Origin of the sequence: Pseudomonas sp. N40(2020) (assembly GCF_014472415.1) — a bacterium.
Taxonomy (GTDB): Bacteria; Pseudomonadota; Gammaproteobacteria; order Pseudomonadales; family Pseudomonadaceae; genus Aquipseudomonas.
The window spans coordinates 1-57,671 of sequence record NZ_JACSZV010000004.1; the positions used below are offsets into that span (position 1 = coordinate 1).

50 protein-coding genes and 1 pseudogene (1 of these 51 running past the window's edge) are annotated in these 57,671 nt (G+C 59.8%); 25 read left to right on the plus strand and 26 right to left on the minus strand.

The features are described 5' to 3' along the window. Positions 1–168: 168 nt before the first annotated feature. From IAI51_RS04015 to IAI51_RS04025, 3 genes are all read right to left on the minus strand, one after another. Positions 169–1,530, minus strand: coding sequence for an HlyD family type I secretion periplasmic adaptor subunit (locus IAI51_RS04015; RefSeq protein ID WP_187677310.1), 1,362 nt, complete (start codon positions 1,528–1,530; stop codon positions 169–171). Between the two features lie 9 nt (positions 1,531–1,539). Further along, positions 1,540–3,699: a type I secretion system permease/ATPase gene (locus IAI51_RS04020; protein ID WP_187677311.1), complete on the minus strand. Its 2,160-nt coding sequence runs from the start codon at positions 3,697–3,699 to the stop codon at positions 1,540–1,542. A gap of 170 nt (positions 3,700–3,869) precedes the next feature. Further along, on the minus strand, positions 3,870–5,228 hold the full coding sequence (locus IAI51_RS04025; protein ID WP_187677312.1) for a TolC family outer membrane protein: 1,359 nt from the start codon (positions 5,226–5,228) through the stop codon (positions 3,870–3,872). A 533-nt stretch (positions 5,229–5,761) separates the two neighbouring features. Between IAI51_RS04025 and IAI51_RS04030 the strand changes: the two genes are divergently transcribed. Next, complete coding sequence (locus tag IAI51_RS04030; RefSeq protein WP_187677313.1) at positions 5,762–13,624, plus strand: retention module-containing protein; 7,863 nt, start codon at positions 5,762–5,764, stop codon at positions 13,622–13,624. A 201-nt stretch (positions 13,625–13,825) separates the two neighbouring features. Here IAI51_RS04030 and IAI51_RS28125 read toward each other — a convergent pair. The 3 genes and pseudogenes from IAI51_RS28125 to IAI51_RS04040 form a co-directional block, all read right to left on the minus strand. Next, positions 13,826–13,939 (minus strand): annotated as a pseudogene (locus IAI51_RS28125) (DUF6124 family protein); the annotation flags it as partial. A gap of 113 nt (positions 13,940–14,052) precedes the next feature. Then, positions 14,053–14,448 carry a YbaN family protein gene (locus IAI51_RS04035; protein ID WP_025110581.1) on the minus strand — a complete coding sequence of 132 codons (396 nt, stop codon included), beginning with the start codon at positions 14,446–14,448 and terminating at the stop codon, positions 14,053–14,055. 10 nt (positions 14,449–14,458) lie between these two features. Continuing rightward, a complete protein-coding gene (locus IAI51_RS04040; RefSeq protein WP_187677314.1) occupies positions 14,459–15,046 on the minus strand; it encodes a YecA family protein in 588 nt (195 codons plus the stop codon). Between the two features lie 277 nt (positions 15,047–15,323). Between IAI51_RS04040 and recQ the strand changes: the two genes are divergently transcribed. From recQ to IAI51_RS04055, 3 genes are all read left to right on the plus strand, one after another. Further along, positions 15,324–17,453 carry a DNA helicase RecQ gene (gene recQ / locus IAI51_RS04045; RefSeq protein WP_187677315.1) on the plus strand — a complete coding sequence of 710 codons (2,130 nt, stop codon included), beginning with the start codon at positions 15,324–15,326 and terminating at the stop codon, positions 17,451–17,453. Between the two features lie 134 nt (positions 17,454–17,587). Next, positions 17,588–18,022, plus strand: a complete 435-nt coding sequence (locus IAI51_RS04050; RefSeq protein ID WP_187677316.1) for a MarR family transcriptional regulator — start codon at positions 17,588–17,590, stop codon at positions 18,020–18,022. Positions 18,023–18,149: 127 nt separating this feature from the next. Beyond that, complete coding sequence (locus tag IAI51_RS04055) at positions 18,150–19,934, plus strand: FimV/HubP family polar landmark protein (protein WP_187677317.1); 1,785 nt, start codon at positions 18,150–18,152, stop codon at positions 19,932–19,934. A gap of 106 nt (positions 19,935–20,040) precedes the next feature. Here IAI51_RS04055 and IAI51_RS04060 read toward each other — a convergent pair whose 3' ends face one another. Beyond that, entirely contained in the window at positions 20,041–22,230 is a 2,190-nt protein-coding gene (locus IAI51_RS04060) for a patatin-like phospholipase family protein (protein ID WP_187677318.1), read from the minus strand. Between the two features lie 71 nt (positions 22,231–22,301). Here IAI51_RS04060 and IAI51_RS04065 point away from each other — a divergent pair, with 71 nt between their 5' ends. After that, a complete protein-coding gene (locus tag IAI51_RS04065) occupies positions 22,302–22,589 on the plus strand; it encodes a SelT/SelW/SelH family protein (protein WP_095187805.1) in 288 nt (95 codons plus the stop codon). On the opposite strand, the gene IAI51_RS04070 is transcribed toward IAI51_RS04065, so the two are convergent. Both IAI51_RS04070 and IAI51_RS04075 read right to left on the minus strand, forming a co-directional pair. Then, positions 22,583–23,476, minus strand: coding sequence for a DMT family transporter (locus IAI51_RS04070; RefSeq protein WP_187677319.1), 894 nt, complete (start codon positions 23,474–23,476; stop codon positions 22,583–22,585). The genes IAI51_RS04065 and IAI51_RS04070 overlap by 7 nt on opposite strands. A gap of 126 nt (positions 23,477–23,602) precedes the next feature. After that, positions 23,603–24,367: a helix-turn-helix domain-containing protein gene (locus tag IAI51_RS04075; protein ID WP_187677320.1), complete on the minus strand. Its 765-nt coding sequence runs from the start codon at positions 24,365–24,367 to the stop codon at positions 23,603–23,605. Between the two features lie 135 nt (positions 24,368–24,502). On the opposite strand from IAI51_RS04075, the gene IAI51_RS04080 reads away from it, so the two are divergent. Further along, positions 24,503–25,318, plus strand: coding sequence for a UDP-2,3-diacylglucosamine diphosphatase (locus IAI51_RS04080; protein WP_187677321.1), 816 nt, complete (start codon positions 24,503–24,505; stop codon positions 25,316–25,318). 78 nt (positions 25,319–25,396) lie between these two features. On the opposite strand, the gene IAI51_RS04085 is transcribed toward IAI51_RS04080, so the two are convergent. Continuing rightward, the gene (locus tag IAI51_RS04085) at positions 25,397–25,981 is read right to left on the minus strand and encodes an HD domain-containing protein (protein ID WP_187677322.1); all 585 of its coding nucleotides are present in this window, start codon (positions 25,979–25,981) and stop codon (positions 25,397–25,399) included. 22 nt (positions 25,982–26,003) lie between these two features. Then, positions 26,004–26,315, minus strand: coding sequence for a DUF962 domain-containing protein (locus tag IAI51_RS04090; RefSeq protein ID WP_187677323.1), 312 nt, complete (start codon positions 26,313–26,315; stop codon positions 26,004–26,006). 164 nt (positions 26,316–26,479) lie between these two features. Between IAI51_RS04090 and IAI51_RS04095 the strand changes: the two genes are divergently transcribed. Further along, positions 26,480–27,541, plus strand: a complete 1,062-nt coding sequence (locus IAI51_RS04095) for an AraC family transcriptional regulator (RefSeq protein WP_222944026.1) — start codon at positions 26,480–26,482, stop codon at positions 27,539–27,541. On the opposite strand, the gene IAI51_RS04100 is transcribed toward IAI51_RS04095, so the two are convergent. Then, a complete protein-coding gene (locus IAI51_RS04100) occupies positions 27,498–28,952 on the minus strand; it encodes a TrkH family potassium uptake protein (protein ID WP_187677324.1) in 1,455 nt (484 codons plus the stop codon). The genes IAI51_RS04095 and IAI51_RS04100 overlap by 44 nt on opposite strands. A gap of 121 nt (positions 28,953–29,073) precedes the next feature. On the opposite strand from IAI51_RS04100, the gene IAI51_RS04105 reads away from it, so the two are divergent. Next, on the plus strand, positions 29,074–29,640 hold the full coding sequence (locus tag IAI51_RS04105) for a nitroreductase family protein (RefSeq protein WP_187677325.1): 567 nt from the start codon (positions 29,074–29,076) through the stop codon (positions 29,638–29,640). A gap of 225 nt (positions 29,641–29,865) precedes the next feature. On the opposite strand, the gene IAI51_RS04110 is transcribed toward IAI51_RS04105, so the two are convergent. The 6 genes from IAI51_RS04110 to IAI51_RS04135 form a co-directional block, all read right to left on the minus strand. Further along, on the minus strand, positions 29,866–31,206 hold the full coding sequence (locus IAI51_RS04110; RefSeq protein WP_187677326.1) for a sensor histidine kinase: 1,341 nt from the start codon (positions 31,204–31,206) through the stop codon (positions 29,866–29,868). 198 nt (positions 31,207–31,404) lie between these two features. Continuing rightward, positions 31,405–31,854 (minus strand): Spy/CpxP family protein refolding chaperone, encoded by a 450-nt coding sequence (locus IAI51_RS04115; RefSeq protein ID WP_187677327.1) that lies wholly within the window; start codon positions 31,852–31,854, stop codon positions 31,405–31,407. 135 nt (positions 31,855–31,989) lie between these two features. Next, complete coding sequence (locus IAI51_RS04120) at positions 31,990–32,667, minus strand: response regulator transcription factor (RefSeq protein WP_187677328.1); 678 nt, start codon at positions 32,665–32,667, stop codon at positions 31,990–31,992. A 7-nt stretch (positions 32,668–32,674) separates the two neighbouring features. After that, complete coding sequence (locus tag IAI51_RS04125) at positions 32,675–33,085, minus strand: translation initiation factor 2 (RefSeq protein ID WP_187677329.1); 411 nt, start codon at positions 33,083–33,085, stop codon at positions 32,675–32,677. 120 nt (positions 33,086–33,205) lie between these two features. Further along, positions 33,206–33,505 carry a YciI family protein gene (locus tag IAI51_RS04130; protein ID WP_187677330.1) on the minus strand — a complete coding sequence of 100 codons (300 nt, stop codon included), beginning with the start codon at positions 33,503–33,505 and terminating at the stop codon, positions 33,206–33,208. A 1-nt stretch (position 33,506) separates the two neighbouring features. After that, positions 33,507–34,103 carry a septation protein A gene (locus IAI51_RS04135; RefSeq protein WP_187677331.1) on the minus strand — a complete coding sequence of 199 codons (597 nt, stop codon included), beginning with the start codon at positions 34,101–34,103 and terminating at the stop codon, positions 33,507–33,509. An 87-nt stretch (positions 34,104–34,190) separates the two neighbouring features. On the opposite strand from IAI51_RS04135, the gene IAI51_RS04140 reads away from it, so the two are divergent. The 7 genes from IAI51_RS04140 (at position 34,191) to IAI51_RS04170 (ending at position 41,337) form a co-directional block, all read left to right on the plus strand. After that, on the plus strand, positions 34,191–35,054 hold the full coding sequence (locus IAI51_RS04140) for a PHP domain-containing protein (protein ID WP_187677332.1): 864 nt from the start codon (positions 34,191–34,193) through the stop codon (positions 35,052–35,054). 13 nt (positions 35,055–35,067) lie between these two features. Then, positions 35,068–35,697 carry an L-threonylcarbamoyladenylate synthase gene (locus IAI51_RS04145; RefSeq protein ID WP_187677333.1) on the plus strand — a complete coding sequence of 210 codons (630 nt, stop codon included), beginning with the start codon at positions 35,068–35,070 and terminating at the stop codon, positions 35,695–35,697. Further along, positions 35,698–36,519 (plus strand): segregation and condensation protein A, encoded by an 822-nt coding sequence (locus IAI51_RS04150; protein WP_103305317.1) that lies wholly within the window; start codon positions 35,698–35,700, stop codon positions 36,517–36,519. A gap of 11 nt (positions 36,520–36,530) precedes the next feature. Further along, positions 36,531–37,502 carry an SMC-Scp complex subunit ScpB gene (scpB, locus tag IAI51_RS04155; RefSeq protein ID WP_187677334.1) on the plus strand — a complete coding sequence of 324 codons (972 nt, stop codon included), beginning with the start codon at positions 36,531–36,533 and terminating at the stop codon, positions 37,500–37,502. A 44-nt stretch (positions 37,503–37,546) separates the two neighbouring features. Further along, positions 37,547–37,738 (plus strand): DUF1289 domain-containing protein, encoded by a 192-nt coding sequence (locus IAI51_RS04160; RefSeq protein ID WP_187677335.1) that lies wholly within the window; start codon positions 37,547–37,549, stop codon positions 37,736–37,738. Positions 37,739–37,881: 143 nt separating this feature from the next. After that, positions 37,882–39,096: a 23S rRNA pseudouridine(2605) synthase RluB gene (gene rluB, locus IAI51_RS04165; protein ID WP_187677336.1), complete on the plus strand. Its 1,215-nt coding sequence runs from the start codon at positions 37,882–37,884 to the stop codon at positions 39,094–39,096. A gap of 819 nt (positions 39,097–39,915) precedes the next feature. Then, complete coding sequence (locus tag IAI51_RS04170) at positions 39,916–41,337, plus strand: amino acid permease (protein WP_187677337.1); 1,422 nt, start codon at positions 39,916–39,918, stop codon at positions 41,335–41,337. Positions 41,338–41,391: 54 nt separating this feature from the next. Here IAI51_RS04170 and glyA read toward each other — a convergent pair whose 3' ends face one another. After that, positions 41,392–42,741 (minus strand): serine hydroxymethyltransferase, encoded by a 1,350-nt coding sequence (gene glyA, locus IAI51_RS04175; RefSeq protein ID WP_187677338.1) that lies wholly within the window; start codon positions 42,739–42,741, stop codon positions 41,392–41,394. Positions 42,742–43,273: 532 nt separating this feature from the next. Here glyA and IAI51_RS04180 point away from each other — a divergent pair. Both IAI51_RS04180 and IAI51_RS04185 read left to right on the plus strand, forming a co-directional pair. Then, positions 43,274–43,879: a helix-turn-helix transcriptional regulator gene (locus IAI51_RS04180; protein ID WP_187677339.1), complete on the plus strand. Its 606-nt coding sequence runs from the start codon at positions 43,274–43,276 to the stop codon at positions 43,877–43,879. Beyond that, positions 43,863–44,741 carry a queuosine precursor transporter gene (locus IAI51_RS04185; RefSeq protein WP_187677340.1) on the plus strand — a complete coding sequence of 293 codons (879 nt, stop codon included), beginning with the start codon at positions 43,863–43,865 and terminating at the stop codon, positions 44,739–44,741. Before IAI51_RS04180 ends, IAI51_RS04185 begins: the two co-directional genes overlap by 17 nt. Positions 44,742–44,805: 64 nt before the next feature. On the opposite strand, the gene queC is transcribed toward IAI51_RS04185, so the two are convergent. After that, the gene (gene queC / locus IAI51_RS04190) at positions 44,806–45,504 is read right to left on the minus strand and encodes a 7-cyano-7-deazaguanine synthase QueC (RefSeq protein WP_187677341.1); all 699 of its coding nucleotides are present in this window, start codon (positions 45,502–45,504) and stop codon (positions 44,806–44,808) included. A 140-nt stretch (positions 45,505–45,644) separates the two neighbouring features. Between queC and arfB the strand changes: the two genes are divergently transcribed. Further along, positions 45,645–46,058 (plus strand): alternative ribosome rescue aminoacyl-tRNA hydrolase ArfB, encoded by a 414-nt coding sequence (gene arfB, locus IAI51_RS04195; RefSeq protein ID WP_095050152.1) that lies wholly within the window; start codon positions 45,645–45,647, stop codon positions 46,056–46,058. Here the strand turns inward: arfB and IAI51_RS04200 are convergent. The 6 genes from IAI51_RS04200 to phhA all read right to left on the minus strand — a co-directional run bounded on the left by IAI51_RS04200 (position 46,055) and on the right by phhA (position 50,450). After that, complete coding sequence (locus tag IAI51_RS04200) at positions 46,055–47,254, minus strand: MFS transporter (protein ID WP_187677342.1); 1,200 nt, start codon at positions 47,252–47,254, stop codon at positions 46,055–46,057. The two genes, arfB and IAI51_RS04200, sit on opposite strands and share 4 nt — an antisense overlap. A gap of 103 nt (positions 47,255–47,357) precedes the next feature. Next, a complete protein-coding gene (locus tag IAI51_RS04205) occupies positions 47,358–47,540 on the minus strand; it encodes a hypothetical protein (protein ID WP_187677343.1) in 183 nt (60 codons plus the stop codon). A 72-nt stretch (positions 47,541–47,612) separates the two neighbouring features. Next, positions 47,613–47,744 (minus strand): hypothetical protein, encoded by a 132-nt coding sequence (locus IAI51_RS27875; protein WP_262410290.1) that lies wholly within the window; start codon positions 47,742–47,744, stop codon positions 47,613–47,615. A gap of 247 nt (positions 47,745–47,991) precedes the next feature. Beyond that, positions 47,992–49,185 (minus strand): amino acid aminotransferase, encoded by a 1,194-nt coding sequence (locus IAI51_RS04210; protein WP_187677344.1) that lies wholly within the window; start codon positions 49,183–49,185, stop codon positions 47,992–47,994. After that, complete coding sequence (locus tag IAI51_RS04215; protein ID WP_003222798.1) at positions 49,185–49,541, minus strand: 4a-hydroxytetrahydrobiopterin dehydratase; 357 nt, start codon at positions 49,539–49,541, stop codon at positions 49,185–49,187. Before IAI51_RS04215 ends, IAI51_RS04210 begins: the two co-directional genes overlap by 1 nt. 117 nt (positions 49,542–49,658) lie before the next feature. Beyond that, positions 49,659–50,450, minus strand: coding sequence for a phenylalanine 4-monooxygenase (gene phhA, locus IAI51_RS04220; RefSeq protein WP_187677345.1), 792 nt, complete (start codon positions 50,448–50,450; stop codon positions 49,659–49,661). Positions 50,451–50,779: 329 nt separating this feature from the next. Here phhA and IAI51_RS04225 point away from each other — a divergent pair, with 329 nt between their 5' ends. The 7 genes from IAI51_RS04225 to flgK all read left to right on the plus strand — a co-directional run. After that, entirely contained in the window at positions 50,780–52,342 is a 1,563-nt protein-coding gene (locus IAI51_RS04225; protein WP_187677346.1) for a sigma-54-dependent transcriptional regulator, read from the plus strand. 286 nt (positions 52,343–52,628) lie between these two features. Beyond that, positions 52,629–53,369, plus strand: coding sequence for a flagellar basal body rod protein FlgF (locus tag IAI51_RS04230; RefSeq protein WP_187677347.1), 741 nt, complete (start codon positions 52,629–52,631; stop codon positions 53,367–53,369). Between the two features lie 45 nt (positions 53,370–53,414). Continuing rightward, complete coding sequence (gene flgG, locus IAI51_RS04235; protein ID WP_187677348.1) at positions 53,415–54,200, plus strand: flagellar basal-body rod protein FlgG; 786 nt, start codon at positions 53,415–53,417, stop codon at positions 54,198–54,200. A gap of 52 nt (positions 54,201–54,252) precedes the next feature. Continuing rightward, entirely contained in the window at positions 54,253–54,948 is a 696-nt protein-coding gene (flgH, locus tag IAI51_RS04240; protein WP_187677349.1) for a flagellar basal body L-ring protein FlgH, read from the plus strand. Positions 54,949–54,975: 27 nt separating this feature from the next. Next, complete coding sequence (locus IAI51_RS04245) at positions 54,976–56,064, plus strand: flagellar basal body P-ring protein FlgI (protein WP_187677500.1); 1,089 nt, start codon at positions 54,976–54,978, stop codon at positions 56,062–56,064. Between the two features lie 11 nt (positions 56,065–56,075). Continuing rightward, positions 56,076–57,371, plus strand: coding sequence for a flagellar assembly peptidoglycan hydrolase FlgJ (flgJ, locus tag IAI51_RS04250; RefSeq protein WP_187677350.1), 1,296 nt, complete (start codon positions 56,076–56,078; stop codon positions 57,369–57,371). 22 nt (positions 57,372–57,393) lie between these two features. Beyond that, positions 57,394–57,671, plus strand: the beginning of a protein-coding gene (gene flgK, locus IAI51_RS04255; protein ID WP_187677351.1) for a flagellar hook-associated protein FlgK. 1,783 nt of this gene lie beyond the right edge of the window; the window shows 278 of its 2,061 coding nt (coding positions 1–278); it begins with the start codon at positions 57,394–57,396; its stop codon lies off the right edge, out of view.

Sequence of the window (57,671 nt, forward strand, 5' to 3'; positions counted from 1 at the left end):
TGTACATGCTTTTGGCGATGTGCGAGACGCTGGAGCAATACACGCCACAGGAGCTGGCGGGTTTCGCTAAAGAAGCCATCGGCTGGGTGGCCAGCCGAAGACTTTAGAGATGTGTAGATACCAATGCAGCGATGAGGCCAGTCAATTCAACACAAAATCCGGATATCTCTACCGCTCGCGCATTGCCTCGGTACGGGCCTTGAGCACCGGTTTCAGCAGGTAATCCAGCACACTTTTCTCCCCGGTAATAATGTCCACCGTTGCTACCATCCCCGGAATGATCAGCAACGGTTTCGCATCCCCGCCCAAGTGGTTTTTATCGGTGCGCACCTGAATCAGGTAAAAGCTGTTGCCTTTGTCATCGGTGATCGTGTCGGCACCGATCAACTCAAGTTTGGCGCTCAACCCGCCGTAGATCGTGTAGTCGTAGGCACTGAACTTGACCATGGCTTTCTGGCCCGGATGCAGGAATGCCACGTCCTGCGGTCGCACCTTGGCTTCGATCAGCAGGTTGTCTTCCAGCGGCACGATTTCGACCATGTCGCTGCCCGGCTGGACCACGCCGCCGATGGTGTTGACCTTCATTTGCTTGATCACACCACGGACTGGCGAGGTCACGGTGGTGCGGCTGACGCGGTCGTCGATGGCGATGCTCGACGCGGTGATTTTCGACAGGTCGGTGCGTTTCTCGTTCAGTTCCTTGGCGGCCTCGGAGCGGAAGGTTTGCTCCGACTCGTCGATCTTGCTGCGGATCTCGGCAATCGCCGACTCGGCCCGGGGAATCGCCAGTGTCGTCGCGTTTAGCGAACCACGAATTTCCACCGCACTGCGCTTGAGCCGCAGGATTTCCACCGGCGACACCGCGCCGGTTTTCACCAGCGGCTCGGACATGTTCATCTCTTGTTGCAGCAGTGCCAGGCTTGAACTGAACTGCCCCTGTTTCGAGCGAAACTCGGCCAGTTCCTGAGTCTTCTGCCGCAGTTGTTCGCTGAGGGTGCGTTGTTCGCTGGCCAGCCGTCGCTGGCGTTGTTCGTACAGCGAGCGTTCGTCTTCGGCGACTTGCGGTGCCTTGGCGATCACTTCATCGGAGAGCTTGAACGGCCGGCCTTCAGACTCCGCCGACAAGCGTTCGACCTGCGCGGTCAGCGCATAACGGTCGGCCTCGCTCTCACCCTTGTTCGAGCGAAACCGCGTGTCATCCAGGCGCAGTAGGGTGTCGCCCTTGTTCACCATCTGCCCTTCGCGGACAAAAAGCTCGGTGACGATCCCGCCCTCAAGGTTCTGGATCACTTGAACCTTGCTCGACGGAATCGCCTTGCCTTCGCCCATGGTCACTTCTTCAAGCACCGCGAACTTGGCCCAGACCAGTGCGCTGATCAGCAGGCCCGCCGCCAGCCACACGGTAATCCGCGACCAGCGTGGCGAATCCTGCAACGAGGCGCCGGCGGTTTCCGGCATGAACTCGGCCTCGGCGCTTTTGCCGAAGCTGTCGAAGTAGCCGCGTGATTTGCCATCGGATGCAGCAGACATGGCTTACTCCTAGACTGCCGCCGAGCCGACACGGCCCTTGCGCAGTGCATCGATGACTGCTTCTTTCGGGCCGTCAGCGACGACCCGGCCGTTGTCCAGCACCAGCAAGCGATCCACCAGACTCAGCATCGAGGTGCGGTGGGTGACCAGCAGCAGGGTTTTGCCTTGTACCCAGCCATGCAGTTTCTGGCGCAGCAGGTCTTCGCTGCTGTTGTCCATGGCGCTGGTGGGTTCGTCGAGCAGCATGATCGGTGGATCGAGCAGCAACGCACGGGCCAGCAACACCGCTTGACGTTGACCGCCGGAGAGCAACTGTCCGCGCTCGCCCACCGGCCGGTCGAAACCTTGCGGATGCTGGCGGGCGAGTTCGGTGACGCCGGTCAGTTCGGCGACTTCCAGCATGCGTGAATCGCTGATGTAGCGCGCGCCGAGGGTCAGGTTGTCGCGCAGGCTGCCGGCCAGCAGCGGCAAGTCGTGGGCGACGTAACCGATCTGCTGGCGAAGGTCGGCGACATCCAGTTGCTGCAGCGCGAGGCCGTCGAGCATTAACTGGCCTTCCTCGGGCTCGTAGAAACCCATCACCAGCCGCGCCAAAGTGCTTTTTCCCGAACCGCTGCGGCCGATGATGCCGACCCGTTCACCGGGTTTCAGGCTGAAACTGACATTGCTCAGGGCCGGTGCATTCTGGCCGTTGTAGTGGAACGTCACGCCGTTGACGTCGAGGGCGCCTTGCAGTTGTGTGCGTTCCAGTGGCCGCTGTTTACCGTCACGCTCCTGGGGCAGGGCCATCAGCGCATCGGTGCTTTTCATGGTCAGTTGCGCTTGCTGGTAGCGGGTGATCAGCCCGGCGATCTGCCCCAGTGGCGCCAGCACGCGGCTGCCGAGCATGTAGGTCGCCACCAATGCGCCGACACTAAGGTTGCCGGCGATGATGCTGTAGACCCCGGCGACAATCGTCGCCATCCCCGAGAACTGCTGAATGAACAGCGTGCCGTTGGTGGCCAGCGCCGAGAGGTTGCGCGCGTGGCTGTCGAGACGGGTGAGGGCGCCGTGGGTGCTTTCCCATTTGTGCTGGCGCTCGCTTTCGGCGCTGCACGCCTTGAGGGTTTCCAGGCCACCGAGGGTTTCGATCAGCAGCGCCTGGCGTTCAGCGCCGAGGCTCAGACTCTTCTGCACCGTGTCGCGCAGGCGCACCTGAATGATCATCGCGAAGATGATGGTCAGCGGAAACGCCAGCAGCGGAATCACCACCAACCAGCCGCCGAGCAGGCCGATCACCACCAGCATCAACACCACGAAGGGCAGGTCGATCAGGCTGGTCAGGGTCACGGCCGTGAGGAATTCACGCAGGCCCTGAAAGTCATGAATGCTCTGGGCGAAACCGCCGATGGTCGCCGGCCGCGCCTTCATCGACATGCCGGTGATGCGCTCGAATAAAGTCGCTGAAAGGATCACGTCGGTTTTCTTGCCGGCGGTGTCGAGCAAGTGTGCGCGCACTACCCGCAGCACCAGTTCGAAACCGGTGCCGATCAACAGCCCGATCGACAGCACCCATAGGGTCGACGTGGCCTGATTGGGCACCACGCGGTCGTAGGTCTGCATGACGAAAAGCGGCACCATCAGGCCTAACAGGTTGATCAGAAAACTGGCGAGGATCGCGTCGCTGTACAGCCATTTCGACAGCTTCAGGGTGTCGCGAAACCACGCATGCACCCGCGGCACCAGCGGAGAACGCAGGTCTTCGAGTTCGTGGCGTGGCCGGGCGAACAAGGCCTGGCCACTGTAGTGTTCGCTGAGTTCTTCGCGGCTGACCCATTGCTCGCCGCCATCGGCTTCACAGGGGAGGATCAACGCTTTGCCGTCATCGCCAAAACGCCGCAGCACGGCGGTGCGACCGTCGTTGAGCAGCAGCAGAATCGGCAGGTTGAGCGGCGAGATGTCTTTCAACTCACGGCGCAACAAGCGCGCCTGCAACCCGGCCCGGGCGGCGGCGCGGGGCAGCAGATCGAGGCTCAGGCGTTGTTTGTTCAGGGGCAGCCCGGCACTCAGACTGGCGCGACTGACCGTCGCGCCATGCAGTTTGCAGAGGATCAACAGACCGTCGAGTAACGGGTCATCGAAGCTCAGCCGCGGATCGACCCCTGCGTTACCGGGTTCCATGCTGGTCATATTGATCGCTCCCCTGTTACCGCTTCATTGGGCTTACTGATCGTTCCCACGCTCCGCGTGGGAATGCCTCCAGGGACGCTCTGAGTCCAGTGACGCGGAGCGTCACGGCTGCATTCCCACGCGGAGCGTGGGAACGATCAGGATCAGCAGCCTTCGGCAGGAGGTTTACGTCATTTCAGCTCTGGCAGACGTGCTTCGTTCTTCACCTCGGTTGTGGCGATCGCATCGGCCGGCAGCACCACCCGTTGCTTGCTCAGCAACTGGCCCATGTTCGCCAGCACGCGGTACATCGAATATTCCTCGGTGTAGCGGATTTCGGTGTAGCGACGGTTGGCGTTGTAGAGCTCGTTTTCGCTGTCGAGCAAGTCGAGCAGGGTACGTTGGCCGAGGCCGAACTGATCCTGATACGCGGCGCGCACACGCTTGGTGGTGTCGGCGTATTCGCGGGCGGTCGGGGTTTGCTTCTTGGCGTTCTCCATGGCGTTCCAGGCCAGGCGAATGTTTTCGTTGAGCTGGCGCAGGGCGTTGTTGCGGATGTCCATCGCCTGATTGATGTCGTGGGCGTTCGCAGCCAGGCGAGCCTTGTCGCTGCCGCCGCGGAACAGGTTGTAGTTCATCACCACACCCACACGCCATTCGTTGTCGTGGCCCTCATCGCCCTGCACGTTGTTGTTCGCGCCGACCGCCGCCTCTGCGTCGAAACGTGGGTAGAACGGCGACTTGGCAACTTCATATTGGCTTTCGGCCGATTGCACGTCGGCCTGGGCGGATTTCAGGTAAGGGTTGTTGTCGACCATGCTCTGCTGGGCTTCGCGCAGATCGGTAGGCAATTCGCCGCGAGTCGAGGCAGGGGTTTCCAGCTCATCGGGCATGCGCCCGACCACGCTGTAGAAGTTGGCTTCGGCATCGGACAGATCGACTTCGGCGGTGTCGAGGTTGTTTTGCGCCAGCGCCTTACGGGCTCCCGACTGGTCGGAGTCGGCGGTGCTGCCAACGCCGCGCTCGGTGCGCAGGCCGATCTGATCGTTGACGCGCAAGTGTGCTTGCAGGTTGTTGGTAGCCAGGGTCACCAGCTCGCGGCGCTTGAGCACTTCGAGATAGACCTCGATGGTGCGCAGGGCCAGATCCTGCGCGGTGCCTTGCGCATAGTAGGCGCGCGAGTTCGAAACGCCCTTGGTGCGCTCGACCTCGTTGGCGGTGTTGAAACCGTCGAACAGCATCTGCCGCAAGCGCAGCTCGGATTGTGTGTAATTGAGAATGCGCGTGTCGTGATTGCCAAACGCGCGGGTGTTGGTGTTGTCGCTGTAGCCGCGACCATAAGCGGCGTTCAAATCGACCGACGGATAGAAGCCGCCCTTGGCGACTTTGACTTGTTCATCTGCCGACAGGCGTGCGTCCACGCGCGAAGCAAGTTCCGGGTGTGTAGCGATAGTGCTCTGGATGGCTTCGGTGAGGTTCATGGCCTGGGCTTGAGAAGTGCAAGCCATGGCCAGCAAAACCGCGCTGCAGAGGGGGGTTAGAACGCGCATGGGTGCATCTCCCTGAGTCCTGATGGTGTCTTACTGTCGCCAAATATTTGACGATATTTTTAGGTGTAGGCGTTTCACTCTTGTAACAACAGAGCTAAGAACATCCTGAAGCGTAGCTAAGAAAAAATTTTCATAAGGCTTATGCCGAAAAAAACTTATGCGCTTTGTAAAAACCGGCACATTGTTCAGCTCGAAAGCCTTTGTTTTATGCGCTTCAGGGAGCTCAAAAAGGCTTGAGGAAAGTTCCATTCACTTTGCGACATACGGCGAAGTACTGCTGAAGGGGAGGGACGCGTAACGGTCAATGAGTGACAGTTTTTTGTCACTCGAGTGATTCACCACCGTTACGTAGCGTTAGTAGGTGTGCTGCCTTGATCAGGGTTCGGAAGTGCTTGATAGCACTCAAGTTTCCCGCTCGGGCAGAACCTGCGAAACGAACTGTCGAGGGTGAGAGCGTCGCCCCGACAACCCGATTGAGCCATGGGCTGCTTCGCGAACCAGTGCCGACGGTGGTCGGCAGCGGAGGATTTCACATGGCAACGCTCATCGGCACCGTTACTAAAGTCATTGGTCAGGTTTTCGCGCAGGGCATCGACGGCACTCGTCGCGCCTTGGTTGAGGGCGACAAGTTGTTTGCCGGCGATCAACTGATCACCGGAGCCGAAGGCGCCGTCGCCGTTCATCTGCAAAATGGCCAGGATTTGACCTTGGGCCGCGGCAGTAACCTGACCATGACCAGTGAGCTGCTGGCCGGGCAGGCTGCTCATGTGAACACCGCAGAGGCCGTGACCCCGAGCGACGCGCAACTGACCGATGTCGAGCAGATCCAGAAAGCCATCGCTGCCGGTGACGACCCGACCAAAACCGCCGAAGCCACCGCCGCCGGCCCCAACGCCCCCGGCAACCCCAGTGGCGAATTGGGCGGCGGGCACAGTTTTGTCCTGCTGACGGAAGTCGGCGGGCGGGTCGATCCGATCATCGGGTTCCCCACCGCCGGGTTCAACGGCATTCCCGAGTTTCCCGAAGAGCGGCGTAACGCGGTCATCGACAATGGCGACGACGGCGTCGCCCCCGCCCCCGTTGTGCCACCGCCGCCGGTGAATAATCTGGTGACCCTCAACGGCCTGGCGGCGCCCGGCGGAGAGCTGAACCTCAATGAAGCTAACCTGCCTGACGGCTCGGCGGCCAATCCCGGCGCCCTGACCCAGAGCGGCAGCTTCGCCGTATCGGCGCCGGACGGTTTGACCAGTCTCAGCATCGGCGGCATCAATCTGATCAACGGCGGCGTGGCCGTCGGCTTCCCGCAGTCGATCACCACGCAACTTGGCAACACCCTGACGATCACCGGTTACAACCCGGCGACAGGCGTGGTCACTTACAGCTACACGCTCAATGGCAATGAAACCCACGCGGCGGGTGACGGCAGCAATAGTCTCAGTGAACAATTCACCGTGATTGCTGGCGACAGCAATGGCGACACCGCGACCGGAACGCTGGACGTCAACATCACTGACGACGTGCCCAGAGCGATCGATGACAGCAATGGCACCGCCTCGGAAACCCAACTCACGCTGACCGGCAACGTCCTGACTAACGATGTGCAAGGCGCCGACCGAGTTCCGACCGGTCCCATTACGCCCGGCACGTTCACCGGGACTTACGGCACGTTGGTGCTCAACGCCAACGGCACTTACACCTACACCCTGAACACCAGCGACGCCGATTTCAAAGCCCTGAACGGCGGCGGCAATGGCACGGAAACCTTCACCTACACCCTCACCGATGCCGACGGCGATACCAGCACCGCCAACCTCGTTTTGCAGATCAACAACAATGACGATCCGGTGGTGATCAACGGTTTGAACGTCGAGGGCGGGGAACTGACGGTTTACGAGCAAAATCTTAGCGACGGCAGCGCACCGGACTCCTCAGCGTTGACCCAAAGCGGCACCTTCAGCATCACCGCGCTGGACGGCGTTACCACGCTGACAGTGGGCGGGATTGCCGTGGTCACCAACGGCGTGGCCGCAGGCTTCCCGCAATCGATCACTACACCTTTGGGCAGCACGCTCACCATCACTGGATTCAACGCCGCAACCGGCGTTGTCAGCTACAGCTACACCCTCGCCGATAACGAAGCGCATCCGACCGCCAACGGCGCCAACAACCTGCCTGAGCAATTCGCTGTCACCGTGGTCGACGACAACGGCACCACCGCCAACGCGACCCTTGACGTGAACATCGTTGATGACTTGCCAAAAGCCGTGGACGACAGCAACCCAACCACCGCTTCGGAAAGCCAGCTCACGCTGACCGGCAATGTGCTGACCAACGACGTACAAGGCGCTGACCGCGTCCCAACCGGCCCAATCACTGCCGGCACTTTCACTGGGACTTACGGCACGTTGCAGCTCAACGCCAACGGCACTTACACCTACACGCTGAACACCAGCGATGCGGATTTCAAAGCCCTGAACGGCGGCGGCAACGGCACGGAAACCTTCACCTACACCCTCACCGATGCCGACGGCGATACCAGCACCGCGAACCTCGTTTTGCAGATCCACAACAACGACGATCCAGTGATCATCAACGGCCTCGACGTCAATGGCGGCGAGCTGACGGTTTACGAGCAAAACCTCAGCGACGGTAGTGCGCCGGATTCCACTGCGCTGACTCAAAGCGGCACCTTCAGCATCACCGCGCTGGACGGCGTAACAACCCTGACGGTTGGCGGCATCGCAGTGGTCACCAACGGCGTGGCCGCAGGCTTCCCCCAATCGATCACTACACCTTTGGGCAGCACGCTCACCATTACCGGGTTCAACGCCGCAACCGGCGTTGTCAGCTACAGCTACACCCTCGCCGATAACGAAGCGCATCCGACCGCCAACGGCGCCAACAACTTGCCCGAGCAATTTGCGGTCACCGTGGTCGATGACAACGGCACCACCGCCAACGCGACCCTCGACGTGAACATCGTCGACGACTTGCCAAAAGCCGTGGACGACAGCAACCCAACCACCGCTTCGGAAAGCCAGCTCACGCTGACCGGCAATGTGCTGACCAACGACGTACAAGGCGCCGACCGCGTCCCTACGGGTCCGATCACTGCCGGCACATTTACCGGGACTTACGGCACCCTGGTGCTCAACGCCAACGGCACTTACACCTACACGCTGAACATCAGCGACGCCGACTTCAAAGCCTTGAACGGTGGCGGCAGCGGCACAGAGAACTTCACCTACACCATCACCGATTCTGACGGTGACACCAGCACCGCGAATCTGGTTTTGCAAATCCACAACAACGACGATCCAGTGATCATCAACGGCCTCGACGTTAATGGCGGCGAACTCACCGTCTACGAGAAAAACCTCAGCGACGGCACCAGCCCCAACACCCCGGCGCTGACCCAGAGCGGTACCTTCACCGTAACCGCCCTCGATGGTCTGCAAACCCTGACCGTGGGCGGCATCAGCGTAGTGACCGGCGGCGTGGCCGCAGGCTTCCCGCAATCGATCGTCACGCCGCTGGGCAGCACGCTGACCATCACCGGTTACAACCCGACAACCGGCGTGGTCAGCTACAGCTACACCTTGGTGGATAACGAATCCCACCCGAACGCCAACGGCGCCAACAGCATCACCGAGAACTTCAACGTCGTCGCCACAGACACCGACGGCAGCACTGCCAGCGGCCAGATCAACGTCAACATCGTCGATGACCTGCCGAGCGCCTATCCCGATGCGGCGTCGGTGGCCGAGGGCGGTACCGTCAGCGGCAATGTGCTGAATAACGACATCGGCGGCGCCGACGGCCCGGCGGTTACCGGCGCGGTGGTCGGCGTGCGTGCAGGTTCCGACACGTCGACCTCGGCCATCGGTGGCTTGAACGCGCAAATCAACGGCACCTGCGGCTACCTGACGCTCGATGCCAACGGCAACGCGGTCTACCACAGCAATCCGAATGGGGTGAACGGCCCCGGTGCGGTGGATGTGTTCACCTACACCGTGCGCGATGCCGACGGTGACGAAAGCACCACGACCATCACCATTGATGTCGCCAACAGCAAACTGTATGCGGTCAGTGACACCGACGTCACCGTCTTTGAGAAAGCCCTCGACCTGACCAAGGACGGCGCCGATCTGGCCCCTGGTACGGTCACCGGCAGCGACCCGACCAACACTGGCGAAACCGCGTCCGGCACGCTGGTCGGCTCGGTCACCGGTGCGGTCGGTGCGATCAGCTATGCGCTGGTCGGCAGTGCCACCGGCAACTACGGGCAGATCGTGCTCAATTCCAACGGCACTTACACCTACACCCTGACAGCGCCGGCGACCACCTCGCCGAATGCCGACGACGGCGCCAACACCCTGACCGAATCCTTCACCTATCAGGCCATCGATTCGCTGGGCAATATCGTCACCAGCACCATCGTTGTCAGCATCGTCGATGACGTGCCAAAAGCTGTGAACGACAGCAACGCGAACACCGCTTCGGAATCGTTGCTGACCCTCAACGGCAATGTGCTGACCAATGATGTTCAAGGTGCGGACGTGGTCGCGACCGGGCCGATCACCGCCGGCACGTTTGTCGGGACTTACGGCACGCTGGTGCTCAACGCCAACGGCACTTACACCTACACGCTGAACACCAGCGACGCCGATTTCAAAGCCCTGAACGGTGGCGGCAACGGCACGGAAACCTTCACCTACACCCTCACCGATGCCGACGGCGACACCAGCACCGCCAACCTGGTGCTGAACATCCACAACAACAACGATCCGGTGATCATCAACGGCCTCGACGTCTACGGCGGCGAACTCACCGTCTACGAGAAAAACCTCAGCGACGGCACCAGCCCCAACACCCCGGCGCTGACCCAAAGCGGCACCTTTACCGTCACCGCGCTTGATGGTCTGCAGACCCTCACCGTGGGCGGGATCGCGGTGGTCACCAACGGCGTGGCCGCAGGTTTCCCGCAATCGACTGTTTCGCCACTGGGCAGCACGTTCACCATCACCGGCTACAACCCGGCGACCGGTGTGATCAGCTACAGCTACACCCTGGTGGATAACGAAACCCATCCAAATGCCAACGGTGCCAACAGCCTCACCGAGAACTTCACAGTGGTGGCGACCGACACCGATGGCAGCACCGCCAGCGGCCAGATCAACGTCAACATCATCGATGACCTGCCGACCGCAAAACCCGACACCGGCTCAGTGGCGGAGGGCGGCACCGTCAATGTCAGCGTTTTGGGTAATGACGTCAGCGGTGCCGATGGCGCGGCCACGGTGGTCGGCGTGCGCGCCGGCAGCAACACCGGCACCTCGGCCGTCGGCGGCCTCAACAGCAATATCAACGGCGCATACGGTTACCTGACCCTGGACGCAGCAGGCAACGCCGTTTACCACAGCAACCCGAACTCGGTGAGTCCACCGGGCGCCACTGACACCTTCACCTACACCATCCGTGACAGTGACGGCGATGAAAGCACCACGACCATCACCATCAACGTCGCTGACTGCAAGCTCGTAGCCTCGGTCGATCAGGACGTGACGGTTTACGAAAAAGCCCTCGACCTGACCCAGAACGGCCAGGATCTGGCCCCCGGCACGGTCACCGGCAGCGACCCGACCAACACTGGCGAAACCGCCACCGGAACACTGGTTGGCGCCGTCACCGGCGGCAGTGGCGCGATCACTTACACACTGGTCGGCAGCGCCACCGGCACCTACGGGCAGATCCAGCTCAACGCCGACGGCACCTACACCTACACACTGACTTCGGCGCCGAAAACCTCGCCGAACGCCAACGACGGGCCGAACACTCTGAGCGAAAGCTTCACCTACAAAGCCACCGACGCGCTGGGCAACAGCACCACCAGCACCCTCGTCGTCAACATCGTCGATGACGTGCCGAAAGCCGTGGCCTCGGATCGTTCGGTGACAGCGGTGGAGATCGATTCCAATCTGCTGATCGTCCTCGACATCTCCGGCAGTATGGCCGACGCGTCCGGCGTGCCGGGCCTGTCGCGGCTGGCCTTGGCCAAGCAGGCCATCAGCGCCTTGCTCGACAAGTACGATGATCTGGGCGATGTGAAAGTGCAGCTCGTCACCTTCAGCAGCAACGCCACTGACAGAACCGCGGTGTGGGTGGACGTGGCCACGGCCAAAACCATTCTCGCCGGGCTCACGGCGGGTGGCGGCACCAACTACGACGCTGCCGTGGCGGTGATGCAAACCGCGTTCAATACCTCGGGCAAACTCACCGGGGCGCAGAACGTTGGGTACTTCTTCTCCGACGGCAAACCCAACGAGGGCGACATCAACGCCGCTGACGAAGCCGCGCTGAAAAACTTCCTCGATGCCAACAACATCAAGAACTACGCGATCGGCCTGGGCAGCGGCGTGAGCAATGCCAACCTCGATCCACTGGCCTACGACGGCATCAACCACACCAACACCAACGCGGTGGTGGTCACCGACCTCAACCAGCTCAACTCTGTGCTGTCGGGCACCGTGGAAGGCGCGCCGGTTACCGGTTCGTTGCTGGGCCAGGGCGGCACCTTCGGCGCCGATGGCGGGTTCATCAAATCCATCGTGGTTGACGGCACCACCTACACCTACGATCCGAAAGCCAACGGCGGCCAGGGTTCGCTGGTGCCAAGCGGCGGCGTCAATCACGGAACGTTCAACACCGCAAACAACACGCTGAGCATCGCCACCAACAACAGCGGCACGCTGCTGATCAACCTCGACACCGGCGAGTACACCTACACCTCGCAAAAAACCACCACCACGGTGATCACCGAGAACATCGGCTTCACCGTGAGTGACAACGACGGCGACCTCGCCAGCTCGACGCTGACCGTGAAGGTGATCCCCAACGCGCCGCCAGTGGCGATGGACGACCACATCATCACCAACGTGCTGTCGAGCAACATCGTCGTGCCGGGTGAGCTGCTGCTGGCCAACGACACCGATCCGAACGGCGATACGCTCAACGCTACGCCAACCAGCTTCAACACCGGCTGGATCTCGAAAGCGGCGGACTTCACCGGCACTGGCGCCATCAGCTTCACCGGCACCAACCCCAACACCGCCGCCAACCAGAACCTGGCCAACGTGCGCAATTCGTTCTCGGCCAACGCGGCGACCATGACCGCCGTGCTGGTGGTCAGCGGCTACCTCGGTGCGGTGACCAACACCAACGCCAACGATGAAGATCGCATCACCGTCAACCTGCGCCAGGGCGAAACCCTCAATCTGGATCACAACCTGGCAGCCGGTAACGTCAGCATGGAGTACTCGATCAACGGTGGCGCCTACATGGCGCTGGCGGACGGCCAAACCCTCACCGCGACGTCGAACGGCGTCTACCAGATCCACATCACCAACATCACCAACCCCACGGGTGGTAACGCCAACGGGTCGGAAAACTACCAACTGACCATGACCCTCAACTACGCCGGGGCACATGACATCACTCCGGATTACAACGGCACCTACACCGCCAACGACAACCACGGTGGCAGCGACACGGCCGCCGTAACCATCAGCTATCAGGATGGTCACACCCTCACCGGCACTGCGGGCGATGACGTACTGGTGGCCGGCACCGGCAACAACATCCTCAACGCTGGCGACGGCAACGACGTGCTCACCGCAGGCTCCGGCAATAACGAAATGCATGGCGGCGCGGGTAATGACTTGATCTACAGCGGCCCGGGCAATGACTTGCTTGACGGCGGTACTGGCATCGACACCGCCAGCTACGCCCATGCCACTGCCGGGGTTACGGTCAATCTCGGTCTGCTCGGTGCGCAAAACACTTTGGGCGCCGGGACCGATACCCTGACCGGCATCGAGAACCTCGTCGGCTCGAACTTCAACGACAGCCTGACCGGCGACAACAATAACAACGTGATCAACGGCGGCCTGGGCAACGACACCCTCAACGGTGGCGGCGGCGATGACCTGCTGATCGGCGGTCTGGGCAACAACACGATGACCGGCGGCGCAGGGGCTGACACCTTCCAGTGGCTCAAAGGCAACAGTGGCCACGACCTCATCACCGACTTCACCCCCGGCACCGACAAGCTCGACCTGTCGCAACTGCTGCAAGGTGAAAACGGCAGCACGTCGTCACTCGATGACTACCTGCACTTCACTGTCACTGGCAGCGGCGCGTCGGTGCTCACCAGCATCGACGTCAGCGCCATGGCCGGCGCCACGCCGAACCAGACCATCGACCTGGCCGGCGTCAACCTGGCCAGCCACTACGGCGTAACGCCCGGAGCTGGCGGGGTGGTCGCCGGCGGGCATGACACGGCGACGATCATCAGCGGCATGTTGAATGATCATTCGCTGAAGGTGGACACGGTGTGATTGGTCTTTGATTCAGGCCTGAAACGACAAAACCCGCCGTCCCTGTTGAACGGGGCGGCGGGTTTTTTCTGGCTGACGTGATCGTTCCCATGCTCTGCGTGGGAACGCAGCCCGGGACGCTCTGCGTCCCCTCCAGAGCCGAACGCAGAGCGTCCGAAGAGGCATTCCCACGCAGAGCGTGGGAACGATCGGTTGTCTGACTTACCCCGGCAGTTCCAGATTATCCAGCCCCCGATTCACCGCCAGCTCCCCGAGCATGATCAATTGCGCGATACCCAGCAGCGTTCTGCGCTGCGATGCGGGTATGAGATGGGCAAGGTGGCGGCTGGACGCGGGTTAGCGAACCGGGTGTAGGCGCCCGGCAGACCCGAAGGTCTCCCACGCACAGCTGCCATGACATCAATTGCAGGCTGCGATCTTTTAGCGTTTCAGGATTTACGCAGGGTCTTCTGCCGAAGAATATAAACCGTCACCAACACCGCACTGGTCAGCATGAACCCCCGCGCCCACGGCAGTGGCACCAGATAGCAGGAAAACAAAATGCTCGCCCACATCAGCCCGATCGCGTAGACCTTGCCCTTGAGCGGAATGCCGTTGCCATCGAGGTAATCGCGAATCCACGGCCCAAGGCGCGGATGCTCGACCAGCCAGCGATAAAAACGCGGAGAGCTGCGGGCGAAACACGCGGCCGCGAGCAATAGAAAGGGGGTAGTGGGCAGGACAGGCAGGAAAATCCCGATCACCCCCAATGCGACGCTAAGCCAGCCGATGGCCAGCAGGATGTAGCGCAACATCAGGGGGCGGTTGCCTATGGGGTTGTCCATAGGCCGTATCTTAGTGGTGACGAGGCTTGAGAATCGCCGGTTTTTCGTCTGGAGCCTGGCACAGCAGGTACAGCGCAGTCAGGGCTTCCGGGATCTGTACGATCATGTCGTCCATCAGGTTGGCGTCTTTGGCGATGTCTTCGAACTCTGGCTGTTCGTCGAACAGGCCCGAACCGACCATGATCGGCAGAAGCATTTCGCTGACTTCTTCTTCGGCGGTTTCGAACCAGGCCGCTTCGCGCAGGAACACGCCTTCCATGAAGCCGATGCACCAGCCACGCAGTTCCGAATCGTCCGGCTCTTCGCCCAGATCCAGTTCGCATGGCAGTTCGAATTCTTCGTCGGACGCCAGTTGGCGGGCGATGTGCGCCTTGAGGCCGATCAGGGTGGCTTCGATCTCTTCGCGCTGTGCCTCGCTGCTGTAATGCGGCTCTTCGGCGAACAGGGCGTCGATCCACTCACGTTCCGATACGTCTTCCGCGCAGATCGACAACGCGGTGAGGTAACCGTGGGCGGCCACGTAATCCAGCGCCTCGTCATGCAGTTCGTCGGCGTCGAGGAAGACTTGCAGGCGGGTCAGTTGCTCAGCGAAGGACATTACGGGGCTACCTTGGGGGAATAAACAATGCGGGAATTCTAGGCCTTCTTGAGCGCTCAAGCCAGCCGCATGGCAGATTTGCCTGATTGCGGCAGGTTTCTCGAGTCTCTTATCAGCGGCACCCTCTGCGGGGGAGGGCTCGGGTATACTGCCGCGTTTTGCGATCCCTGCCCGTATTGCGGCCGCCATGCAACGCGCCCTTACGTTTTGTTTAAGCAGCTCAGGCTGTCTTGAACCAGCCTGAGCAGGGATGTTTCGGTAGATTTTTGGAGTTTTTATGCTCGAACAGGCTCAACGCGTCCTCAAGGACATCTTCGGCTACGACAGTTTCCGTGGCCGGCAGGGTGCAATCATTGAGCGCGTGGCCAGCGGCGGTGATGCGCTGGTGCTGATGCCTACCGGTGGCGGCAAGTCCCTGTGCTTTCAGGTGCCCGCGTTGTTGCGCGATGGCCTGGCGGTGGTGGTCTCGCCGTTGATCGCCTTGATGGACGATCAGGTCGCCACCCTTGAAGAGCTGGGTGTGGCCGCCGCCGCGCTGAACTCCACTTTGAGCGCCGAACAGCAGCGTGATCTGGCGGCGCGGATCAAGCGCGGTGAAGTGAAGATGTTGTATCTGGCGCCCGAGCGTCTGGTGCAGCCGCGCATGTTGTCGTTCCTGCAAGGGCTGAACATTGCCCTGTTCGCCATCGACGAAGCCCACTGCGTATCGCAATGGGGCCACGACTTCCGTCCGGAATACCTGCAACTTGGCCAATTGGCCGAGATGTTCCCCGATGTGCCGCGCATCGCCCTGACTGCCACCGCCGACAAGCGAACTCGCGAAGAAATCGTCACCCGCCTGCATCTGCAGAACGCCGAGCGCTTCCTGTCGAGCTTCGACCGGCCGAACATCTTCTATCGCATCGTGCCCAAGGAGCAGCCACGCAAGCAGTTGCTGGCGTTTCTGGCCGAGCGGCGCAGCGATGCCGGCATCGTCTATTGCCTGTCGCGTAAAAAGGTCGAGGAAGTCGCGGCGTTCCTCAGCGAGCAGGGTTTCCCGGCGCTGCCGTATCACGCCGGCCTGCCCAATGAGTTGCGTGCGTTCAATCAGAAGCGCTTCTTGAATGAGGAAGGGTTGATCATGGTCGCCACCGTGGCGTTCGGCATGGGCATCGACAAGCCCAACGTGCGCTTCGTCGCTCACCTCGATCTACCGAAATCCCTTGAGGCGTATTACCAGGAAACCGGACGCGGTGGCCGTGACGGTCTGCCGGCGGATGCGTGGATGGCCTACGGCCTGCAAGACGTGGTGATGCTCAAGCAGATGTTGCAGAACTCCGAAGGTGACGAACGTCACAAGCGTCTGGAGCAGCACAAGCTTGACGCCATGCTGTCGCTGTGTGAGGAGACCCGCTGCCGTCGTCAGACCCTGCTGGCCTATTTCGATGAAGAGATGGCCGAACCTTGCGGCCATTGCGACAACTGCGTCGATGGCGTGCAGACCTGGGACGCCACCGAGCCTGCACGTCAGGCGCTGTCGGCGATCTATCGCACCGGTCAGCGTTATGGCGTCGGCCATCTGGTCGATGTGCTGCTGGGCAAGGACAACGAAAAGATTCGCAGCTTCGGCCATCAGCATCTCTCTGTGTACGGCGTCGGCAAGGCGCTGAGCGAGAGCGAATGGCGCTCGCTGTTCCGCCAGTTGGTGGCGCGCGGCCTGGCCGATGTCGATCACGAAGGCTACGGCGGCCTGCGTCTGAGCGACACCTGTCGGCCGCTGCTCAAGGGCGAGGTTACGCTGGAACTGCGCCGCGATCTCAAGCCGCAGGTCACCGCCAAAAGCGGCAGCAAGAGCCCGGCCAGCCAATTGGTGCGCGGCGAAGAGCGCGAACAGTGGGAAGCCCTGCGTGCGCTGCGGCGCAAACTCGCCGAAGAGCATGGTGTGCCGCCGTACGTCATCTTCCCCGACTCGACCTTGCTGGAAATGCTCCGCAGCCAACCGACATCGCTGGCGGATATGGCTCGTGTCAGCGGCGTCGGCGCGCGCAAGCTGGAACGTTATGGCGAGGCCTTCCTCGAAGTGCTCGGCGGCGAAGCGGAGGCGCCGAAAGTGGTGGCCGACGTGCGTCACGAATTGATCACCCTGGCTCGCGCCGGCATGACGCCGATGCAGATCGCCGGTCAGTTGCAATGCTCGGAAAAGAACGTCTACACCATGCTCGCCGAGGCTATTGGCAAGCAGCAGTTATCGCTGGAGCAGGCGCTCGACTTGCCGGAAGAACTGATGGGTGAAGTGCAGGACGCATTCCTTGATGGCGAGGGCGAACTGCCGCCGGTCGCCGAAGTGGCTGAGCTGTTTGCTGGTCGTGTTCCAGAAGGTGTTCTTTATTGCGTGCGGGCTGCGCTGCAATCGGAATTCGAAATGTAAGGCGGCGTTTGCGCCAAGCCTCATACAGTTGTAACGATTCAGTACAGAGCGCCACTTGCCTATAGCTGCAGCTCATGCTTAGCTGACTAATAATTAGTTTTTCTCTATTACTTCAGTTTAATCACGAGAGTTTTATGCCGTTAACCGATCAACACCGCTTTGGCATGCAACTGGCCCAGATGTCGCGCGGCTGGCGTGCCGAACTGGACCGCCGGCTGGCGGGCCTGGGGCTGTCCCAGGCACGCTGGCTGGTGCTGCTGCACCTGGCGCGTTTCGAAGACGCCCCGACCCAGCGAGAGCTGGCGCAAAGCGTCGGCGTTGAAGGCCCGACGCTGGCACGCTTGCTCGATAGTCTGGAAGGCCAGGGTCTGGTGCAACGCCAGTCCGTGATGGAAGACCGCCGGGCGAAAAAAATCGTCCTCTGCGCACCCGCACTGCCGCTTATCGAACAAATCGAAACCATTGCCACCCAACTGCGTCACGAATTGTTCGAAGGCGTCGACGAGGCGGATTTGAAGGTGTGCATGCGAGTTCACGGGCACATCCTGGGCAACCTGGAAAAATCTTGAGGCATAACCACGTGCCGGTTTTTTGAGGGATCGCGTTGAGCAAGCTATAAGAACTACTAGGCAATATCGTGTTCGTACCGGATGTGCGAATGCATAGAAGTCGGTTTTGCTTATTAAAGGGATGCTCATGCTCGCAAGTTGGCACGTGGTACTGCGCGTTTGCGCCAAAGGGCTGTTGGTCGCTGGCGCAGTCGGCTATTCAACCTTGTCGTTGGCTCTGGGGCTGGGTGACATCACGGTTCATTCGGGCCTTAATCAGCCGCTCAAGGCCGATATTGCGCTGATCGATGTCGGTGCTTTGACGCAAAGTGACCTGTCGGTGAGCCTGGCCACGGCAGACGAATTCGGCAGTGCCGGGGTCGAACGGGTGTTCTTTCTCAACGACCTCAAGTTCACGCCGATCCTGCATGGCAATCGCCAGATGATCCGGGTCACTTCCAGCAAACCGGTCAACGAACCCTTTCTGAATTTCCTTGTGCAGCTCAATCAGCCCAATGGCCGCGTGTTGCGCGAATACACCGTACTGATCGATCCGCCGGGCTCGCCGGGTATCGTGCCAGCCACCGATGAACCGGATCCGCGCGCGCAGTCCTCGGCGTTTCCCACGGTCGAACCGGTCACCGCGCCGCCCCAGGCAGCGCAGGGCAAGCGCGGAACACCTGCGGTGCCACCACCGACGACGGCACCGGCCAACGAGGCGCTGGCCGAGCAATTGGCCGCCAGCGTGCTGCAGAGCCAACAATTGCAAAAGTCCCTGGACGAGCTGAATGCGAAACTGCAGGCACAGGATGTGCAGATTGCCGACGGCAAGAAGCAGGTCAGTGATCTGCAGACACGCTTGGCCGAATCTCAGAAGCCACCGCCAGCGCCGGTGGTAACTCCGGCACCTGCTGCGGTTGTTGTACCGGTCGAGTCCACGGACGACGGGTTGAACTGGCCACTGCTCGGAGGTCTGTTGTTACTGCTGGGGGCATTGGCTGCGTTGTTCGTTCACCGTCGACGCAAACAACAGATGCCGAGTGACGCACCAGTGCCGCTGTTGCCGCTGCGCAATGAGGTCGATGTGGATGAACCCGAGAGCGCCGAACCGGTCAGGACTCACGCCTCAGCCGAGCATCGTGAAGAGCCGGCGGCGGGTGATGTCCTGGAAGCCGTGGGCATTTACCTGGCATACGGGCGACTTGGCGAAGCAGCCGGGTTGTTGCGCGATGCGCAGCATAAGGAGCCGGAGCGCATCGATCTCGGTCTGCAATTGCTCGAGGTGCTGGGGCGTCAGGGCGATAGTGCTGCTTACGAGCAGCAGGAAAGTCATTTGCGTGCGCGTGGAGTGGAGGCTCACCAGTTGCAGGATGTTCGCGCCCGGCATCCGAAACTGACGAGCACTGAGCCGCTGGCGGCAACGGCGCCATTGGTCGCCAGCATTACGCCTGTCATTGTTGCCGCTCCCGAATCCGCTGCGGCTGAGCATGATTTCGAGTTGAATCTGGATGAGTTGTCGATGGATTCCAGCTGGGATCTGGAGGACAGCCGTGCGGCACCGGTTCAGCCACCAGCCGAAGCGTCCGCTTTGGGTTCCAGCCTGCAAGTGTTGCCGCAGGACTTTGAATTGCCGGAAACCGTGACCAGCGATGAAGCCGAGCTTGAGTGGATCCCCGAGCCGGACGCGCAGCCGCTGGACGATGACTTTCTCAATGAATTTTCTGATCCGGAGCCATCGCTCGCGCTGGAGCCGTTGGCGTTGCAAATGTCGGAGCCCGAAGAGGCGGCAGGTTCCGGGAAGCTCGAACAGGCTCAGACCTGCATCGATGACGGCGACATCGACAGCGCGATTGCGTTGCTCAATGAATTGCTCAAGGAAGGGGATGAGCCTTTAAAGCAAACCGCGCGGACCCTTCTGGCAGGCATCCGCTGATCCCCTGTAGAAGCTGCCGAAGGCTCGGGCCGCGATCGGACGATCTTTTCAAAGCAAGATCAAAAGATCGCAGCCTCGTTTCACTCGACAGCTCCTACAGGGGTGTTCAAAAGGTTTGGCCCAGATTCAAATACACAGCCTGCTCATTCGCATCATTCAACCCATAACTGAAATTCAACGGCCCCAGTGGTGTATCGAAGCCAATAAACACACTGGCCGCATTGATGTAGCCACTGTCGAATTCATTGTCGTTGTTCCACGCTCGCCCACGTTCCAGCGAGGCGCCGGCGTACAGCGGGAAATCCAGCGGCAGATACGAACGCGGTGTCAGCCGACGGTAATACACCGCCCGCATCAAACTGACGTTCTGCCCGGAAATCGCGTCCTCACGGAAACCTGACAGCTGCCGAGCGCCGCCGAGCAGGAAGCTCGACGTCACCACATTGGTGTCGTCGAGTGTGCGGCCATAGCGTCCCCCCAGAATCAGCGTGTCGGGTCCGTGACTCATGGCTTTATCGAGTTTGAATTCCCATTGTCGGTAGCGTGTGTCTGAACCCAGGCTCGGTTCAAATTGCAGGAAGGTCAGGCTGACGTCCTTGCCCTCGTGCGGGTAATAAACGTTGTCCAGCGAGTCGTAGGAATATTTCAACGAATAGAAGCCTTCGTTGAAGTTTTCGCTGGGCAGATCCTGATCGCCAATACGCACGTCGGCCTTGCCCCAGGCTTCACCGACACCCAAACGCACTTCGCCATTGTTGCCGATCTGCCGACCGACATTCAGGGCCATTCCGTAGCGCTCGACCCGGTATTGAGCGATCGGATCATTGTCGAGCACCGCATCGACGTTCTGTGCCTCAAACACCATCGAGGGCGCTATGAAATAGCGAGAGCCGACGTCCAGTGGCTGATAAAACTCGCTGTACAGCTCCTGTTTTTCGCCGATCTGCGCGCGGGTCAGCCATTCCGCACCGAGGCGGTTGATGCCGTTGATACGGTAACTGGCACCAAGGTTGAAGGCGCTGGCGCCGCGCATGTCGTCTGACAGGTTGAGGCCGACTCGCAGGTAGTCGGTGCCGCTGCGCTTGCCCCGGGCGCTGATCACCAACGTGTGATCCTGACCCTTGTGCACTACGCGGTATTGCACCTGCTCGAAGTAATCGAGGCCGTACAAGGTGCCCATGTCCGAATGCAGTCGGCCCAGATCCAGCGGCTCGCCGATGTGCTGACGGATGTAGTAACGGATCACATCGTCGTCGACTTTCGAATCATTCTCGACCTTGATCGCGGTGATGATCGGCGTGCGTTGGCCGGGCGCGCGCGCGGCGTTGAGTTGGGCATCCTGAGCAACCACCGGTTTGAGCCGTGCCAGGCGGGCATCGAGGATTTTGGTGGCGCGGTAACCGGCATCTATCATTTCCTGGGCGCGGCCGAAATCAGTGACGCCGAAACTCGCCAGCGCCGGTTGGATCAGCACGTCTGTCGGTTTCAGCGCGGCCAGTTGCTCCTCGGAGTTGCGTCGGGTCATCAAGGTGATCGACTGGTTAAGTACATCAACCACGGTGGTCAGTTGCTTGCGGTTGCGCAGCGGTGTGCCGATGTCGACGACAATGGCGATATCGACGCCCATTTGCCGTGCGACATCGAGCGGGATGTTGTCGGTCATGCCGCCATCCACCAGCAGCCGGCCATCGAGTTCGACCGGGGCGAACACCGCAGGTATCGACATGCTGGCGCGGATCACCTGGGGCAGGTGGCCTTTGCGGAACACCACTTTCTCGCCGTTGGCGATGTCGGTCGCCACGGCGCGGAAGGGGATCGGCAGTTTGTCGAAGTCCCGGGTGTCACTTGTGTGCGCCAGCAGGCTTTCCAGCAGCAGCGCCAGGTTCTGGCCCTGAATCACCCCCAGCGGCAGGCCGACGCTGCCGTCGTCGCGAAAGCTCAGTTTCTGTTTCACCAGAAAATCGCGGTCATCCTGCTTGCGCCGGAACGGCACGTCTTCCCGGGGCGGCGCATCGGACAACGCCTGTTGCCAGTCGATGCTCAGGGCGAGTTTTTCCAGTTCGTCGATCTTGTAGCCCGAGGCATACAGGCCGCCAACCACAGCGCCCATGCTGGTACCGGCAATCGCATCGATCTTGATGCCTTGCTCCTCCAGCGCCTTGAGCACGCCGATGTGCGCCAACCCGCGAGCGGCACCACCGGACAGCACGAGGCCGACTTTCGGTCGCGGCGTTTCGCTGGCGAAAACGAACAGAGGAAGGAAACCAAGCAGCAGGCAGAACAGCAGACGGCGCATTGTGAGTCTCGGGGCAAGCGGTAAAGCCGGCTATTATAGCGGCGCCCTCTGTCTCAGGAGTTTCCACGAACATGACCGTCGCAAAAGCAGAAGTTGTCATCACTTATTGCACCCAATGCCAGTGGCTGCTGCGCGCCGCGTGGCTGGCGCAGGAACTGCTCAGCACCTTCGGCGATGATCTTGGCAAAGTGTCACTGGTGCCGGGCACCGGCGGGGTGTTTCACATCACTTGCGATGACGTGCAGATCTGGGAGCGCAAGGCCGATGGTGGTTTTCCCGAAGCCAAGGTGCTCAAGCAGCGAGTGCGCGATCAGATCGATCCTGACCGCGACCTCGGCCACAACGACCGTACTCAATGAGAGGTTGCCTCGGCGGCGACGGTTTTTTTGTCGGCATGGCCGGACATGCGCGCCGACACCACGATGGCGACGATGATCAATGCGCCGCCGAGAAGCATGCGTAACGTCGGGTTCTCATTGAACAGCAGCCAGGCGATGGTGATGCCGTAGACCGGCTCCATGGCGAACACCACTGCGGCGGTGCGCGCCTTGATCACCGCCAGGCTGGCGACGAACAGGCTGTGGGCGACGCCGGTGCAGAACACCCCGAGCAGGGCGATCCACAACCAGTCCAGTGCGCGCACTTCGCTCAGTTGCGGCGCCGCGACCGGCAGCAGACACAACGCCACCACCACGTTTTGACACAACGCCGCCTGCACCGCCGGGATGCGCCCGGAGCTGGCGCGGTTGGTCAGCGACAGCAGGGAAAACAACAGCCCGGACAGCACCGCCCAGAGCAAACCGACGGTAGAGCCGCTGGCCAGATCGAACGCCGGGGTCACCAGCACCAGACCGACGCTCACCAGCACCACTAGCACGATTTCATTGGCGCGGATGCGCTCACGGAAGATCAGCCCTTCGAGAATCACCGTGAAGGCCGGGAAACTGGCGAAGCCCAACGTCGCGATCGCCACGCCGGCAACCTTCACCGCAATGAAAAAGCTCACCCAATGTCCGGCCAACAGTACGCCGCTCAGCGCCAGGCGCCGCCAGTCCACGGCTTGCAGTTTTTGCCAGCCGCTCTGGCTGGCGAAACGGGCGAAAAACGCCAGGGCAAGTACGGCGAAAGCGGCACGTCCGAAGACGATCACGGCCGGCGATGCTGCGGCGAGTTTGCCGAATACGCCGGTCAGGCCGAACATCAGAGCGCCGATATGCAGGGCGCCGAGGGCGGTACGCGGGGTCATTGCAATCCTTAATCCAGACAAGGTTTTTTGATTGATCATTCCCACGCAGGAGCGTGGGAACGATCAATCGTCTGCGGCAGCTCCTACACATTGAACCGTGTAACGACGTATATGTCTGTCGGCGGACTATCGGGTTTTGTTGCAGGAATCGCGTCGTAGCTGGCCGGGCGATGAACCAAACTCACGCAGGACTGCGGCCGAGAAAGCGCTTTGCGAGCTGTAGCCAACGCGACTGGCGATTTCGCCGATGGGCAGCGCAGTCTCGCGCAGCAGGCCCATGGCCTTGTGCAGCCGCCGACTGCGAATGTAGTCCATCGGTGTCTGCCCGCATTCGGCGACAAACCGTGCGTGCAGGCGCGCCGTAGACAACCCGGCCACTTGCGCCAGATCGGCGACTTGCAGCGGGTACGCAGCGTTTTGCTCAATGAGCGCATCCAGCGCCGCGTAGGGCAGGCGCCGATTGCAGAGTTCGGCAGGTTTGGCGTGATTCAGACTGGCCAACAACAGCACTGCACCTTGCTGCGCAATCACTGGATCGGTGACCGGACTGTTCGCCAGCCAGCTGACCAACTGACTTTGCCCCGAATCCAGCGACAGGCGCGCAGGGTTGTCGAGCAAGCGGCGGCTGGCGTCGGCATGGTCACCGAGTGAATCCGCGACCCATTGGCCATCGGGAATATCCAGCACCAGACAACGACTCCCCTGTGGACTGCCGCAGGCGTGATGGGCGCCGGAGGGGACGACCACGAAGCTCTGCTGACGCACCTGACTGCCACAGCCTTCCACCTCGAAATCCAGCGCGCCGGACAGGCCGAACACCAGTTGGGCGTGCTCGTGGCTGTGGACGATCAGATCGCGGGTGTACTGGCGCAAAGTTAGGATCGGTCGCATGGCAAGTCGTCTCCGAAGTGATCGCCAGTCTACACCGGCGCAGCCGGGATGCGCTGTCACAGGACTGACTCGTGACTGTCATGGTCGATTAACCGGACGGGCGCACTGTGGCGAAAACATCGCAGAGGGTTGCCCATGACCAGCGCCGAGCTCGCCAAACCCAGCCGCAAACAACGGGTGCGCACCTTGTGGATCTCCGACGTGCATCTGGGCACTCGGGATTGCCAGGCCGAACACTTGTCGCAATTTCTCAAGGGCTATCACGCCGACAAGATCTATCTGGTCGGCGACATCATCGACGGCTGGAAACTGCGTGGCGGCATGTACTGGCCTCAGGCGCATACCAATGTGATCCGCCGCTTGCTGACCATGAGCAAGCGCGGCACCGAGGTTATCTACGTCACCGGCAACCACGATGAATTCCTGCGTCGTTATTCGAAGCTGATTCTGGGCAACATTCAGTTGGTCGATGAGGCGGTGCATGTCACGGCGGATGGCCGGCATCTGCTGGTGATTCACGGTGACCAGTTTGATGTGATCACTCGATACCACCGCTGGCTGGCGTTTCTCGGCGACTCGGCCTACGAATTTACGCTGACGCTCAATCGCTGGCTCAACCATTGGCGCGCGCGGTATGGCTACGGTTACTGGTCCCTTTCGGCCTATCTCAAACATAAAGTGAAGACCGCCGTGAGCTTCATCAGCGATTTTGAAGAAGCGATCGCCCATGAGTGTGTGAAGCGTGAATTGCATGGCGTGGTGTGCGGGCACATTCACCATGCCGAGATCCGTAAGGTCGGCGAGGTGGATTACCTCAATTGTGGCGATTGGGTGGAGTCGTGTACGGCGTTGATCGAACACTGGGACGGCACGATCGAGCTTTATCGGTTGGCGGATGCGCAGGCGCGTGAGGCTGAACTCAAGACTGCCAAAGTGGCCGAGATCGCTTAAAAGCAAAAGCTCGCAGCCTTCGGCAGCTCCTACACAGGCCTCATGTAGGAGCTGCCGAAGGCTGCGAGCTTTTGATCTTCAGGCGTGTTCTTCCATCGCCGCCTTGTAAATCGAGTGCTTCGGCTGGGCAAACAACCGCTGCATCATCGGCTCGAAAAAGCTCAGCGGCAGGGTGTCATACGCCGGATCGAACGCCGCCGCGTCGTATTTTGCGCAGAATTCGGCGGTCGCCTGAAACTGCGGGTGCTCCTTGAACTGCTCGCGCAGGTGCCGATCCATGCCCAGGTGATGGAAGAAGTAATAGCCCTGGAAGATCCCGTGCTTTTCCACCATCCAAAGGTTTTCGGCACTGACGAACGGCTTGAGAATCGCCGCGGCAATGTCCGGATGGTTGTAAGAACCGAGGGTGTCGCCGATGTCATGCAACAACGCGCACACCACGTATTCCTCGTCACGCCCGTCACGATACGCGCGGGTCGCGGTTTGCAGCGAGTGGGTCAGGCGATCCACCGGGAAACCGCCGAAATCACCTTCAAGCAATTTCAGGTGGGTCATGATCCGTGATGGCAGCTGTTTGGCGTAGGCACTGAAGTCCGCGGCGATGATCGCCCAGTCTTCCTGCGTACCGTCCTTCATGTGGGTGAAGCGGGCATTGGCGTTCATGGGCCATCCTCAATGTCGGTTTTCAGAAGGCCACGCGACCCAGAATCATGTCGCGGTACATGGCGAAATCGCCGAGCAAGCTGTACAGCGGATGCTGAAAAGTCGCCGGTCGATTCTTTTCAAAGAAGAAATGCCCGACCCAGGCGAAGCTGTAACCGGCCAGCGGCAAGGCCAGCAACAGCAGCCAGGCACCCTTGGCGATGGTCAGCGCGAGAATAAAAATCACCAGTGTCGTGCCGATGAAATGCAGGCGACGACAGGTGCTATTGCTGTGTTCGCTGAGGTAATACGGGTAAAACTCAGCGAAGCTGTTGAAATGCTTGATGTTTTCCACGACCGCGTTCTCTGTGGTTGTTGTTCTGGCGACGAGTTGTTCTGCGAGTAGCTTATTTGAGTCTAGAGTGATCATTGGCGTGGGCCAGTGACTATCGGCGCCACTTTAGTATCCTTCGCAAATCAGGCCGTAGCATGCGGCCCCTCATGTAAAAGAAAAACACCATGAGCGAACGAACGACTTCTGCAAGCTGGGCGATGGGGATTGTCAAAGCATTGGAGATGGACGGCCTGGATTGCCGGGTTCTGTTCAAGCAGTTGGGGCTTGATTACGCCGCCCTGGATGATCCGGATGCGCGCTTCCCGCAAGATTCCATGACCCGACTCTGGCAACGGGCGGTCGAGCTGTCCGGCAACCCGGCGATCGGCCTGAACATGGGCAAAGTGGTGCGACCGGCGTCGTTTCATGTCGCCGGTTATGCGCTGATGTCCAGCAACACGTTGGCCGAAGGCTTTCAGCGACTGGTGCGCTATCAGCGGATCATTGCCGAGAGTGCCGACCTGAGCTTTCGCCTGCTGGAAGAAGGTTATGCGCTGATTCTGACGGTGCATGGCGACCACCTGCCGCCGACCCGGCAAAGCGCTGAAGCCTCGCTGGCGTGTGCGTTGGCCCTGTGTGGCTGGCTGAGCGGGCGCACGCTGCACCCGGTCAAAGTGCTGGTGCAGGGCGATGAACCCATTGACTTGCAACCCTACAAACTAGCCTTCCATGCACCGCTGATGTTCAACGCGCCGTATGACGCGCTGATTTTCGAGCGCGCCGACATGGAGGCGCCGCTGCCCACCGCCAACGAGGCGATGGCGCTGCTGCATGACCGGTTTGCCGGGGAATACCTGGCGCGGTTTTCCGAAAGTCGCGTAACCCACAAGGCCCGCCAGGTGCTCTGCCGTTTGCTGCCGCAGGGTGAGCCCAAGCGCGATACCGTCGCGCAGACCTTGCACTTGTCGCAGCGCACGCTGCAGCGCCGGTTGCAGGAGGAGGGCACGAGTTTTCAGCAATTGCTCGACGACACCCGCCGTGAACTGGCCGAGCAGTACCTGGCGCAACCGAGCATGACCCTGTTGGAAATCGCCTATCTGTTGGGTTTTGCCGATCCGAGCAATTTCTTTCGCGCGTTCCGGCGCTGGTTCGACACCACGCCCGGCGATTACCGGGCGCGGTTGTTACAGGCGCCGAATGCGATCAGTGACGCCAAAAGGCCGGAATACACAGCACAAACACCGTGATGATCTCCAGTCGGCCGAGCAGCATGCCGAACGACAGGATCCACTTGGCAGCATCCGGCAGCGTCGCGAAGTTGCCCGCCGGGCCGATGGTTTCGCCCAACCCCGGGCCTACGCCGGATACGGTACTGGCGGCGCCGGTCAGCGCGGTCATCCAGTCCACGCCCAACAGTGACAGCAGCAGGGCGATCACGCAGATGGTGATGGCGAAGAAGAACGAGAAGGTCAGAATCGAGCGCACGATCTCTTCGTCGAGGCGGTGACCGTTGTACTTCTGCTTGATTACCGCGCGCGGGTGGATCAACTGGTTAAGGTTGGCCTTGAGGAGGATGTAGGCGACCTGGAAACGGAAGATCTTGATCCCGCCGGCAGTCGAGCCCGAGCAGCCACCCACGAAACCCAGATAGAAAAACAGCATCAGCGAGAAGTTGCCCCACAGGCTGTAGTCGCCGAGGGCAAAACCGGTAGTGGTCAGCACCGACGTCACGTTCAGCGCCACATGGCGCAAAGCTTCGAGCCAATGCAGATTGGTCGTCCACCAATACCAGGTGCCGAGCACCAGCCAGGTCACCAGCAACATGCCGAGCAAACCCTGCACCTGTTGATCCTTGATCAGCGCCTTGCGGTTGCCCCGCAACGTGGCTACGTAGAGGGTAAACGGCAAGCTGCCGAGAATCATGACCACCACCGCCACCCAGTGCACCGCCGGTTGCGTCCACTTGGCCAGCGACTGGTCGGAGGTCGAGAACCCGCCGGTGGAAATCGCCGACATCGCATGATTGATCGCGTCGAACAGGCTCATCCCGGCCCACCAGAACGCCAGGCTGCCGAGGATGGTGATGCCGACGTAAGCCGCCACGATCAGTCGCGCCACCATGTGCGAGCGCGGCATGACCTTTTCCGAGCGGTCTGACGATTCGGTCTGGAACAGGCGCATGCCCCCGATGCGCAACAGCGGCAGAATCGCCACCGCCATGCCGATAAAGCCGATGCCGCCGATCCAGTGCAGCAACGAGCGCCACATCAAGATGCCGGGGGACATGTTATCCAGACCCGTGAGCACGGTCGAACCGGTGGCGGTGATGCCGGACATGCTTTCGAAAAACGAGTCGGTGTAGCTGATGTGCTGGGTCAGCAGAAACGGCAGCGCCGCGAAGATACACACCACCAGCCAACTGCTGACGGTCAGCAGGTACATGTCGCGCGGGCGCAGATGAATGTGTTCCGGGCGACCGGGAATCACCAGCGCGAGGCCGGCGACGAAGGTGATCATGCTTGCCCAGAGAAACGACGGCAGATCGCCCGTGCGATCGAAAATCACCAGGGTGGCCATGGGCACGACCATGGCAATCGCCAGGGTGATCAGGAAGATGCCGATGATGAAACCAATGATCCGTAAGGTCGGCAACGCCATGAAGTCCGCTCGGGCTGATGTGGGAAGGGCGCCATTCTACCTGTGGGGCAGGGCATGTAAACCGGCATCCCTTTGACAGATACAGCTAGAATAGCCGCACATTTTTCTCAGGAGGTGGCCGATGCAGGCTCTCGACGCTTTGCTCAACCGTGTTTCCGTTCCCCGACTGGTCGAACCGGCCCCGACTGCCGAGCAGCGCGAAGCCTTGTTTGGCGCGGCGCTGCGTGCACCGGATCACGGGCATTTGCAGCCGTATCGCTTCCTGACTGTCGAAGGCGCTGCGCGTGAGCAGATGGGCGAGTTGCTGGCCGAGGCTGCGCAGAAGCAGGAAGGCGAAGTCACTGAAGCAATGATCGACAAAGCCCGCAACGGCCCACTGCGGGCGCCGTTGGTAGTTGTGGTGATCGCGAAGTTGCAGGAACACGTCAAGTACCCGAAGGCTGAGCAATTGCTGGCGGCGGGCTGTGCGGCGCACGGGATTTTGCTGGCAGCGTATGCGCAGGGGATTGGTGCTGTTTGGCGTACCGGTGATCTGGCTTATTCGGCGCATGTGGCCAAAGGCCTGGGGCTGGCGGAAGGTGAAGAAGTGATTGCCTTCCTGTACCTCGGTACGCCGCAGAAAGAACCGCGTGTGGCTGAAAAGGTTGATCTGGCTGAATTTGTCAGTGCCTGGCCGGGTAAAGCCTGAAGATCAAAAGCCCCTCACCCTAACCCTCTCCCGGGGGGAGAGGGGACTGATTGGGGGATACTCCAGAGATACGCCGACCTGAGCGATTTTTGGTGAATCCGGAATCGACTCGGTTTAGCGCTTGGTGTAACCATAATCGACACGGTTTTTCAGGTCGATGTATGACGCAAGACCCTTCGGTCGGCCCCCTCTCCCTCCGGGAGAGGGCTGGGGTGAGGGTGGCTCTTAGGGCTGCACTACGGCTCCAGGCACCAACGGCAACTCCAGACTGGCAATAAACCCGCCCTCAGGATGATTCGCCAACACCAGACTCCCGCCATGGCGCTCCGCCGCACGCTTGGCAATCGCCAATCCCAATCCATGCCCGGCGGCAGTCTGCCCCGGCGCCCGATAGAACGGCTCGCCTAACTGGTTCAAATGCTCGGCCTGCACCCCCGGCCCATGGTCACGCACGCTCACCACGATGCGTTCGCCCTGACGCGAGGCCTTCATTTCAATCGCCTGGCCTTCCGGATTGAATCGCTGGGCATTGCGCAGCAGGTTATCGACAGCGCGCTCGATCATGGTCGGCCAACCCTTGAAATTCAGTTGCGGCTCGACGTCCAGGTGCACGGACTGCTCTGGCGAGCCGAGTTGCGCGTCCTTTTGCAGAAGGCTGAGCAGTGCGTTCAAGTCCACGTCTTCAGCGCTGGCGTTGTCGGCATCGACCCGCGCCAACACCAGAATTTCACTGATCAACGCTTCGAGCCGGTCGCATTCGCGGGTCAGGCGGGGCCAGAGCTTTTCCCGCTCTTCAGGATTGGCCCGTTCCGCCAGTGCCAGTGCAATGCGCAGCCGTGCCAGCGGTGAACGCAGTTCGTGAGACACGTCTCGCAGTAATTGACGCTGACTGCCGATCAGGCTTTGCAGGCGCGCGCCCATGCGGTTGAAGTCGGTTGCCAGCACACCGAATTCATCGCGGCGGTTGGCCAGTTTCGCCAGGCTATTTTGCTGATAAGTCGTTTGCCCCAGATCATGCACCGCGCCGCGCAAGCGGCTGAGCGGGCGAGTGATGGAGAACGTCACCAGCAGGCTGAACAGGGTTAGCACCACCAGCGCGATACCCAGCGCACTTAACGGCCAGAGCAGGCTTTCGCGGTGCCAGGCGTCGAGTTCCGGGTGCGGGATGCGGTAGATGAACAGGTAGGTGTCGCCGGTTTTGTCACTGGTGAATTCATCGGTCAGACGCCGCCATGGCAGGCGGCGGTCATCGTTGTTCTGGCGGGCTTCGAAGGCTGCCGCGCGGCGGGGAAAGGTGCCGCGCACCACTGGGTCGCCGGTCTCGTTGAGGACCTGAACGTCGATGTGGTATTGGCGTTTGCGTTGCTCGAGGATGTTCTGGGCGGCTTCTTCGCCTTGGGCTTCGTAGGTCTGCGTCCACTCGGCGGCCAGAGTGTTGAGGCCCGGGTGACGACTGAGGATCCACGCGTCCTGATTGAGCATGTGCCCCAGCAGAATGGAGAGCCCTGCCACCAGAGCGATAGCCAGCCAGAAGCTCGCGAGAATACGCCAGAACAATGAACGCACAGAAAATCCTCAATCAGACACAAAACCCCTGTAGGAGCTGCCGCAGGCTGCGATCTGATCGTTCCCACGCTCTGCGTGGGAATGCAGCCGGGGACGTTCTGCGTCCCACAGCTAAAAGATCGCAGCCTGCGGCAGCTCCTACAGGGTCGAATGTAAGCAGGCCCAACGGTTTAAGCCGTTGGGCCTGAAGTCAGAACATTATTGCGCCTTTTGCGGCTGTTGCGCTTTCCAGGCCTTGAACTCGGCCCATTCTGCGCGACGTTCGGCCTGTTTCTTCTGCATCTCGTCGAATTTCTTCTGTTGATCCGGTTTCAACACGGCGCGGACATCAGACTCGGATTTTTTGTGGTTGGCCGCCATCTCGTCCTTCATGGCTTTCTGGTCGGCTGGCGAGAGTTTTTCCAGGTACTTGTCGACCACTTGCTTACGCTCGTGCATCTGCTCGCCCATGATCTTGCGGATCTGCTCGCGTTGTTCGCGGGACAAGTCGAGTTGGCTGTACGGGCCTTTGCCGTGCATGCCGTGCATCTGACCGCCGTGGCGTGGGCCGTCGAGCGGGCCACCCATCGGGCCACCGTCTTGCGGCATGGCCATGGCGACGGTTGGCAGAGCGGCAGCGAACATCAGAGCGATAAGAGTCTTGCGCATGGTGTATCTCCTTGTCTCGTTCCCGGTACGTTCCGGATGAGTTCAGATTACGGAGATCAAGGTCAGCGGCGGTAAGCGCTACGTAAAGCTTGGGTAAAGACGATACGGCGCTGACCTGACAAAAACTACACAGCGTCAGAGGCTGTAGTAGTAACCGCGGCTGCGCAGAGCCACGATCCGCGGGCGGCCGTCGGGGTGTGGGCCGATCTTTTTGCGCAGGTTGCTGACGTGCATGTCGAGGCTGCGGTCGTACAGGGTCAACTTGCGGCCGAGGGCAAGTTGCGCCAGTTCCTGTTTGTCCAGCGGCTCGCCGGGCTGTTTGAGCAACGCTTCGAGCAAGCGGCTTTCGGAAACGGTAAGGGTCAGTTCTTTCTCGTCGATGCTGACCACGCCGCGCACCGGGCTGAAACTCAGGTCACCCAGTTCCAACTGCGTCGACACGGCGGCCGGATGGCTGCGGCGCAACACGGCGCGCAAGCGGGCAGTCAGTTCACGCGGGTCGCAGGGTTTGGCCAGGTAATCGTCGGCGCCCAGTTCCAGGCCGAGAATGCGGTCCAGCGGCTCGCCACGGGCGGAGAGCATCAGCACCGGCAGATCGGCGTGATCGTTACGCAATTGCTTGAGCAGTTCCAGACCACTGCCATCGGGCAGCATCACGTCCAGCACCACTGCCGCCGGAGCGGTTTCGGCCAAGGCCTTGCGGGCGCTCTGACCGTCGTGGCAGGCGCGCACCTGGAAGCCTTCCTGGCTCAACCAACTGCTCAGGAGCTCACACAGCTCCACGTCATCATCAATAAGTAACAGCTCGCTCATGACTCACTCAATTTAGCCATTGCCGACGTTTTCGGCTTGCACCACTGGCAAAGATACCGCAGAGCAGCGCCAATAGCGCTACCCCGGCGCCGGTGACGAACCACTGCTGCTGATCGGTCAGCAGGCGCGGCAGCGTGCTGGCCTGGGCTTCCTTGAGTTGCAGCTTGAGGCGCTGGTTCTCTTGGCGCAACCGGGCGAGCTGGGCGCTCTCGCGGGTGTTGTCGGCATTTTGCAGTTGTTTGTTCAATTCTTCGCGCTGCTGCTCGCTGGCCTTGAGACGCTGTTGCAACTCGGTGATCTGGCTGCCGGCACTCAATGACAATGGCGTAGAGCTGCCGCCTTCGGTGGCTTCCTCACCATGGGCGGGCGCCATGATCGACAACGTGACCAACATCAGACACAACGGACCCTTGCGCATCGCGACACCTGTTTCCAAATGGATATTGGGCAGGTTGTCGGCAGGCAAACAAGAATAATGAGCGATTGAGAACGCGATGAACCGACAAGGTTCATCGCGTGGAGGATTTGCGGGGGAAAGTTACGGCAGGACTTGCTTGAACGGCTTCACGATCACAGTGGCGTAGACGCCGGCAGCGATGTACGGATCGGCATCGGCCCAGGCTTGCGCGGCGCTAAGGGAATCGAACTCGGCGACGATCAGGCTGCCGGTGAAACCCGCTGCACCCGGATCATTGCTGTCGACGGCCGGGTGCGGGCCGGCCAATACGATGCGGCCTTCGCCCTTGAGCACTTGCAGGCGTTCCAGGTGCGCAGGGCGCGCGGCCAGGCGAGCTTCGAGCGAGTTGGCAACGTCGGTGGCAATGATTGCGTAGAGCATGTCAGTCCTCGGTTTTTGGTGTTGTGGTATCGGTGTCGTGCAGGTGACGGGACAGATAAATGCCCTGAGCCACCAGGAACAGCACGGTCATGCCCAGGCTGCCGAACACCTTGAAGTCCACCCAGATGCTCTGGAAGGTGAAGGCGACGAACAGGTTGGCGGCCCCGCAGAACAGGAAAAAGGCGATCCAGGCGATGTTCAGGCGCGTCCAGACTGGGTCCGGCAGGGTCAGTGCATGGCCCATGATGCGCTTGATCAGCAGGCGGTCACCGATGAAGTGGCTGCCGATGAAGGCGACAGCGAACAACCAGTTGACCACCGGGGCTTTCCATTTCAGGAACGTCTCGCTGTGGAAGGCCAGGGTCAGGCTGCCGAATACGAGGCAGGCGATCAGGGTCAGCCATTGGCTCTTTTCCAGCTTGCGCTGTTTGATGAAAAGCGCGCCGTACACCGCCAGAGAGCTGATGATCAGCATCGCAGTGGCGCTGTAAATACCGCCTACAGTGACTTCATGGCCCGCAATGTCGACGACCCGTGGATCAAGTTTGTAAACGATGAAAAACAGCAGAAGCGGGATGAAATCGATGAATTGTTTCACAGTGAGAGCCAGAAGCTGGATGTGGCGGCATAATAACAAACATATGGGCGCGCGATAGCGCCGGCTGATTTGAGGTTACAACTCCCCGTGAATGTTGATTTGCACTGCCACAGCACGGCCTCCGATGGCGCCCTGGCGCCTGCGGTTCTGGTTGCGCGTGCGTTCGAGAACGGCGTGCGAGTCTTGGCATTGACCGACCATGACACCCTCGAAGGCCTCGCCGAAGCGCGCATGGCCGCGACTGAGTTGGGGATGCAACTGGTCAATGGCGTCGAACTCTCCTGCACCTGGGGCGGCGCGACCATCCATGTGTTGGGCTACGGTTTCGACGTCAACGCCGCGCCGCTGGTCGAGGCCATCGCCAAGTTGCACGATGGCCGCTGGCTGCGGTCGGAAGAAATAAGCCGCAAGCTCGCCCTCAAGGGCATGCCCGGCGCCCTCGACGGCGCACGACAGATCCAGCAAGCACTGGGTGACAGCGGCAACGCGCCGGCCCGTCCGCATTTCGCCGACTGGATGGTGCGTGAAGGTTATGTAAAGGATCGCGCCGAGGCATTCCGCAAATGGCTTGGCGCCGGCAAGCTGGGCGACGTCAAACTGCACTGGCCGACTCTGGAGGACACTGTCGGTACTCTGCGCGCCGCCGGGGCCTGGGTCAGTCTGGCGCATCCATGGCACTACGATTTCACCCGCAGCAAGCGCCGAAAGCTGATTGCCGACTATATTCAAGCGGGCGGGCATGCGATCGAAGTGGTCAATGGCCATCAGCCTGCGGAACAGGTGGGCAGCCTGGCAATCCTTGCCCGTGAGTTCGGTCTGCTGGTCAGCGCCGGCAGTGATTTTCATGGCCCTGGAGGCTGGTCCGAGATCGGCCAATACCGGCCGGTTCCCGAGGACCTTCCACCCCTGTGGTGTCGGTTCAAACATGACACAGTTATTGCCGCCGTCTGAACAGGTAGAGAATGTGAGTCAATTTTTCCAGATTCATCCGGAAAACCCGCAAGCGCGCCTGATCAAACAGGCAGTCGAGATCATCCGCAAGGGCGGGGTGGTGATTTATCCCACGGACTCTTCCTACGCCATTGGTTGCCAGATTGGCGACAAGACGGCCATTGAGCGCGTGCGGCGGCTGCGTCAGCTCGATGAGAAACACAACTTCGCGCTGATCTGCAGCGATCTGTCGCAACTGGGCAACTACGCCAAGATCGACACCGGCACCTTCCGCATTCTCAAGGCGCACCTGCCAGGGCCGTACACCTTCATTCTCAATGCCACCCGTGAAGTGCCGCGGCTGCTCCTGCATCCGAAGAAGCGCACCATCGGCCTGCGTGTGCCGAGCCACCCGATTGCGTTGGCGCTGTTGGCCGAACTCGGCGAGCCGCTGATGAGCGTGACCCTGATCATGCCCAGCGACGAAGATCCACTGAGCGATCCGTACGAAATGCGCCAGTTGCTCGAACACCAAGTGGACTTGATCATCGACGGCGGTTTTGGCGGCATCAAGGCCTCCACCGTGATCGACCTGACCGGCGACGATCCGGAAGTGATCCGCGTCGGTTGCGGCGATCCTGCCCCGTTCATGGTCGAGGCCTGAATGTCCGCAGTAGAAACCGTTGTCGATCCGCAGGCCGGCGCCCAGCAGGAACTGCCGTTTGCCATGGTCTATGGCCAGGCGGTCATGGAAATGCCGTTGGACCTTTACATTCCACCGGATGCACTCGAGGTCTTCCTTGAAGCCTTCGAAGGCCCGCTCGACCTGCTGCTGTACCTGATCCGCAAACAGAACATCAACATCCTCGACATCCCGGTGGCGGAAATCACCCGCCAGTACATGGGTTATGTCGAGTTGATGCAGTCGGTGCGTCTGGAGCTGGCCGCGGAGTACCTGGTGATGGCCGCGATGCTGGCCGAGATCAAGTCGCGCATGCTGCTGCCACGGGCCGAAACCGTCGAAGACGAAGAAGACGACCCGCGCGCCGAACTGATCCGCCGCTTGCAGGAGTACGAACGCTTCAAGGCGGCCGCTGAAGGCATCGATGGTCTGAGCCGGGTGGGCCGCGACGTCGTGGTGCCCAAGCTCGACGCCCCGGAAGCCCGGGCGCGCAAGTTGTTGCCCGATGTGGCGCTGGAAGAAATCCTGATGTGCATGGCCGAGGTACTGCGCCGTGGCGACATGTTTGAAAGCCATCAGGTCAGCCGCGAGGCCCTGTCGACCCGCGAGCGCATGAGCGATGTGCTGGAACGGCTCAAGGGCGGCGGTTTTGTGCCGTTCGTCGAGCTGTTCACCGCCGAAGAAGGTCGTCTCGGTGTGGTAGTGACCTTTATGGCGATCCTTGAACTGGTCAAGGAATCCTTGGTCGAGCTGGTGCAGAATGAGCCGTTCGCCGCGATCCACGTGCGAGCCCGAGCCGAATAACGAGTCGAAACATGAACCTGACTGAACCCCGCGAGCTGGCGTCCCTGCTTGAAGCCTTTCTGTTGGCCTCGGGAAAACCGCAATCCCTTGAGCGCCTCTACGAACTGTTCGAAGAGGGCGAGCGGCCAGAGCCGCCGGTCTTCAAGAAAGCCCTGGCATTGTTGGCCAAGTCCTGTGATGGGCGCGCGTTCGAGCTGAAGGAAGTCTCGTCCGGCTATCGCCTGCAGATTCGCGAGAAGTTTTCGCCGTGGGTTGGCCGCCTCTGGGAAGAACGCCCGCAGCGTTATTCCCGTGCCTTGCTGGAAACCATCGCGCTGATTGCCTATCGCCAGCCGATAACCCGAGGCGAGATCGAAGACGTTCGTGGTGTGGCAGTCAACAGCAACATCGTCAAAACCCTGATCGAGCGCGAGTGGATCCGCATCGTCGGTTACCGCGACGTGCCGGGCAAACCGGCGATGTTCGCCACCACCAAGGCGTTTCTCGATCACTTCAACCTGAAGAACCTTGAAGACCTGCCGCCGCTGGCCGAGTTGCGCGAGATGGAAGCCGACCCGGTGCTGGATTTCGACGATGCCCCGGTGCCGCAGAGTTTGCAGGAACTGGCCGACGCCAGCGCCGAGCCGGAAGAGGAGAAGGAGGAAACCAGTTTCCACACCTTGCTGCTGGAACTGGACAGCATGGAGGAGGGGATCAAGACCGACTTCGACGATTTGCTGCGTGATGGTGCCGATGGCGACGTGCTGCCGACCGAGCCTGAGGTTGAAATTGTCGAGCCAGGCATTGAGATTGAACCTGAGACCGAGCCTGAAGCCGAACCTGAAGAGGACATTCTTGGTGTTGCCGAGGCCCGGGAAAAACTCTTGGCTGCCGTTGCTGCCCTGGAGCAGTCCGCACCAGAACCCGAACTGAGCGAAGAAGAAGCCGAAGCCCGCGCGCTGGCCGAAGCGATCGAAGCCGAACGCCGCGAGTTCGAGGACTGAGGCTCGCCGAAGGCTGCGATCTTTTGATCTTCACGGGAGACCCCATGAGCTCGACTAAAGACCCCTGCATCAGCCTCTGCAAATTCACCGATGACATTTGCCTCGGCTGCGGGCGCAGCAAGCGCGAAATCAAAGCCTGGAAGAAACTCGACAAGGATGACAAACGCATCGTGCTGGCCGAAGCCGCGCTGCGCCTGATCAAGCTTGGCGGCGCCGGTCGGCGGAAAAAGAAATAACTGTCGATCGATCAGCTAGTCTCTGATGCGCGATGGCCCACATCCGCGTATGATTCGCGACCCTTCGCCGATCCCTTCGGCAAAGCAAACAGTTTTCAATGCTTCAGGCGCCGCCTGAACAGACCACACCGGGAGGTGCCCAGATGAGCGACATCATTCAGAAAGACGACCAGGAAATCGGCCCAGCAGGCGAAAAACTGCAGAAAGTCCTCGCCCGTATCGGCGTCGGCTCACGCCGCGACGTAGAAGCCTGGATCAGCCAAGGCCGGATCAAGGTCAATGGCAAAGACGCCACCCTCGGCCTGCGCGTCGACATGCACGACGCCATCACCATTGATGGCAAGGTGATCAAGCGTGAAGAAGCTGCCGAGTCGGTACGCCGCGTGATCATGTACAACAAACCCGATGGCGAGATCTGCACCCGTGACGACCCGGAAGGCCGTCCGACCGTGTTCGACAAGCTGCCACGTCCTAAAGAAGGACGCTGGATCAACATCGGTCGCCTCGACATCAACACCACCGGTCTGTTGATGTTCACCACCGACGGTGAACTGGCCAACCGCCTGATGCACCCGTCCTACGAGATGGACCGTGAATACGCCGTGCGTGTACGCGGTGAAGTCGATGACGAAATGATCGAGCGTCTGAAGGCCGGCGTTGTGCTGGAAGACGGCCCGGCCAAGTTCACCGACATCAAGCAGGCTCCGGGCGGCGAAGGTTTCAACCACTGGTATCACTGCGTGGTCATGGAAGGTCGTAACCGTGAGGTTCGTCGTCTGTGGGAGTCGCAAGGTCTCGTTGTCAGCCGTCTGAAGCGCGTGCGTTTCGGCCCGGTGTTCCTCAACTCCGACCTGCCGATGGGCCGCTGGCGCGAAATGAGCCAGTACGAAGTCGACATCCTCAGTGCTGAAGTCGGTCTGACGCCGGTAGCGATGCCACAACTGAACGCCAAGAGCAAAGACAAGCTTGAGCGTATGCAGCGCAAATCGTCGCGGCCGATGGCCAAGACCGAGCGCGTGCGCACCCTGCGTCCAGCCGCTGGCGCGCCGACCGGCCCACGTCCAGGCCGCGAGCCGCAGATCGAAGGTGAGCGCCCGGGTCGCAAGCCTGCCGCGCGTCCGGATGGCGAGCGCGCTCCACGCGGCCGTACCGAGCGTGGCGAAGGCCGTGCACCTGCCGGTCGCGGTACACCGGTAGCGGATCGTCCTGCTGACACCAACAACAAGCGTCCGGCCAAACCGGCGCCGAAGCGTCCGGGCATCAAGCTTGTTGACGGTGACAAGCCGTCGGGGAATCGCCGTGGCGCACCGGCCGGTTCTGGCCAGCGTCCGGGGTTCGGTCGCAAGAAGCCTGAGTGATCGGATTCAGTGACTGAATGAAAAAACGCCAACCGCAGGGTTGGCGTTTTTTTTCGTCTGGCAAAAATATTTCCGCTCACTTGGAAACAAAACGCCCATCAGCCAGCGGATTGTCATCCAGCGCAAACCACCGTCAACGTGCAGACGTCTGACAGGAAATTCTGAAATGGAAATTTCACGTTACGCCTCGTAAAGAAATATTTACGAAAACCACGCGAAAACCCAATGAATGACAACGTGCGCCGAAGCTGTAAGGAAAAACTGCCGGAGCTCGCCCAGCTGGGTGTTGTGCAAGGCTCTGGCACGCTTGTTTCAGCTGCGCTGGAAGGGTGAGATGCGTCCCATGCCTGTCGTGCAGGTGCATAACAAGAAGGAGGCGCAATGAACGCCGTGACTGATCTCCACTTCTCACCGTGGGACGGTTTTCCCCTCGTCCCCGTCGATGACCTGCAAAGGTCTGACTCAATTTTTGCAGCCGCTCGAGCGTCTCGAGGCGGACACACGCAATCCCGGCAACCGACACGCTGATCCAGCGGAGTCTGGCAGCAGGGGGTTAGCGGTGTACAATGCGCCGCGTTTTAACTGTGACCCTCTGCGTAATCGCGCAAATCTCAAGGCTACCCGCCTTGTTCACTCCGCCGCGCCACAAGCGTGTCGGGTTCGATTTCGTCACAGATAAAAACAAACAGGTGACGCATGACCGTTGTAAAAAAGCTGAACTCCTGGTGCCTGCGCTGGGGTTTGATCGGGGCTGCTTGAAATCGCAACCTTGCAGCAACGTCTACTGAACATCATCAAACCTTGCGTGAGACCTTTTTCATGAGTGGACAACCCTCGCAATCAGGCGAGCTGAAACGCGGCCTGAAAAATCGCCATATTCAACTGATCGCCCTCGGTGGCGCGATCGGTACCGGATTGTTCCTCGGCTCGGCCGGGGTGCTGAAATCCGCTGGCCCGTCGATGATCCTCGGCTACGCCATCTGCGGCTTCATCGCCTTCATGATCATGCGCCAGCTCGGCGAAATGATTGTCGAAGAGCCGGTGGCCGGTTCCTTCAGTCATTTTGCGCACAAGTACTGGGGCGGCTTCGCCGGCTTTCTGTCGGGCTGGAACTGCTGGATTCTGTACATTCTGGTGGGCATGTCCGAGCTGACTGCGGTCGGCAAATACATTCATTACTGGGCGCCGGATATCCCGACCTGGGTTTCCGCCGCTGCATTCTTCGTGCTGATCAATGCGATCAACCTGGCCAACGTCAAAGTCTTCGGTGAAGCCGAATTCTGGTTCGCGATCATCAAGGTCGTGGCAATCGTCGGCATGATCGCGCTGGGTAGCTACCTGCTGGTCAGCGGCCATGGTGGCCCGCAGGCCTCGGTCAGCAACCTGTGGGCTCACGGCGGCTTCTTCCCCAACGGCGTCAGCGGCCTGGTGATGGCCATGGCGATCATCATGTTCTCCTTCGGCGGTCTGGAAATGCTCGGTTTCACCGCAGCCGAAGCCGACAAGCCGAAAACCGTGATCCCGAAAGCGATCAACCAGGTGATCTACCGGATCCTGATTTTCTACATCGGCGCCTTGGTTATCCTGCTGTCGCTGACCCCGTGGGACAGCCTGCTGGAAACCCTCAACGCGTCCGGCGACTCCTATAGCGGTAGCCCGTTCGTGCAAGTGTTCTCGATGCTTGGCAGCAACACCGCCGCACACATCCTCAATTTCGTGGTGCTGACCGCAGCGCTGTCGGTGTACAACAGCGGCACCTACTGCAACAGCCGTATGTTGCTGGGCATGGCCGAGCAGGGCGACGCGCCGAAAGGTCTGGCGAAGATCGACAAGCGCGGCGTGCCAGTGCGTTCGATCCTCGCTTCGGCGGCGGTGACGCTGGTGGCGGTGCTGCTCAACTATCTGATCCCGCAACACGCGCTGGAGTTGCTGATGTCGCTGGTAGTGGCGACCCTGGTGATCAACTGGGCGATGATCAGCTTCTCGCACTTCAAGTTCCGCCAGCACATGAACAAGACCAAGCAGACGCCGCTGTTCAAGGCCCTGTGGTATCCGTACGGCAACTACATTTGCCTGGCATTCGTAGCGTTCATCCTTGGTGTGATGCTGCTGATCCCAGGCATCCAGATCTCGGTCTACGCGATTCCGGTGTGGGTTGTGTTCATGTGGGGCTGCTACGTGATCAAAAACAAGCGTGGTGCGCAGCAGGCGTTGCACGCGGCGGGTTCGGCGGCGAAGTAAGCCAACCGCAAAAACAACAAACCCGGCCAAGTGCCGGGTTTTTTGTGTTCGCCGTTATACGTAATCGGCGATGGGATAGGCCTTGCACAACGCTTCGACCTGAGAACGGAATTGCTCCTGTAACGAGGGCTCCAGTGTGTACTCCAGCTCGCCGAGCGGCGTCACCTTGTCGAGGATCTGGCAGATCAAATCGACGACTTCACGGCATCCCTTGCCGTCGATGTGACGTTGCGCCATCGAACCGGTGCCGATGCGCAACCCGCTGGTAATGAGGGCAGGTCGGGTCTCGCCGGGAACACGATGTTTGTTGACGATGATCCCGCAGCGCTCCAGCGCCGACTCGGCAATGGCACCAGTAATGCCGCCACGCAAGCGAATCAGCACGGTGTGGTTTTCACTGCGCCCGCCCACTACTTCGTAATCATGGGCGTGAAACGCACTGACGAGTTCATCTGCCGCGCTGCGAATCCGCCCCATATACGCGTCGAACTCTGCAGACATTGCGTAGCCCAGCGCGGCAGCCTTGGCCGCGATCATGTTGACGGCTGGCGCGCCCTGCATTTGTGGAAACACCGCTTGATCGAGGGCGCGACGGAAGGTTATCCGCAAGCCGGGAACCTTGGTGTTCGCGTCACGACCCGAGAGGATCAACCCGCCGCGAGGTCCCGCCAGTTGCTTGTGTGTGCAGGTCGTCGTGATGTGTGCGACGTCGATCGGGCTGGGATGCCGGCCCGTGGCAACCAGTCCGGCGATATGCGAAATGTCAGCGAGCAGAATGGCCCCGGCTTCATCGGCAATTTCGCGAAAGCGCTCGAAATCCACGGCCCGCGAATACGCTGTTGCGCCGCACATGATGATGCGCGGGCGGTGAGCAAGGGCCAGTCTGCGCACATTGTCGTAGTCGATGACACCCTCTGAAGTCGTCCCGTACTGAATCGCTTTGTAGTAGGCGCCCGAGAAGGCTTTTGAGCTGCCGTGGGTGAGATCCCCGCCGTGTTCAACGGCCATTCCCAGCAGGGTATCGCCCGGCTCGAGCAAAGCAGTAAGCACCTGGTAAGTGGCGTTCGATGCCGAGTGTGATTGGACGTTTGCGTACTGGGCGCCGAACAGCTCCCGAGCTCTGCGGATGGCCAGCGACTCGACCAGATCGACGTTCTCGCACCCTGTGTTATAGCGCCTGCCGGGCATGCCCTCGGCCGTCACGTTGACCAGCGCTGACGCGGATGCCACCAAAGTACGAGGCTTGACTGCGCAGGAGGAAGAGACCAGTGACAATGTTTGGTGTTGGCGTGCGACTTCAGCGTCGAGGATCGCCGCCAGTTCGGCATCTTCCGTTCGAAGTTCCGCCAGGCCTCGTTGCATTAGGTAAGCCTGGTTTACAAGCGGTTCGGTAGTGACTGCCATGATTGCTATTCCTTCCCTGGTTTCGCGTGTTTGCGTACGTCCGTGTTGGCTGAGCGCTATACAGTTGGATTCCGTGTTTTGGCGTCAGTACGCGCAAACTTATCCCTGTATGAATAACCCGTTTCCATGGCCGCCGTTTGTTGGTGGAGGAGCGGGTTGCTCGACGCATCATAGATTTTTCACTGGGGAACGCCAGAAAAATTAATCAAAAAAATGAACATTGTTCAAAGAAAATGATTCTTTTTGTCCGGTAGGTGGGTGTAGAACTGCAGGTCGGGAGCTTGGGCGCTCCAAGCCTCGGGGGGAGGCCAAGTGAATTAACGAGTCATTACAGATTGCGAAGTGATCCTGCGAAGCTGCACCATGCGCTGTTTTTCAGATGACTTTTTGTACCGAAACCAAGGATGGAGAATGCTATGATCTCTCGCGGCTCTAACACCAGTACAACTATCTGCATAGTTTGCCTGTGACCACTGAATGATCACTCGTGGCGTGTTTCCAATTGCCTTTATAAAAAGATGGTAAGCATTTTATGCACAGAAGAGAAAGATCGGAGAATCTGAAAAACAATATCAAATACTTGATAAAGAGCAGGGGCGAGACGCAGTTGTCTCTGTGCAATTCCAGTGGATTGACCAGAACGACCATCTACAACATTCTTGAGGGCAAGGTGGTCAATGTACAGCACGCCACTGTCCGCAAGATTTCTGATTTCTTCGGGGTTTCTTATGAGGAAATAGAGACGATCGACTTTGAAGAGAAAGAAATAATAGACAGCAGCATTTCGCCGCAGGGAAACATGAACCCAGCGGCCGTGCCAGTGATAAAGGAAAGCCTGGTTGTCCAGAGTCTTGACAAAAGAATTGGTGAGCTGGCCACGATTTACCCACTGACTTACTACTTCGGTACATCCTTCAACTTGATAGGCGTGCTGCTGGAGAATGAGATCAGGGGTATGAATGAGCCGGGCGACTTATTGATCGTGCAGAAGGGGGTGGCGAGCAGCGATAAGGAAAAGCTGGTGTATGACAAACTCACAGGCAAAATGTTTATTACCCATGAAGTTGACGCTGGCTCTGATCGTGTTTGTGTTATCGGGGATATAATCGAGGAACGATTTAATGGACTGCAGCGTTGAAACGGAAAACAGCAAGTACAAGCTGCTAGGGTTTGAAAATGGAAAAAGCCTGGCCGTCATTATGGTTATTGCGACCGGAAAAGTAATCAAAATAAAGCTAAGTGAAGTGTTGAATAGTGAGATTATGGATAATCTAAATAAAATAGAAGTGAAAAACCTGTACAAGAAGTTTTATTCCCAGGGCGGAGCGCTCACCGCCTACGAAATAAATGACCGTCACGAGAGTTCCTGGATGATCTACATCATCCTGAACCTGATGCTGTTCACGCTTTACATCTTTACCAGTATTGCCGCTACGAAGCCGATCTATCTGGAATATTTTGATATTGTCGTCACGCCGGGGACCTTTCTTTATCCGCTGACGTTTCTGATCGTTGACCTGCTGAATGAGACGTTCGGCCTCAGGCTCGCGCGAAAGGCGATTCTCTTTGCTTTCATCAGTAATGCGGCCATTATCATCTTGCTGGCCATTACTACCCATCTTCCAGGGCTGCCGGGTTGGAAGCTTGATGGTGCTTACAATGATGTTATCAGTCAACTCTCTGCAGTCCTGGTAGCCTCTTCGGTTTCGTTTCTGGTTTCCGAGAATATAAATTCATATTTGTTGTGCAAGATAAAAGAACTCACCAATTCCAGATTTCTGTTTTTGCGAGTGTTCTTAAGTACGTTGTTTGCGGTGATCATCGATAGTTTTCTATTCTGCTATATCGCTTTTTACGGAACGATGGAGAACAGCGCGATACTCGGCATGATCTATGTTCAGATTGCGATAAAGGTAGGCTTCGCGTTTTTTAATATTTTGCCAGCCTACGGCGCGAGGTCTTTGTTCAAGAAATATCTGACAGGTGCGCAGACGCAATAAATGAAGGATGGCGCTCACTGGGTATGATGTTTTCATGCTTTAGTGAGCGCTTCTTGCTGTGGGTTTACTTCAAACTCAGTTTCGCTTTCAGGCTGCGCGTAACCTGTTCTTTGTTGGTCAGAAACTCATTCAGCCCTTTCGCGCGAAGATGACATGCATCGCAATCGGAACATCCGCTGCCTTTGATGCCGTTGTAACAGGTCAGTGTTTGTTCGCGAACCAGTTCCAGCTGGTTATAGTAATCCGCCAAGGCCCAGGTCTCTGCCTTGTTCAGCCACATCAGTGGCGTTTCAAGTTGCAACTGATAATCCATGCCTAGCTCAAGGGCTTTATTCAGTGCCTTGACGAATTCATCCCGGCAATCGGGGTAACCAGAGAAGTCTGTTTCACAAACACCGGTAATGACCGTCTTAGCCTGAACTTGATAGGCATAGATTGAAGCCAGGGTCAGAAAAAGAATGTTTCTTCCCGGCACGAAAGTGCTTGGCAGGCTTTCTCCGGAGCTATTCACGGTCGGGACCGGAATGTTGTCGCGCGTGAGGCTGCTGATCGCCAGCTCATTGAGCAAGGACACATCAAGGGTTTTATGCACGGTCACGCCGAGCTTTTTGGAAAGATGCTGCGCGACTTCAATTTCGGCGATATGACGCTGACCGTAGTCAAACGTGATGCAGTGTATTTCATCGTAATGAGTCAGTGCGTGGATCAAACAGGTGGTTGAGTCCTGTCCGCCGCTGAAAACGATAACTGCTTTGTTGGTCATGCTTATGCTTCCTGCATTGATGTAGTAAGGGCAAGATCTGGAATGGTAACTCAAACATGGCGGCGGCCTGATTCAAATGGCGAGCAGGCTTGGAATCTGTTTCGCGGTATCCTGCGCGTTCTGAATACGGACGCTTTTCCATGCTGGTGATTTCCAACAACGTGCATCTGCCGGATGCCGAGATCGAATTGACGGCCATTCGCGCCCAGGGCGCCGGGGGGCAGAACGTCAACAAGGTCTCCAGCGCCGTGCACCTTCGCTTCGATATTCCGGCCTCGTCCTTGCCCGAGTTCTACAAGGAACGGCTGCTGGCGTTGCGCGACAGTCGCATCACCAGCGATGGCGTGTTGATCATCAAGGCCCAGCAGTACCGCACGCAGGAAGCCAACCGTGCCGATGCACTTGAGCGTCTGGTCGAGCTGATCCTCAGCGCCACCAAAGTCGAAAAGAAACGCCGTCCGACCAAGCCGACGCTCGGCTCGAAGAAGCGTCGGCTCGAGTCGAAAACCAAGCGCGGCAGTATCAAGGCCGGGCGTGGCAAGGTGGATTTCTAGTCTTCCCGGTATTTTGCGGTGTGCTTGTACAGATACACGCTCAACGCCAACCCACTCAGGGAGGCGAGGGCGGCGAACAGGAAGATCGAGGCGAAGCCGAATCCGGCAGCAATTGCCCCGGCCACCGGTCCAGTGATCCCCAGCGATAAGTCGATGAACAACGAATAGGCGCCGACTGCTGCGCCGCGACTCGACGCTGGAACCAGATTCACTGCTTCCACACCCAGCGCCGGGAACACCAGCGAGAAGCCGAAACCGCTCAATGCCGCACCGGCCAATGCCCAGTGCGCATCCGGCGCGAGCCACAACAGCAACAGGCCAAGGGTTTCAACCGACAGGCAGGCAATCGCCACGCGGAAGCCGCCGAGGCGGTTGATCAGGTTGCCGAACAGCAGGCGCGCGCCGATGAAGCTGGCGCCGAACAGACTCAAGCACAGCACCGCGTTGTCCCAATGCTGAGTGGCGTAATACAGGGTAATGAAGGTGGCGATGGTGCCGAAGCCGATCGAACCCAGCGCCAGTCCGCAACCGTGAGGAAAGACCCGTCCCAACACATGCATGAACGGCAGACGCTCACCGACGACAATCGGCGCGGCAGTCTTAGGCCATGCCAGCAGCAGGCCTAACGCCGCCAGCAAAATGATGCTGACGCCCATGCTCCACAAGCCAAGTTGGCCGACCAGCCACACCCCGAACGGTGCGCCGACGGCCAGTGCGCCGTAACTGGCGATGCCGTTCCACGAGATCACCTTGGCGGTGTTCGCCGCGCCGACGCGGCCGATACCCCAGCCAATCGAGCCGGAACCGACCAGGCTTTCCGCGCTGCCCAGCACCAGTCGACCGATCAACAGGCTGATCAGGCTGAGCATCGGCATGTTCGGTGTCCACGCCGAAATCAGCATGAACACACCGCTCAAGCCGCAACCGGCCAAGCCATACATCACCGCGAGTTTGCTGCCCTTGTTATCAATGATCTTGCCGGCGTAAGGGCGGCTGAGCAGGGTGGCGAGGTATTGGACGCTGATCACCAGGCCGGCGATTACCGCGCCGAAACCCAAGTCGCTGTGGACATAGCCCGGCAATACAGCCAGCGGAATGCCGATGTTCAGGTAGCCGATGAAAGTGAAGAGGACGATGGAAACGACTTGCAGCGTGACCGCCAGGGGGCGCTGGGGCTCTGACTTGGAGAACGACATGGGTAAAGGTCCACGGGAGCAGCAGATTAGATAGGCTGCTTATGATACCGACGCGAACGGCTCTGGGGCTGGGAAAAGTAAAACTATTTGCCGGACGGCGGTTTCAGGGTTTGGCCGGGGCGACCAGTTGCGTGGTGACCAGTGCGGCGAGGGCGTTTTCTTCGCTGCCAAAACGGGCGAGCAGAGCGGCCTGTTTTTCGGGGGAGAGTCGGCTCCAGATCTCGATCATTTTCTCGGTGGCACCGATCAGAACGGCGGCTTGGTTTTCGGAGAATTCGTCGGTCATGGCAGGGCTCGGGCATTCAGGCAGTGTGGAAAGCGCATGTTAGCGCTTTCCACACGGTCTGTACGGCGGGTTTTACTCTTCGCTGTCGGCCGGGCGGCTCTCAACGGCTTCTTTCGACTCGGGCTGTTGGGCACCGGCTTGTTGCGTGGTCGTCTGCTCAGGTACGTGCAGGCTTGGGAAGGGGAGATTAGGAATCTCGTGCATGGTTGCGCTCCTCGCTAAGTCTGTTGATAGATCTGGTAGATCCGCGCTTTTAGAAAGCCTGCGCAGGATACAGCAGGAAAAATGACAATCAGACTTTTAATTCGAATTATTGCGACAAATGGCCGCAGGGAGGCAGGTCGCCGAAACAAATGTAGGAGCTGCCGACGGCTGCGATCTTTTGATCCTGCTTTTAAAACAAGATCAAAAGATCGCAGCCTCCGGCAGCTCCTACAGGGGTATTGCGGTGTTACTTGCAGACGTTGGCTATGGCCTCGGCCAGCAGCGCCAGACGTGTCGCATCGATACCGGCCACGTTCGCCCGGCCCGAACTCACCATGTACACGCTGTGATGCTCGCGCAGTTGTTTCACTTGCTCCGGCGACAGGCCGGTGTAAGAGAACATCCCGCGCTGCACGCCAATGTGTGCAAAACGCTCGCGCAGACCGTGCGGCTCCAGCGCTTCCACCAAACCACTACGCAACTGCGCGATGCGCAAACGCATGGCTTCCACCTCGTCGGCCCAGCGGCTTTTCAGCTCCGGGTCGGCAAGGATGGTCGCGACCACGGCCGCGCCGTGATCCGGTGGCGTTGACCACAGGTTGCGGGCGATGTTGGCCAGTTGGCTGCGGATGTCGATGAGCTTGTCGGCGGTTTTCGCGCAGACGATCAGCGCACCGGTACGGTCGCGATACAGGCCGAAGTTCTTCGAGCAGGAACTGGTGATCAGCAACTCCGGCACTTGCGCGGCGAACAAGCGGGTCGACCACGCATCCTGCTCCAGACCGTCGCCAAAGCCTTGGTAGGCAAAGTCGATCAGTGGCAGCAGGTCGCGACGGCGCACCACGTCCAGCACGCGCTGCCAGTCGTCGTGGCTCAGGTCGAACCCGGTCGGGTTGTGGCAGCACGCGTGCAGCAGCACCACATCACCTTTCGGCACTTCGTTGAGCACGGCGAGCATGGCGTCGACGTCGAGACGGTTGTCACTGCCCACGTAAGGGTAGTGACTGACCTTGACGCCAGCCGTGGCGAAAATGGTTTCGTGGATCGGCCAGGTCGGGTTGCTCAACCACACGCCTTTGCCTGGCAGGCATTGGGCGATGAAGTCGGCAGCCAGATGCAGGGCACCGGTGCCACCCGGGGTCTGGGTGGCGCCGGCACGCTGTTCGGCGATAAGTTTCGAGTCGCCACCCAGCACAAGCTCATTGATGACTTTGCCGAACAGCGGGTTGCCGTGGCCACCGATGTAGGTTTTGGTGTCCTGGCTTTCGACCAGCCGCGCTTCGGCGATTTTCACCGCTTCAGGGATGGGGGTCAGGCCTTGGGCATCCTTGTAGACGCCAACGCCGAGGTCGAATTTGCGCGGATTGGCATCCTGCGCATAAGCCTCCATCAAACCGAGGATCGGGTCGCCGGGCACCCGGCCGATGGCGTCGAAGTGCATTACTTGCGTCCTTCTGCGGTCTTGGCCACTTCGTCAGTGCGCGCGGCCATGATGAAGTCGTTGCGGTGCAAGCCTTTGATCGAGTGGCTCCACCAGGTCACGGTCACTTTGCCCCACTCGGTCAGCAGGCCCGGGTGGTGACCTTCGGCCTCGGAGATTTCGCCGACGGCGTTGGTGAACGCCAGCGCGTGCTTGAAATTCTTGAACAGGAAGACTTTTTCCAGCTGCATGATGCTGTCGCGAACTTCGATGTTCCAATCTGGGATCTGCTTGATCAGGATCGGCAGTTCTTCGTCGCTGACTTGTGGCGCATCGGCGCGGCAGGCTTCGCAGTGGGCTTGGTTCAAAGTTGACATGGTTTGATTCCTGAGAACGGGTGTCTTTTTTGTAAGAGCTTTTACGGTCGCCAATGCCGTCACGCTAAACCAAAGCCGCGACGACTGACAGACTCAATTGTCAGCAAAAGTCGCGGATCACGCGGCTTTCGGCTTCGGCGGAAATTTCGGTGCATGCAATCCCAGCTGCATGCCTTGCTTGACCATGGCCATGATGTCTTCATGGGCCACGTCGAACAGACGCTTGAGGTTCGGCAGGACAAAGTACAGCGGTTGCAGGATGTCGATGCGATAAGGCGTGCGCATGGCTTCCAGCGGATCGAAGGTCTGATGCTCGGGCTCGTCCGACAGCGAGTAAACAGTTTCTTTCGGTGAGGAGAGGATGCCGCCGCCGTAGATGCGTTTGCCTTGCGGGGTGTCGACCAGCCCGAATTCGATGGTCATCCAGTACAGGCGCGCGAGATACACGCGCTCTTCCTTGGTGGCTTGCAGGCCGAGCTTGCCGTAGGTGTGGGTGAATTCGGCAAACCACGGGTTGGTCAGCAGCGGGCAGTGACCAAAGATCTCGTGGAAAATGTCCGGCTCTTGCAGGTAGTCCAGCTCTTCGTGGGTGCGAATAAAGGTGGCCACGGGAAATTGTTTGCTGGCGAGCAATTCAAAGAAGGTCTGGAACGGAATCAGTGCCGGAACGCGCGCGACCTGCCAACCGGTGGTCTCGCCGAGCACCTTGTTGATCTCGCCAAGTTGCGGAATGCGGTCGTGGGGCAGACCGAGTTTTTCGATACCGTCCAGGTATTCCTGGCACGCACGACCTTCGATCACTTTCAGTTGGCGAGTGATCAGCGTGTTCCACACCGCGTGTTCTTCGGCGGGGTAGTCGATAAAACCTTGCGCATCGGGCTCGCGGGCCACGTATTGCGTCTGCTTCATACTGCTCTCCTGCTAGGGGAATTCGTTCTTGTTATGTCCAGCGATGGACTCAGAATTACCCGAGAGCGTGTTGATGTGCAGCAGGTTGAATCGACTGCTTGTAGGAAAGTTCGTCAATTTTCGTAAAGTTTTCGTTACGGATTGTAGTCCGCTTCGCGTTTACGGCGATTTTCGGGTTTGAAAAGGTCGATAGGTGTCACATAATCTTGACGACTATCTGCGCGCCTCATCAGAAAAATGAGGCTGAGGCGCGCCGCAATACACTGTGGGAGCGAGCAAGCTCGCTCCCACAGGAAATGCGTTCACCCCATTTTTGTCGGGCCTTTTCTATGCGCATCAAAGTCCACTGCCAGAACCGCATCGGCATCCTGCGCGACATTCTCAACTTGTTGGTGGCGTACGGGATCAACGTCGCGCGCGGCGAGGTTGGTGGTGAGCATGGCAACGCGATTTATCTGCATTGCCCGAACCTGATCAACATCCAGTTCCAGGCGTTGCGGCCGAAGTTCGAATCGATTGCCGGGGTGTTCGGTGTCAAGCGGGTAGGGCTGATGCCCAGCGAGCGCCGGCACATGGAGTTGAACGCACTGCTCGGTGCGCTGGAATTTCCGGTGTTGTCGATCGATATGGGTGGCTCGATTGTCGCCGCCAACCGCGCGGCGGCGCAGTTGCTCGGCGTGCGGGTCGACGAGGTGCCGGGGATTCCGCTGTCACGCTATGCCGAGGACTTCGACCTGCCGGAACTGGTGCGTGCCAATAAATCGCGAATCAACGGCATGCGGGTCAAGGTCAAGGGCGACGTTTTTCTCGCCGACATCGCTCCGCTGCAATCGGAGCACGACGACAGCGAAGCGATGGCCGGTGCGGTGCTGACCTTGCATCGCGCCGACCGTGTCGGCGAGCGCATCTATAACGTGCGCAAGCAGGAGTTGCGCGGTTTCGACAGCATCTTCCAAAGCTCGAAAGTCATGGCGGCGGTGGTGCGCGAAGCGCGTCGCATGGCGCCCCTCGATGCACCTCTATTGATAGAAGGCGAAACCGGCACCGGCAAGGAGTTGCTGGCACGCGCCTGTCACCTCGCCAGTCCGCGCGGACAATCGCCGCTGATGGCGCTCAACTGCGCTGGCCTGCCGGAGTCGATGGCCGAGACCGAGCTGTTCGGCTATGGCCCCGGTGCTTTCGAAGGCGCACGCGCTGAAGGCAAGCTCGGTCTGCTGGAGTTGACGGCGGGCGGCACGTTGTTTCTCGATGGTGTCGGCGAAATGAGCCCGCGCTTGCAGGTGAAATTGCTGCGCTTCTTACAGGACGGCTGCTTCCGTCGCGTCGGCAGCGATGAAGAGGTTTATCTGGATGTGCGGGTGATCTGCGCAACACAGGTGGACTTGTCCGAGTTGTGCGCTCGCGGCGAGTTTCGTCAGGATTTGTACCACCGCTTGAACGTGCTTTCTCTGCACATTCCGCCGCTGCGCGAATGCCTCGACGGTTTGACACCGCTGGTCGAGCACTTCCTCGATCAGGCCAGTCGGCAGATCGGCTGCTCGCTACCAAAACTGGCGCCGGCGGCAATGGATCGGCTCAGTCATTATCACTGGCCGGGTAATGTGCGGCAGTTGGAGAACGTGCTGTTTCAGGCGGTGTCGCTGTGTGATGGCGGCACGGTCAAGGCCGAGCATATTCGTCTGCCGGATTATGGCGTGCGTCAGCCACTTGGCGATTTTTCCCTTGAGGGTGGGCTGGACGAGATCGTCGGGCGGTTTGAGAAGGCCGTGCTGGAACGTCTGTATTCCGAGCACCCGAGCAGTCGGCAACTGGGTAAGCGCCTTGGCGTTTCGCATACGACCATTGCCAATAAGTTGCGTGAGTATGAGGTGGGCAAAGAGCCTGAAGCCTGAGATCAAAAGATCGTCCGAACGCGGCCCGAACCTTCGGCAGCTTCTACAGTTGGAATGCGGATTCCTGTAGGAGCTGCGGCACGCTGCGATTTTTTGATCCATTGCCGCGAAGCGGCATAACACCGCCGGTTTTTCGACTTCGATACATTTCCCAATTCCCCGCAATACCCCTCAAGTCCTTTGTTTGCCGGGCCTCAAGCCGCCAGAAAAAAGTTGGTCTGCAAATTGCTTATGGCTCAGCAGTACAGCGGTGGGCGGCAAACGTCCGGCATGCAGAGGAAAGAGTGTGGACAAGTACCTTTATGTGGCAATGACCGGCGCCAGCCAGAACGCACTGGCGCAGAAGGCTCATGCCAACAACCTGGCGAACATCTCCACCAACGGTTTTCAGCGCGACCTGGAGCAGGCGCGTTCGATGCCGGTGTTTGGTGACAGCTTTCCGGCGCGCGCGTTTGCCCTGAGCGAACGGCCCGCCACTGATTTCACGCCAGGCTCGCTGGTGCAGACCGGCCGTGACCTCGACGTCGCCGTGACCGGCAATGGCTGGATCGCCGTGCAGAATCCCAACGGTGGCGAAAGCTACGTGCGCACCGGCAGCCTGAATGTCGACGCCCTCGGCGTCCTGCGTGCAGGCAACGGCATGCCGGTGATGGGCAATGGCGGTCCGATCGCCGTGCCACCCGAGCAGCAGATCGAAGTCGGCGAAGACGGCACCATCAGTATTCGTGCGATGGGCGAAGGCCCGCGCGTCATGGCGGAAGTCGACCGGATCAAACTGGTCAACCCGGACATCAAGAACATGAACAAGGGCCTCGACGGCTCGATCTACACCAAGGACGGCCAGCCTGCGCCGATCGATGCCAACGTCAAACTGGTGTCGGGTTTCCTGGAGTCGAGCAACGTCAATGCCGTGGAAGAAATGACTTCGGTGCTGGCCCTGGCCAAGCAGTTCGAGTTGCACGTCAAGATGATGAACACCGCCAAAGACGACGACCAGGCCATGGCTCGGGTCTTGCAGATCAGCTAATTATCAGAACGTCGCGCCGTAAAACAGGCGCACGAGGAGAATCGAATGCTTCCGGCTCTATGGGTTGCCAAAACCGGTCTGTCCGCCCAGGACACCAACTTGACCACCATTTCCAACAACCTGGCAAACGTCTCGACCACGGGTTTCAAACGTGACCGCGCCGAGTTCCAGGACTTGCTGTATCAGATCAAGCGTCAGCCAGGCGCCCAGTCGACCCAGGACAGCGAACTGCCGTCGGGTCTGCAAGTGGGTACCGGTGTGCGCATTGTCGGCACGCAGAAAAACTTCACCGCCGGCAGCCTGCAAACCACCGAACAGCCGCTGGACCTGGCCGTTGACGGTCGCGGTTTCTTCCAGATTCTGCAGCCGGACGGCACCACGTCCTACACCCGTGACGGTACTTTCCACCTCGATTCCAATGGCCAGGTCGTCAACGCCAGCGGTTTCGCTCTGGAACCAGCCATCGTCATTCCGAACGATGCCCAGACCTTCACCGTCGGCCGTGACGGCACCGTATCGATCACCGTTGCCGGCAACCCGGCTTCCCAAGTGATTGGCAACCTGCAAACCGCCGACTTCATCAACCCGGCCGGCCTGCAAGCGGTGGGCAACAACCTGTTCCTGGAAACCGCTGCTTCCGGCGCGCCGCAAGTCGGTACTCCGGGCCTGAACGGTTTCGGTACCACGCTGCAGAACACCCTGGAAACGTCCAACGTCAGCACCGTTGAAGAGATGGTCAACATGATCACCACTCAGCGCGCTTACGAGATGAACTCCAAGGTGATCTCCACCGCCGACCAGATGCTCTCGTTCGTAACGCAGAATCTGTAATCAAGTCTATGAGGCGGCCATGAGGTCGCCTGCAACACCGTGAGGTAGGGTCATGAATCGCTTCGTATCTGTTCTGGCATTGAGTGGAGTCGTCTCGCTCGCGGGCTGTGTCGCTCCGACGCCCAAGCCCAATGACCCTTACTACGCCCCGGTGTTGCCGCGCACGCCGTTGCCGGCGGCCGCCAACAACGGCTCAATCTATCAGGCCGGCTTCGAGCAGAACCTGTACAGCGATCGCAAGGCGTTCCGGGTCGGTGACATCATCACCATCACCCTGAACGAGAGAACCCAGGCGAGCAAAAACGCTAACTCGCAGATCGGCAAGAACAGCGATACCACGGTCGGCCTGACTTCGTTGTTCGGTTCCAGTCTGACCACCAATAACCCGCTGGGCAGCAATGACCTGAGCCTGAACGCCGGCTACAGCGCTGACCGCGCGACCAAGGGCGACAGCAAGGCTGCGCAGGGCAATACCCTGACCGGTTCGATCACCGTGACCGTGGCCGACGTACTGCCCAACGGTATCATCGCCGTGCGCGGCGAGAAGTGGATGACCCTCAACACGGGCGATGAGCTGGTGCGGATCGCCGGTCTGGTGCGTGCCGATGACATCGCCACTGACAACACTGTTTCGTCGACCCGTGTCGCCGACGCGCGCATCACCTACTCGGGCACCGGTTCGTTTGCCGATGCGAGTCAGCCAGGCTGGTTCGACCGTTTCTTCCTCAGCCCGCTGTTCCCTTTCTAGGTGGCTACGTTGAACTTCAAGAGCCTCATGCTCGCTGCGGCCATGATGTCCGCAGCCTTTGGTGTCCACGCCGAGCGGCTGAAAGATATCGCCAGCATTTCCGGCGTGCGGTCCAACCAATTGATCGGTTACGGCCTGGTGGTCGGGCTTAACGGCACCGGTGACCAGACAACGCAAACCCCCTTCACCCTGCAGACCTTCAACAACATGCTCTCGCAGTTCGGTATCAAAGTGCCGCCGGGATCGGGCAACGTGCAGTTGAAGAACGTCGCGGCGGTGTCCATCAGTGCTGATCTGCCGGCGTTTGCCAAGCCAGGCCAACAGGTCGATATCACCGTTGCCTCGATCGGTAACTCTAAGAGCCTGCGTGGCGGCACCCTGTTGCTGACCCCGCTCAAGGGTATCGACGGCAACGTCTATGCAATCGCCCAGGGCAACCTGGTCGTGGGCGGTTTCGATGCTGAAGGTCGAGACGGCTCGAAGATCACTGTCAACGTTCCGTCGGCTGGTCGCATCCCTGGCGGTGCATCGGTGGAGCGCTCGGTGCCGAGCGGTTTCAATCAGGGTAATAGCCTGACGTTGAACCTCAACCGTTCCGACTTCACCACCGCCAAACGCATCGTCGACAAGATCAACGACATGCTCGGCCCAGGTGTCGCTCAGGCCATCGACGGCGGCTCGATCCGCGTTACCGCACCGCTCGATCCGAGCCAGCGTGTCGACTACCTGTCGATCCTGGAAAACCTCGAAGTCGATCCGGGGCAGGCGGTGGCGAAAGTCATCATCAACTCGCGCACCGGCACCATCGTCATCGGTCAGAACGTGAAAGTCTCGCCGGCCGCCGTAACCCACGGCAGCCTGACCGTGACCATTACTGAAGACCCGATCGTCAGCCAGCCAGGCCCACTGTCCAACGGCCAGACCGCTGTCGTGCCACGTTCCCGCGTGAACGCCGAACAGGAAGCCAAACCGATGTTCAAGTTCGGCCCGGGCACCACCCTCGACGAGATCGTCCGTGCGGTGAACCAGGTCGGCGCGGCACCGGGTGACTTGATGGCCATTCTCGAAGCACTGAAGCAGGCCGGCGCGTTGCAAGCCGACCTGATCGTGATCTGAGGCCGACGACTATGGATATGCGCAAGAGCGGTCTGGTCAGCAGCAGCGATTCGGGTTCTTACTCTGACCTCAATCGTCTGAACCAGCTAAAGGTCGGTGACAAGGACAGTGATGCGAACATGCGCAAAGTTGCGCAGGAATTCGAATCGCTGTTCCTCGGCGAGATGCTCAAATCGATGCGTTCGGCGACCAATGCCCTGGGTGAGGACAATCCTCTCAACACGCCGGCCGCCAAGCAGTATCAGGAAATGTACGACCAGCAACTGGCCGTTTCCATGTCCCGCGAGGGCGGTGGTATCGGTCTGGCCGACGTGCTGATGCGCCAGATGTCGAAGAACAAACCAATGGCGCCGGGTGAGGCTGCGGCCGCGTCCGCCGCCAAGCAGGAAGAAGCCAAAGCCAAGGCCGCTGCCGTGGCAACGCCGATTGCCGCTGGCACCGTCGCCACCAATGGCCCGTTGTCGCGCCTCAATGGTGAGCGTCCGCTGTGGGCCTCGCGTTCGGTCAATGCGCCTAACACGCAACTGGCCCACCGCAATGACATGGAAATGATCAACCAGCGCCGTTTGGCTCTGCCGCCGAAACTGGCCGATCGTTTGCTCGCAGGCCTGGTGCCTTCGGCCACCACGACAAGCGCCGCAACGCAATTGCCACAGCGTGCCACGACTGCCGCCACCACTGGCGCAGGTCCGCTGTACAACGGCGACTGGCTGGCACGCGCCGAGGCTGACAAAGCCTCCGGTGGGCAGATGCAGGTTTACGGCCGGGCGATGGCGCAGATTCCATTGGCACCGGCGAAAAAAGCCTTCAGTTCTGCCGACGAATTCGTCAACACCATGCTGCCGATGGCCGAGGAAGCCGCCGCTCGTATCGGCGTCGATCCGCGTTACCTGGTGGCGCAAGCCGCACTGGAAACCGGTTGGGGCAAATCGGTCATGCGTGCTCAGGATGGCAGTAGCAGCCACAACCTGTTCGGTATCAAGGCGAGCAGCAACTGGAAGGGTGATTCGGCCCGGGCAATCACCAGCGAGTTCCGTAATGGCGCGATGGTCAAGGAGACGGCCGAGTTCCGTTCCTATGCCTCGTACAAGGACAGCTTCCACGATCTGGTGACTTTGCTGCAGAGCAATAATCGCTATCAAGATGTGCTGAAGTCGGCCGATAACCCAGAACAGTTTGTACGCGAGTTGCAAAAGGCCGGTTACGCCACCGACCCGAACTACGCAAGCAAGATTTCGCAGATTGCCAAGCAGATGAACGTTAACCAGAACTACGCTGCGGCGGGCGTTTCGACAACGCCTCTATAAAACATAAAGTAAGGTTTGAACCATGAGTTTGCTCAACATCGGGATGTCGGGTTTATCCGCTAGCCAATCTTCTTTGATGGTGACGGGCAACAACATTGCCAACGTCGATACGGCCGGCTACTCGCGCCAGCAAACCGTGCAGAATTCAAAAAGCTCGATTCAGAACGGCAACCTCTGGATCGGCACCGGTACGACCCTGGCCGACGTGCGCCGGGTCTACAACAGCTACATCGACGCCCAGTTGCAGACCACCACTTCGCTCAACAGCGATGCGGCGGCTTACCTGGGTCAGGTCACTCC

Excerpts from the sequence above, each read along its gene's own strand:
- queC (WP_187677341.1), bottom strand. The coding sequence starts at position 45,504 with ATGACCAACAAAGCAGTTATCGTTTTCAGCGGCGGACAGGACTCAACC.
- IAI51_RS04055 (WP_187677317.1), top strand. The coding sequence starts at position 18,150 with ATGCTCGCAAGTTGGCACGTGGTACTGCGCGTTTGCGCCAAAGGGCTG.
- rluB (WP_187677336.1), top strand. The coding sequence starts at position 37,882 with ATGAGCGACATCATTCAGAAAGACGACCAGGAAATCGGCCCAGCAGGC.
- IAI51_RS04085 (WP_187677322.1), bottom strand. The coding sequence starts at position 25,981 with ATGAACGCCAATGCCCGCTTCACCCACATGAAGGACGGTACGCAGGAA.
- flgH (WP_187677349.1), top strand. The coding sequence starts at position 54,253 with ATGAATCGCTTCGTATCTGTTCTGGCATTGAGTGGAGTCGTCTCGCTC.
- IAI51_RS04180 (WP_187677339.1), top strand. The coding sequence starts at position 43,274 with ATGCACAGAAGAGAAAGATCGGAGAATCTGAAAAACAATATCAAATAC.
- IAI51_RS04015 (WP_187677310.1), bottom strand. The coding sequence starts at position 1,530 with ATGTCTGCTGCATCCGATGGCAAATCACGCGGCTACTTCGACAGCTTC.
- IAI51_RS04160 (WP_187677335.1), top strand. The coding sequence starts at position 37,547 with ATGAGCTCGACTAAAGACCCCTGCATCAGCCTCTGCAAATTCACCGAT.
- IAI51_RS04060 (WP_187677318.1), bottom strand. The coding sequence starts at position 22,230 with ATGCGCCGTCTGCTGTTCTGCCTGCTGCTTGGTTTCCTTCCTCTGTTC.
- IAI51_RS27875 (WP_262410290.1), bottom strand. The coding sequence starts at position 47,744 with ATGCACGAGATTCCTAATCTCCCCTTCCCAAGCCTGCACGTACCTGAG.
- IAI51_RS04225 (WP_187677346.1), top strand. The coding sequence starts at position 50,780 with ATGCGCATCAAAGTCCACTGCCAGAACCGCATCGGCATCCTGCGCGAC.
- IAI51_RS04200 (WP_187677342.1), bottom strand. The coding sequence starts at position 47,254 with ATGTCGTTCTCCAAGTCAGAGCCCCAGCGCCCCCTGGCGGTCACGCTG.
- IAI51_RS04185 (WP_187677340.1), top strand. The coding sequence starts at position 43,863 with ATGGACTGCAGCGTTGAAACGGAAAACAGCAAGTACAAGCTGCTAGGG.
- IAI51_RS04170 (WP_187677337.1), top strand. The coding sequence starts at position 39,916 with ATGAGTGGACAACCCTCGCAATCAGGCGAGCTGAAACGCGGCCTGAAA.
- IAI51_RS04050 (WP_187677316.1), top strand. The coding sequence starts at position 17,588 with ATGCCGTTAACCGATCAACACCGCTTTGGCATGCAACTGGCCCAGATG.
- IAI51_RS04120 (WP_187677328.1), bottom strand. The coding sequence starts at position 32,667 with ATGAGCGAGCTGTTACTTATTGATGATGACGTGGAGCTGTGTGAGCTC.
- phhA (WP_187677345.1), bottom strand. The coding sequence starts at position 50,450 with ATGAAGCAGACGCAATACGTGGCCCGCGAGCCCGATGCGCAAGGTTTT.
- IAI51_RS04210 (WP_187677344.1), bottom strand. The coding sequence starts at position 49,185 with ATGCACTTCGACGCCATCGGCCGGGTGCCCGGCGACCCGATCCTCGGT.
- IAI51_RS04125 (WP_187677329.1), bottom strand. The coding sequence starts at position 33,085 with ATGCGCAAGGGTCCGTTGTGTCTGATGTTGGTCACGTTGTCGATCATG.
- IAI51_RS04245 (WP_187677500.1), top strand. The coding sequence starts at position 54,976 with ATGCTCGCTGCGGCCATGATGTCCGCAGCCTTTGGTGTCCACGCCGAG.
- IAI51_RS04035 (WP_025110581.1), bottom strand. The coding sequence starts at position 14,448 with ATGGACAACCCCATAGGCAACCGCCCCCTGATGTTGCGCTACATCCTG.
- IAI51_RS04115 (WP_187677327.1), bottom strand. The coding sequence starts at position 31,854 with ATGCGCAAGACTCTTATCGCTCTGATGTTCGCTGCCGCTCTGCCAACC.
- IAI51_RS04040 (WP_187677314.1), bottom strand. The coding sequence starts at position 15,046 with ATGTCCTTCGCTGAGCAACTGACCCGCCTGCAAGTCTTCCTCGACGCC.
- IAI51_RS04150 (WP_103305317.1), top strand. The coding sequence starts at position 35,698 with ATGTCCGCAGTAGAAACCGTTGTCGATCCGCAGGCCGGCGCCCAGCAG.
- scpB (WP_187677334.1), top strand. The coding sequence starts at position 36,531 with ATGAACCTGACTGAACCCCGCGAGCTGGCGTCCCTGCTTGAAGCCTTT.
- IAI51_RS04020 (WP_187677311.1), bottom strand. The coding sequence starts at position 3,699 with ATGACCAGCATGGAACCCGGTAACGCAGGGGTCGATCCGCGGCTGAGC.
- glyA (WP_187677338.1), bottom strand. The coding sequence starts at position 42,741 with ATGGCAGTCACTACCGAACCGCTTGTAAACCAGGCTTACCTAATGCAA.
- flgG (WP_187677348.1), top strand. The coding sequence starts at position 53,415 with ATGCTTCCGGCTCTATGGGTTGCCAAAACCGGTCTGTCCGCCCAGGAC.
- IAI51_RS04095 (WP_222944026.1), top strand. The coding sequence starts at position 26,480 with ATGAGCGAACGAACGACTTCTGCAAGCTGGGCGATGGGGATTGTCAAA.
- IAI51_RS04130 (WP_187677330.1), bottom strand. The coding sequence starts at position 33,505 with ATGCTCTACGCAATCATTGCCACCGACGTTGCCAACTCGCTCGAAGCT.
- IAI51_RS04025 (WP_187677312.1), bottom strand. The coding sequence starts at position 5,228 with ATGCGCGTTCTAACCCCCCTCTGCAGCGCGGTTTTGCTGGCCATGGCT.
- IAI51_RS04070 (WP_187677319.1), bottom strand. The coding sequence starts at position 23,476 with ATGACCCCGCGTACCGCCCTCGGCGCCCTGCATATCGGCGCTCTGATG.
- IAI51_RS04030 (WP_187677313.1), top strand. The coding sequence starts at position 5,762 with ATGGCAACGCTCATCGGCACCGTTACTAAAGTCATTGGTCAGGTTTTC.
- IAI51_RS04215 (WP_003222798.1), bottom strand. The coding sequence starts at position 49,541 with ATGTCAACTTTGAACCAAGCCCACTGCGAAGCCTGCCGCGCCGATGCG.
- flgJ (WP_187677350.1), top strand. The coding sequence starts at position 56,076 with ATGGATATGCGCAAGAGCGGTCTGGTCAGCAGCAGCGATTCGGGTTCT.
- IAI51_RS04100 (WP_187677324.1), bottom strand. The coding sequence starts at position 28,952 with ATGGCGTTGCCGACCTTACGGATCATTGGTTTCATCATCGGCATCTTC.
- recQ (WP_187677315.1), top strand. The coding sequence starts at position 15,324 with ATGCTCGAACAGGCTCAACGCGTCCTCAAGGACATCTTCGGCTACGAC.
- arfB (WP_095050152.1), top strand. The coding sequence starts at position 45,645 with ATGCTGGTGATTTCCAACAACGTGCATCTGCCGGATGCCGAGATCGAA.
- IAI51_RS04205 (WP_187677343.1), bottom strand. The coding sequence starts at position 47,540 with ATGACCGACGAATTCTCCGAAAACCAAGCCGCCGTTCTGATCGGTGCC.
- IAI51_RS04065 (WP_095187805.1), top strand. The coding sequence starts at position 22,302 with ATGACCGTCGCAAAAGCAGAAGTTGTCATCACTTATTGCACCCAATGC.
- IAI51_RS04105 (WP_187677325.1), top strand. The coding sequence starts at position 29,074 with ATGCAGGCTCTCGACGCTTTGCTCAACCGTGTTTCCGTTCCCCGACTG.
- IAI51_RS04075 (WP_187677320.1), bottom strand. The coding sequence starts at position 24,367 with ATGCGACCGATCCTAACTTTGCGCCAGTACACCCGCGATCTGATCGTC.
- IAI51_RS04080 (WP_187677321.1), top strand. The coding sequence starts at position 24,503 with ATGACCAGCGCCGAGCTCGCCAAACCCAGCCGCAAACAACGGGTGCGC.